Annotated in this window: 58 protein-coding genes (1 of these 58 running past the window's edge); 32 read left to right on the forward strand and 26 right to left on the reverse strand. The window is 57.5% G+C overall.

The genetic code is table 11. From position 1 onward, the window contains the following. Positions 1–627 precede the first annotated feature (627 nt). The gene (locus tag DWB63_RS14300) at positions 628–1959 is read left to right on the forward strand and encodes a hypothetical protein (protein WP_128329535.1); all 1332 of its coding nucleotides are present in this window, start codon (positions 628–630) and stop codon (positions 1957–1959) included. 103 nt (positions 1960–2062) lie between these two features. Here DWB63_RS14300 and DWB63_RS14305 read toward each other — a convergent pair whose 3' ends face one another. Then, on the reverse strand, positions 2063–4342 hold the full coding sequence (locus DWB63_RS14305) for a cysteine synthase (RefSeq protein WP_128329584.1): 2280 nt from the start codon (positions 4340–4342) through the stop codon (positions 2063–2065). A gap of 139 nt (positions 4343–4481) precedes the next feature. On the opposite strand from DWB63_RS14305, the gene DWB63_RS14310 reads away from it, so the two are divergent. The 5 genes from DWB63_RS14310 to DWB63_RS14330 all read left to right on the forward strand — a co-directional run bounded on the left by DWB63_RS14310 (position 4482) and on the right by DWB63_RS14330 (position 9599). Next, positions 4482–6251, forward strand: a complete 1770-nt coding sequence (locus DWB63_RS14310) for a 6-hydroxymethylpterin diphosphokinase MptE-like protein (RefSeq protein ID WP_128329536.1) — start codon at positions 4482–4484, stop codon at positions 6249–6251. Between the two features lie 103 nt (positions 6252–6354). Beyond that, complete coding sequence (locus DWB63_RS14315) at positions 6355–6552, forward strand: hypothetical protein (protein WP_128329537.1); 198 nt, start codon at positions 6355–6357, stop codon at positions 6550–6552. A 59-nt stretch (positions 6553–6611) separates the two neighbouring features. After that, the gene (locus DWB63_RS14320; protein ID WP_128329538.1) at positions 6612–7235 is read left to right on the forward strand and encodes a phosphatase PAP2 family protein; all 624 of its coding nucleotides are present in this window, start codon (positions 6612–6614) and stop codon (positions 7233–7235) included. 1 nt (position 7236) lies between these two features. Continuing rightward, positions 7237–8859: a glycosyltransferase family 39 protein gene (locus tag DWB63_RS14325; protein ID WP_128329539.1), complete on the forward strand. Its 1623-nt coding sequence runs from the start codon at positions 7237–7239 to the stop codon at positions 8857–8859. Positions 8860–8951: 92 nt separating this feature from the next. Further along, positions 8952–9599: a BON domain-containing protein gene (locus DWB63_RS14330; protein ID WP_241648865.1), complete on the forward strand. Its 648-nt coding sequence runs from the start codon at positions 8952–8954 to the stop codon at positions 9597–9599. Positions 9600–9661: 62 nt separating this feature from the next. Here DWB63_RS14330 and DWB63_RS14335 read toward each other — a convergent pair whose 3' ends face one another. Then, entirely contained in the window at positions 9662–10582 is a 921-nt protein-coding gene (locus DWB63_RS14335; protein WP_206613174.1) for a Gfo/Idh/MocA family oxidoreductase, read from the reverse strand. 130 nt (positions 10583–10712) lie between these two features. On the opposite strand from DWB63_RS14335, the gene lpxB reads away from it, so the two are divergent. The 3 genes from lpxB to DWB63_RS14350 are packed head-to-tail and all read left to right on the forward strand — an operon-like array spanning position 10713 to position 13940. Beyond that, positions 10713–11852, forward strand: a complete 1140-nt coding sequence (lpxB, locus tag DWB63_RS14340; RefSeq protein WP_128329541.1) for a lipid-A-disaccharide synthase — start codon at positions 10713–10715, stop codon at positions 11850–11852. Positions 11853–11892: 40 nt separating this feature from the next. Then, the gene (locus DWB63_RS14345) at positions 11893–13581 is read left to right on the forward strand and encodes a glycosyltransferase (RefSeq protein WP_128329542.1); all 1689 of its coding nucleotides are present in this window, start codon (positions 11893–11895) and stop codon (positions 13579–13581) included. Between the two features lie 35 nt (positions 13582–13616). Beyond that, positions 13617–13940 carry a hypothetical protein gene (locus tag DWB63_RS14350; protein ID WP_128329543.1) on the forward strand — a complete coding sequence of 108 codons (324 nt, stop codon included), beginning with the start codon at positions 13617–13619 and terminating at the stop codon, positions 13938–13940. Between the two features lie 52 nt (positions 13941–13992). On the opposite strand, the gene DWB63_RS14355 is transcribed toward DWB63_RS14350, so the two are convergent. From DWB63_RS14355 to DWB63_RS14365, 3 genes are read right to left on the reverse strand one after another with little or no spacing between them, the layout of a single operon-like run. Beyond that, the gene (locus DWB63_RS14355) at positions 13993–14793 is read right to left on the reverse strand and encodes a sulfite exporter TauE/SafE family protein (protein ID WP_128329544.1); all 801 of its coding nucleotides are present in this window, start codon (positions 14791–14793) and stop codon (positions 13993–13995) included. A 15-nt stretch (positions 14794–14808) separates the two neighbouring features. Next, positions 14809–15825: an alpha-hydroxy-acid oxidizing protein gene (locus DWB63_RS14360; protein WP_128329545.1), complete on the reverse strand. Its 1017-nt coding sequence runs from the start codon at positions 15823–15825 to the stop codon at positions 14809–14811. Between the two features lie 2 nt (positions 15826–15827). Further along, complete coding sequence (locus DWB63_RS14365) at positions 15828–16541, reverse strand: FadR/GntR family transcriptional regulator (protein WP_128329546.1); 714 nt, start codon at positions 16539–16541, stop codon at positions 15828–15830. A gap of 269 nt (positions 16542–16810) precedes the next feature. On the opposite strand from DWB63_RS14365, the gene DWB63_RS14370 reads away from it, so the two are divergent. Beyond that, entirely contained in the window at positions 16811–18148 is a 1338-nt protein-coding gene (locus DWB63_RS14370; protein ID WP_128329547.1) for an APC family permease, read from the forward strand. Here DWB63_RS14370 and DWB63_RS14375 read toward each other — a convergent pair. Further along, the gene (locus DWB63_RS14375) at positions 18145–19338 is read right to left on the reverse strand and encodes a metallophosphoesterase (RefSeq protein ID WP_128329548.1); all 1194 of its coding nucleotides are present in this window, start codon (positions 19336–19338) and stop codon (positions 18145–18147) included. The two genes, DWB63_RS14370 and DWB63_RS14375, sit on opposite strands and share 4 nt — an antisense overlap. 149 nt (positions 19339–19487) lie before the next feature. Here DWB63_RS14375 and DWB63_RS14380 point away from each other — a divergent pair, with 149 nt between their 5' ends. From DWB63_RS14380 to DWB63_RS14395, 4 genes are all read left to right on the forward strand, one after another. Continuing rightward, positions 19488–20702: a mechanosensitive ion channel domain-containing protein gene (locus DWB63_RS14380; RefSeq protein WP_128329549.1), complete on the forward strand. Its 1215-nt coding sequence runs from the start codon at positions 19488–19490 to the stop codon at positions 20700–20702. 791 nt (positions 20703–21493) lie between these two features. Next, positions 21494–22177 carry an anaerobic ribonucleoside-triphosphate reductase activating protein gene (locus DWB63_RS14385; protein WP_128329550.1) on the forward strand — a complete coding sequence of 228 codons (684 nt, stop codon included), beginning with the start codon at positions 21494–21496 and terminating at the stop codon, positions 22175–22177. Beyond that, on the forward strand, positions 22125–24182 hold the full coding sequence (locus tag DWB63_RS14390) for a ribonucleoside triphosphate reductase (RefSeq protein WP_128329551.1): 2058 nt from the start codon (positions 22125–22127) through the stop codon (positions 24180–24182). Before DWB63_RS14385 ends, DWB63_RS14390 begins: the two co-directional genes overlap by 53 nt. Positions 24183–24465: 283 nt before the next feature. Continuing rightward, positions 24466–25059 (forward strand): hypothetical protein, encoded by a 594-nt coding sequence (locus DWB63_RS14395; RefSeq protein WP_128329552.1) that lies wholly within the window; start codon positions 24466–24468, stop codon positions 25057–25059. On the opposite strand, the gene DWB63_RS14400 is transcribed toward DWB63_RS14395, so the two are convergent. Then, positions 25056–25556 (reverse strand): hypothetical protein, encoded by a 501-nt coding sequence (locus DWB63_RS14400; RefSeq protein ID WP_241648866.1) that lies wholly within the window; start codon positions 25554–25556, stop codon positions 25056–25058. The two genes, DWB63_RS14395 and DWB63_RS14400, sit on opposite strands and share 4 nt — an antisense overlap. A 66-nt stretch (positions 25557–25622) precedes the next feature. Between DWB63_RS14400 and DWB63_RS14405 the strand changes: the two genes are divergently transcribed. After that, the gene (locus DWB63_RS14405) at positions 25623–26003 is read left to right on the forward strand and encodes a hypothetical protein (protein WP_128329553.1); all 381 of its coding nucleotides are present in this window, start codon (positions 25623–25625) and stop codon (positions 26001–26003) included. 57 nt (positions 26004–26060) lie between these two features. Here DWB63_RS14405 and DWB63_RS14410 read toward each other — a convergent pair whose 3' ends face one another. Further along, positions 26061–26684 carry a D-sedoheptulose 7-phosphate isomerase gene (locus DWB63_RS14410; RefSeq protein ID WP_128329554.1) on the reverse strand — a complete coding sequence of 208 codons (624 nt, stop codon included), beginning with the start codon at positions 26682–26684 and terminating at the stop codon, positions 26061–26063. Between the two features lie 215 nt (positions 26685–26899). On the opposite strand from DWB63_RS14410, the gene purU reads away from it, so the two are divergent. After that, entirely contained in the window at positions 26900–27781 is an 882-nt protein-coding gene (gene purU, locus DWB63_RS14415) for a formyltetrahydrofolate deformylase (protein ID WP_128329555.1), read from the forward strand. A gap of 63 nt (positions 27782–27844) precedes the next feature. On the opposite strand, the gene DWB63_RS14420 is transcribed toward purU, so the two are convergent. Beyond that, a complete protein-coding gene (locus DWB63_RS14420; RefSeq protein ID WP_128329556.1) occupies positions 27845–29389 on the reverse strand; it encodes a hypothetical protein in 1545 nt (514 codons plus the stop codon). A 147-nt stretch (positions 29390–29536) separates the two neighbouring features. Between DWB63_RS14420 and DWB63_RS14425 the strand changes: the two genes are divergently transcribed. Further along, the gene (locus tag DWB63_RS14425; protein WP_128329587.1) at positions 29537–29848 is read left to right on the forward strand and encodes a zinc ribbon domain-containing protein; all 312 of its coding nucleotides are present in this window, start codon (positions 29537–29539) and stop codon (positions 29846–29848) included. A 61-nt stretch (positions 29849–29909) separates the two neighbouring features. Here the strand turns inward: DWB63_RS14425 and DWB63_RS14430 are convergent, their stop codons facing one another. The 5 genes from DWB63_RS14430 to DWB63_RS14450 all read right to left on the reverse strand — a co-directional run bounded on the left by DWB63_RS14430 (position 29910) and on the right by DWB63_RS14450 (position 33514). Next, positions 29910–30416: a hypothetical protein gene (locus DWB63_RS14430; RefSeq protein WP_241648867.1), complete on the reverse strand. Its 507-nt coding sequence runs from the start codon at positions 30414–30416 to the stop codon at positions 29910–29912. 45 nt (positions 30417–30461) lie between these two features. Further along, entirely contained in the window at positions 30462–30746 is a 285-nt protein-coding gene (locus DWB63_RS14435; protein WP_241648868.1) for a DNA-binding protein, read from the reverse strand. A gap of 13 nt (positions 30747–30759) precedes the next feature. Next, positions 30760–31575, reverse strand: coding sequence for a metal ABC transporter permease (locus tag DWB63_RS14440; RefSeq protein WP_128329588.1), 816 nt, complete (start codon positions 31573–31575; stop codon positions 30760–30762). Continuing rightward, a complete protein-coding gene (locus DWB63_RS14445; RefSeq protein ID WP_128329559.1) occupies positions 31575–32390 on the reverse strand; it encodes a metal ABC transporter ATP-binding protein in 816 nt (271 codons plus the stop codon). The genes DWB63_RS14440 and DWB63_RS14445 overlap by 1 nt, the downstream gene beginning before the upstream one ends. Before the next feature lie 74 nt (positions 32391–32464). Beyond that, positions 32465–33514, reverse strand: a complete 1050-nt coding sequence (locus DWB63_RS14450) for a rhomboid family intramembrane serine protease (protein WP_241648869.1) — start codon at positions 33512–33514, stop codon at positions 32465–32467. Between the two features lie 66 nt (positions 33515–33580). On the opposite strand from DWB63_RS14450, the gene DWB63_RS14455 reads away from it, so the two are divergent. Further along, a complete protein-coding gene (locus DWB63_RS14455) occupies positions 33581–34675 on the forward strand; it encodes a glycoside hydrolase family 3 protein (protein WP_241648870.1) in 1095 nt (364 codons plus the stop codon). Positions 34676–34736: 61 nt separating this feature from the next. Here DWB63_RS14455 and DWB63_RS14460 read toward each other — a convergent pair whose 3' ends face one another. From DWB63_RS14460 to DWB63_RS14475, 4 genes are all read right to left on the reverse strand, one after another. Further along, on the reverse strand, positions 34737–35180 hold the full coding sequence (locus DWB63_RS14460) for an META domain-containing protein (RefSeq protein WP_128329560.1): 444 nt from the start codon (positions 35178–35180) through the stop codon (positions 34737–34739). Positions 35181–35185: 5 nt separating this feature from the next. Continuing rightward, entirely contained in the window at positions 35186–35647 is a 462-nt protein-coding gene (locus tag DWB63_RS14465) for an META domain-containing protein (RefSeq protein ID WP_128329561.1), read from the reverse strand. A gap of 125 nt (positions 35648–35772) precedes the next feature. Further along, positions 35773–37119, reverse strand: coding sequence for a TrpB-like pyridoxal phosphate-dependent enzyme (locus DWB63_RS14470; protein ID WP_128329562.1), 1347 nt, complete (start codon positions 37117–37119; stop codon positions 35773–35775). Positions 37120–37426: 307 nt separating this feature from the next. Continuing rightward, a complete protein-coding gene (locus tag DWB63_RS14475; RefSeq protein WP_206613175.1) occupies positions 37427–38158 on the reverse strand; it encodes an NAD-dependent deacylase in 732 nt (243 codons plus the stop codon). A gap of 165 nt (positions 38159–38323) precedes the next feature. Between DWB63_RS14475 and icd the strand changes: the two genes are divergently transcribed. From icd to DWB63_RS14490, 3 genes are all read left to right on the forward strand, one after another. Further along, positions 38324–39466, forward strand: a complete 1143-nt coding sequence (gene icd / locus DWB63_RS14480) for an NADP-dependent isocitrate dehydrogenase (RefSeq protein WP_128329563.1) — start codon at positions 38324–38326, stop codon at positions 39464–39466. A gap of 300 nt (positions 39467–39766) precedes the next feature. Beyond that, positions 39767–40321, forward strand: coding sequence for a HyaD/HybD family hydrogenase maturation endopeptidase (locus DWB63_RS14485; RefSeq protein WP_128329564.1), 555 nt, complete (start codon positions 39767–39769; stop codon positions 40319–40321). Next, positions 40290–40547, forward strand: coding sequence for a HypC/HybG/HupF family hydrogenase formation chaperone (locus DWB63_RS14490; RefSeq protein ID WP_128329565.1), 258 nt, complete (start codon positions 40290–40292; stop codon positions 40545–40547). Before DWB63_RS14485 ends, DWB63_RS14490 begins: the two co-directional genes overlap by 32 nt. 73 nt (positions 40548–40620) lie before the next feature. Here DWB63_RS14490 and DWB63_RS14495 read toward each other — a convergent pair whose 3' ends face one another. The 4 genes from DWB63_RS14495 to DWB63_RS14510 all read right to left on the reverse strand — a co-directional run bounded on the left by DWB63_RS14495 (position 40621) and on the right by DWB63_RS14510 (position 44705). Then, on the reverse strand, positions 40621–40950 hold the full coding sequence (locus DWB63_RS14495) for a multidrug efflux SMR transporter (protein ID WP_128329566.1): 330 nt from the start codon (positions 40948–40950) through the stop codon (positions 40621–40623). A gap of 26 nt (positions 40951–40976) precedes the next feature. Then, positions 40977–41468, reverse strand: a complete 492-nt coding sequence (locus DWB63_RS14500) for a hypothetical protein (protein ID WP_241648871.1) — start codon at positions 41466–41468, stop codon at positions 40977–40979. 464 nt (positions 41469–41932) lie between these two features. Beyond that, positions 41933–43651, reverse strand: coding sequence for a nickel-dependent hydrogenase large subunit (locus DWB63_RS14505; RefSeq protein WP_128329567.1), 1719 nt, complete (start codon positions 43649–43651; stop codon positions 41933–41935). 67 nt (positions 43652–43718) lie between these two features. Then, positions 43719–44705 (reverse strand): hydrogenase small subunit, encoded by a 987-nt coding sequence (locus DWB63_RS14510; RefSeq protein WP_128329568.1) that lies wholly within the window; start codon positions 44703–44705, stop codon positions 43719–43721. Between the two features lie 491 nt (positions 44706–45196). Between DWB63_RS14510 and DWB63_RS14515 the strand changes: the two genes are divergently transcribed. The 4 genes from DWB63_RS14515 to DWB63_RS14530 all read left to right on the forward strand — a co-directional run bounded on the left by DWB63_RS14515 (position 45197) and on the right by DWB63_RS14530 (position 48758). Next, the gene (locus DWB63_RS14515; protein ID WP_128329569.1) at positions 45197–45496 is read left to right on the forward strand and encodes an MTH1187 family thiamine-binding protein; all 300 of its coding nucleotides are present in this window, start codon (positions 45197–45199) and stop codon (positions 45494–45496) included. A 130-nt stretch (positions 45497–45626) separates the two neighbouring features. Beyond that, positions 45627–47471, forward strand: coding sequence for a sensor domain-containing diguanylate cyclase (locus tag DWB63_RS14520; RefSeq protein ID WP_164879904.1), 1845 nt, complete (start codon positions 45627–45629; stop codon positions 47469–47471). A gap of 74 nt (positions 47472–47545) precedes the next feature. Next, complete coding sequence (locus tag DWB63_RS14525) at positions 47546–48199, forward strand: cyclic nucleotide-binding domain-containing protein (protein WP_128329571.1); 654 nt, start codon at positions 47546–47548, stop codon at positions 48197–48199. Between the two features lie 19 nt (positions 48200–48218). Further along, on the forward strand, positions 48219–48758 hold the full coding sequence (locus DWB63_RS14530) for a GNAT family protein (protein WP_128329572.1): 540 nt from the start codon (positions 48219–48221) through the stop codon (positions 48756–48758). Here the strand turns inward: DWB63_RS14530 and DWB63_RS14535 are convergent. Beyond that, positions 48755–49501 carry a UPF0280 family protein gene (locus DWB63_RS14535; protein WP_128329573.1) on the reverse strand — a complete coding sequence of 249 codons (747 nt, stop codon included), beginning with the start codon at positions 49499–49501 and terminating at the stop codon, positions 48755–48757. The genes DWB63_RS14530 and DWB63_RS14535 overlap by 4 nt on opposite strands. 188 nt (positions 49502–49689) lie before the next feature. Then, entirely contained in the window at positions 49690–50343 is a 654-nt protein-coding gene (locus DWB63_RS14540; protein WP_128329574.1) for a lactate utilization protein, read from the reverse strand. 225 nt (positions 50344–50568) lie between these two features. On the opposite strand from DWB63_RS14540, the gene rpmH reads away from it, so the two are divergent. From rpmH to DWB63_RS14575, 7 genes are all read left to right on the forward strand, one after another. After that, positions 50569–50703, forward strand: coding sequence for a 50S ribosomal protein L34 (rpmH, locus tag DWB63_RS14545; RefSeq protein ID WP_128329575.1), 135 nt, complete (start codon positions 50569–50571; stop codon positions 50701–50703). Further along, positions 50691–51062, forward strand: coding sequence for a ribonuclease P protein component (rnpA, locus tag DWB63_RS14550; RefSeq protein WP_128329576.1), 372 nt, complete (start codon positions 50691–50693; stop codon positions 51060–51062). Before rpmH ends, rnpA begins: the two co-directional genes overlap by 13 nt. A 10-nt stretch (positions 51063–51072) precedes the next feature. Next, positions 51073–51351: a membrane protein insertion efficiency factor YidD gene (yidD, locus tag DWB63_RS14555; RefSeq protein ID WP_206613177.1), complete on the forward strand. Its 279-nt coding sequence runs from the start codon at positions 51073–51075 to the stop codon at positions 51349–51351. Further along, complete coding sequence (gene yidC / locus DWB63_RS14560; protein WP_128329578.1) at positions 51321–52988, forward strand: membrane protein insertase YidC; 1668 nt, start codon at positions 51321–51323, stop codon at positions 52986–52988. The genes yidD and yidC overlap by 31 nt, the downstream gene beginning before the upstream one ends. A 47-nt stretch (positions 52989–53035) precedes the next feature. Next, the gene (locus tag DWB63_RS14565) at positions 53036–54094 is read left to right on the forward strand and encodes a protein jag (RefSeq protein WP_128329579.1); all 1059 of its coding nucleotides are present in this window, start codon (positions 53036–53038) and stop codon (positions 54092–54094) included. 130 nt (positions 54095–54224) lie between these two features. Beyond that, positions 54225–55616: a tRNA uridine-5-carboxymethylaminomethyl(34) synthesis GTPase MnmE gene (gene mnmE, locus DWB63_RS14570; protein WP_128329580.1), complete on the forward strand. Its 1392-nt coding sequence runs from the start codon at positions 54225–54227 to the stop codon at positions 55614–55616. 1 nt (position 55617) lies between these two features. Beyond that, positions 55618–55884, forward strand: a complete 267-nt coding sequence (locus tag DWB63_RS14575; RefSeq protein WP_128329581.1) for a hypothetical protein — start codon at positions 55618–55620, stop codon at positions 55882–55884. 90 nt (positions 55885–55974) lie between these two features. On the opposite strand, the gene nhaA is transcribed toward DWB63_RS14575, so the two are convergent. Further along, complete coding sequence (nhaA, locus tag DWB63_RS14580; RefSeq protein WP_128329582.1) at positions 55975–57327, reverse strand: Na+/H+ antiporter NhaA; 1353 nt, start codon at positions 57325–57327, stop codon at positions 55975–55977. 92 nt (positions 57328–57419) lie between these two features. Beyond that, positions 57420–57671: part of a DUF2064 domain-containing protein coding region (locus tag DWB63_RS14585; RefSeq protein ID WP_128329583.1), annotated on the reverse strand (this coding region is incomplete at its 5' end). Its footprint extends 193 nt past the window's final position; the window shows 252 of its 445 annotated nt.

The raw sequence follows: 57671 nt of genomic DNA on the forward strand, positions 1-57671 counted from the left end.
AGACACCCGAGATCTACGCACTACAGATCGCCGGCAGCGTCCGAGGGGTATAAGCGGCAGCCCTACGACAGCACCCCCTACCGCCCACGCCCAGACCTCCCGGCAGGCGTACGCACCAGCCCTTGATCGGAAAGGCCTAGAAGCTGACCGCGAAAGGGCGGCGGCTCCTGTCAGGAGGACAGGTGTATCGCTTCAATGGATACTCTCCGGGAGAGGAAGCGCTGTCGCTTTTGATGGCTTGGAACCGCCCCGAGCGGATCAGCTTCTCGCCGCCGATCACCGGGCGGCCAAGCTAGGGCAAGGCCCTTTTTTGGTTCTTTTTTGGGCAAGCAAAAAAGAACCCCGCCGGGAGGGCATGGAAGCCGAGGGGGCAAAGCCCCCTCACTGGCTCTCGCGGCAAAGCCGCGCCTGCCATGCGCGATAGGAATAAATTCACGGAAAAAGCGACCCCGCTCACTTGGCAAGAATGCAATCGAATCAAACTGCTCCCTGATCAAGTCGCAGAAGCGGTTTCGTGATTAGCTAGAACCATCGCCCCAATGCGTCGGCTTCTAAGCCAGTAGAACGGAATGGAACATATTACACTCGACGTTTGGCAATACCATATTTTTAGTATAGACGATCACCATGAATGCTTGGGCAACACCTATCGGAGAATTTACAACTAGAGATCTAGCTATCATTATATGGATAACTGTCTTTCTTGCCTACGCTTTCTATCAGAATGAAACACGAAAATCTTTCTTCAATGTTATCAAAGCAGCATTTAACCCAAGACTCGTTAAGCTGTGGATGACTTTGATACTATATATAACCATAGTAATTTTATTTCTATATAAATTAAAATTTTGGAATATTTCATTGCTCAAAGAGACCGTCATATGGGCAATTTTGGCTTTCACATGTTTACATTCGACAATAAAATCTAAAACGCAACATACTTGGCTAAATAGTTATTTAAAAACTCACATCTCTGGATTGCTGATTATCGAATTTATATCTTCATCATACACTTTCGGCATTGTTACAGAGATGATCATTATCACCATATCAATTGTCATAGGATTTATAGTTGCATATGCAGAAAACAAAAAAGAATTTCAGCAAGTTTACAAAATTCTTAGCTTTATTATATTTTCCCTTGGAACAGGAATCATTCTTTATGCACTATACAATATAACAATAGACATCTCGGGCTTCACTACGCCAAAAAACTTACAACAATTTTCTCTTCCACCAATACTTACAGTGCTTTTCATCCCGTACTTATACACCCTCTACGTTTATAGTAGCTATGAACGGGTGTTCATACTTATATCATTTATAATCAAAGACACTGAGCTACAAAAATATGCCAAACGCAAAGCGATTATTGCCTTCAAGTTCAACACAAATCTATTGAATCGATGGCAATGGCTAATTGGGACAAAAAAACCAGAAACGAAAGAAGCCTTAGACAGCTCAATAGAAACCATAAATGAAATCCAATATATCGAACAAAACCCTGCTGTAATCCCCAAAAAAGATGGATGGAACCACTCAGTTGCCCGTCAATTCCTCAATGAATTTAAATTTCACATGAATGATTACACAAATTATTATGAAGATGAATGGGGCGCTACATCAGATTTAGTTGATGTCAATAACGAAATCCTTCCAGATCGCGTTGGTTATTATATTGATGGCAACAAGATAGCTGCAACTCAACTGAAACTTATATTAAATGTCCAAGATGGTGACAATAGCAAAGACAGCGATCTGATTTTCATGAACTTATGCAATGCCTTACTCCAAATAGCAACCCACTCCCATTTAAGCAATAAAATAGAGGAAGCCATTTCCTCACATCTCAATGACAACGAAACAATCGATTTTTACAAAATCACTATTAATTTTGAAAGGTTCTATTCGGATAGTGGTTATACAATTAAATTTATCATTAACCTTACTGCTGACTAGAGTTATGTTTATACATCCTCGCCGTTCCCTTGACTAAAGACAAAAAAAGAACAAAGGCCGCCCTCACGGACGGCCTTCTTCATTACTTCATCTCAAATAAAAACTACACCCTGAACACCCTTGGCACCCCGGCAGTATCCTCCACCCTAAACCCTGCGGCGGCAATCCTGTCCCGCAACGCGTCCGATTGGGCGAAGTCCTTCACCTCGCGGGCCTTTTGGCGGTCGGCGACCATGCCCTGGACCTCGTCCGGGAGGTCGGAAAGCGGGACCGGCATCTGGGCCGGGTCGAGGATGCCGAGGATGGTGTCTATGGACAGAAGCTGGTCGAGACAGGCCTTGGCGGATGCGCCGGAGAGGGCGTTGTCCGCAGCCCAGCCGTTGACCTGTTTGATGAACCTGAAGAGCGCGGGCCAGAGCTGGTGGAGCTTGAGGGCGTCGTCCATGGCGGACTTGAAGCCTGCCTTGAGGTCGAAGACCGCCTGTTCCACATCGGTGGGGATGGTATCGCCGCGCGCGTCGAGCGCCAGGGTCAGAACCACGGCGCATTCCTGGACCTTACGCCAGTTGCGCGCCCACATGGACAGACTCTCGGCCGATGCGCACAGAGGCTTGCGGCTGGCAACGGAAAGAAGCCAGAACCGGGCGGCGCGATAGCCGCCGAGCTTTTCGGCCACGGTGGACAGGTTCTCGTTCTCGCAGTCCGAGGTCTGCTGGCTGACGATCCAGGCCTGGAGTTCGCGGCCCGTGGTGGACCAGATGGCCCGCAGATTCTCCAGGTGCGGGAAGCGGTGCTTGTCGGAACCGATCATCACGTCCGTGCGCGGGAGTTCGGTCAGGGCCGTGGCCGCGTGTTGCAGGAACCAGCTCGGACGCACGTTGCCCCACTGGGTCTCCAGCACCTCGCCCCGCTTCAGGTCGAGCAGCGTACCGCGCTTGAGCAGGGTGAAATCCAGGGGGTTGTCCTTGACGTAGGCATTCAGGTCCACGGTGCGGCCCCCGGACACCTTGTCCATGTCCACGGTGCCGATCTCGCCATACCGCTTGTCGCGGAACACGTCGAAATAGACAGAGCGGAGCTTCTCGTAGGCCAGCCCCTTGCCCATGAGCTTCCGGCACAGATCGAGCGCCATGCCGTTGCTGGCCGAGGACAGGGGAAAATGCAGGGACTCGGACAATCCCATGTCGTGGGCGCGCGCAATGACAGCGGCGTGACGCTCGGCCACGAAGGCCTCGCGGCTGACGCTGAGCTCACGGGCAGCGGCCAGGGTGCGGTCGTCCATGTCGGTCAGTCCGGCGGCGGACTCCACCTTCACGCCCCTCCCGGTCATGTGCCGGGCGAACACGTCGAGCAGGACCAGCCTGCGCCAGGAGTCCAGCCCGTCCGGGTTGTCCAGGCTCGGCCCCATGGTGTACACGCCCAGCCCGTTGCCCGTGTTGAGCATCTTGTCCGCGCCTGAGGCCATGTCGAAAATCGTTACCCCGCTGCCTGCCTGCTGCCGATAGAGATGGGTGGACAGATACCGCTCACCCGAATCCGGGAAAATCGTGACGATCAACCCCTTGTCCAACCGTTCGGCCAACTGGATTGCCCCGCCGAGTGCGGCACCCGAACTCATGCCCGCAAAAATGCCCTCCTCGCGGGCCAGCCTGCGGCAATTCTCAAAGGCGACCTCGTCCTCCACATGCAGGATTTCATCGAGGCTGTGCTTGTCGTAGATGCCGGGCGGATAGGATTCGAGCATGTTCTTGAGGCCCTGAATCTTGTGACCGGCATAAGGTTCCACAGCGGCCACATGAACAGCACCCATCTCGTGCAACCGCTTGGCAATGCCCATGGCCGTGCCCGAGGTTCCCAGGGTCATTACGCAGTGGGTGACCTGGCCGTTGGTCTGGTTCCAGATTTCCAGCCCGGTGCCGTTGTAGTGGGCGTCTATGGAAGCAAGGTTGTTGTACTGGTCCATGAGCACATACTTTTCCGGCTCCTCGCGGGCATAGCGGTAGGCCTGTTCAATGGCCCCGTCAGTGGCCAGATGGCCGGGGGTCAGTTCCAGCTCGGCCCCGAAGGCAGCCATGATCATCTTGCGCTCCTCGGATGCCGTCTCCGGCATGAGCAGCTTGATGCGATAGCCCTTGATGGCGGCCACCATGGCCAATCCCACGCCCGTGTTGCCGGACGTGGCCTCGATGATGATCTTGTCCCTGGTCAGCTCGCCGGACTCCTCGGCTGCGGCTATCATGGCGGCGGCAACGCGATCCTTAATGGAACCGCCGGGATTCTGGCATTCTATCTTGGCCAAAATCCTGACGTTCGGATTGGGATTCAAATGGCGTATTTCCACCAACGGCGTGTTGCCGATGAGCGCGAGCAAATTGCTGTTCATCATATCACCCTGAAATCATGTGAATTGGGTTTGGAATTAATGCCCGCACAGTAGGGCAAAAAACAAAGAGGCGCAACTGGCATACAAACTGCATTTCCAAGCCAAAACCGTCTATTTTTTGAGCACACGAGGACATGACATGAACGCGTACCCGTTTCTGAAAGACAACATAGAGTATCTCCAAAGCAAGGGAAACCCCATAATCCAGTGGCTTTCCAGCCAGCAATACCAGCAGGACGCTCTGGTTGAAAAACTTTTCATCAATGAATTCGGCCTGCATGATTGGCGCATGGACAACGGCAAGGGCATGTTCGCCTCCCTGCCGCCGGACGGACTCTATGCGGGCTGGCTGCACCCGGAAAAGGCCGGAACCTCGGCCACCTTCGTCGTCGGTGCCAACGTGGGCTACGGTGTCAACCACCTGCTCACCAATACGCCGGACACCCACAAGGTCATGTTGCTTGAACCCAACCCGGAAATACTCCTCGCCTGCCTCAGCCAGACCGACTATCGCCCCTATTTCGATAACAAAAAATTTCATCTTCTGGTGCCGGACCAGGGCTTCCTGACCGAAGTCATCAAGAACCTCGACCTCCAGTTCATCTACGGCCAGATTCACCTGAAAAGCGATATACCCAGCCGCCAACTCGGGCCGGAATATGCGCGCTGGGCCACGATCATCAAACACAAGCTGGAAAACTTCTCCCTGGAACTTTCCACCATGCGCCACCGCCAGGATGTCATGGTCGGCAACGAAATCAACAACTTTGCCCGCGCCATGAACGACGGCAGCCTCAAGCCCATGGAAGGCAAGGGCAATGGGGTTGGCGCGGTCATCCTGGGTGCCGGACCGAGCCTGGAGACCATGGCCCTCCAACTCAAGGAAAACCCCGGTCACGTGCTTTACACCTGCGCGCTCCAGACCGTCCCCTCGTTGCAGACGCTGGGCATCAAACCACACCTGTGCGCTGCCATCGACTACGACGTGTCCATGCTCAAGGTGTTCGAACGGCTGGACCCGGATTTCGTACAGGACATCCCGCTCATATACTCCACCAAGATCGACCCCATGGTGCTGAAACGATATCCCGGCCCCACCCTGCCCCTGTGGACCATCGGCGGCATGGGAACATACGTGCTCAAGGAGCGGGATCTGGTCCTCGACGCGGGCGGCAACGTCTCCGTCACCCTGTCGCGCTTCCTGCGCCACTGCGGCGTGAACCACCTGCTCCTGGCAGGACAGGATTACGCATGGTTGAACGGCCGGTCCCACTCGGGCGGCCACCACAACCACACCACCGACATGAAGATGCGACCCTACCACCAGACAACCCGCAACATGGACGGCGAAGAGATCCTGACCACTATTCAATATATGTCCGCCAAGCGCGAACTGGAAGACGACCTCAAATCCGCTTCGTTCCCGGTGTACAACCTGTACGGCGGGGGCGTGCCCATCGAAAACACCAAGGCGGTAGACATCCAAACCGCCTATAACGAAGGTATCCTGGCCTCGGCTCCGGGCAGCGTGGACCGGTTCCTGACCGAACTCATGTCCTGCCGCAAAAACGTCCCGCCATTCAGGACCGAACCGCGTTCCCCCATGTGGACCACGTCCATGCGCAACGCGGAAAAGCACCTCGCCAAGCTCTTCAAAAACCTCAAGGCCAACCAGCAGGACATCCAGACGACCATGAACCGCATCGAAATGTTCATCAAACAGGACCCGCTCTACATGCCGTACCTGTTCAACGAGACCCTGGACATGGCCGGACTGACCCGGGCCAAATTCAAATATGAAGCCGGAGACCTGGGAGAATTCAAACGCATCGCCAGGAACATCCTGAAAAAAGTCCGCGAAATTGACCGCAAGGTCTGCATCCTCGAAAGCAAACAGGCCGTTGCCTAGCCTCCGAACCGAAATACCCGTCTAAACCCCCTGCCTGTCAGGGGGTTTTCTTTGTCTGCCGGGCACTTGTCATTCCAGGCCATCCGTGAAATAGTCCCTCGCCATGGACGAAAGCAAACCCTACCTGACCGATGACGGCATCCTGGTCATCCCCTTTGAATGTTCGGATAACGCCTACAAATACTGGAAACAGGAAGGCAAACCCATGACCGAGATCCTCGAAGAGCTGCACGCCAGCCCCGAAATCTGGGCATGTTACACCCACGAGCCCTATCCGACCAACGGCGACGGCGAATCCTAGAAGACGCTTCCGGCAGACCTTGGCTTGCTCCGACCGCAAGTATATCTTAAGACATCCACATGCGCAGCACATCCCTGACTCACTGGACGCTCTTTTCAGCGCCCCTCCTGCTCATCCTGGCCGCGATCTGGCTCGGATTCACCACCGAAGCGGACGTGGCCGTCTTCTTTCATGACCACAGGGCCGTGCATCCGACCCTCAAAACCGTCATGCAGCTGCTCACCGACTGGAGCAACCCCCTGTTCTACGCGGGCTACGGCCTGACGCTGTTGACCGCCTACAAATCAAACAACCGGGAACGGGTGCGTTTCATCCTCATCCTGCTCGTGGTCCAGGCCCTGGTGGCCGGACTGGCTGTGCATTTTCTCAAGACCTTCATAGGCCGTCCCCGGCCCGGCCAAGGGCAATGGTTCGATCCCCTGTCCTCCCGCGGCACACAACATTCCCTGCCCTCGGGCCACACCACCGAGATCACGGGGTGGGCTTTACCCTTGACCCTGCGCCTGGAACGAATATGGCTGACAGGCCTGTTCGGCGTGTTCGTCGGCCTGGTGGGTTTTTCCCGCATATATCTCGGCTGGCACCACCCCTCGGACGTTTTTTTCGGCTGGATGCTCGGCAGCGTCAGCGGTTTCGCCACCGTGATCATAGCCAACTCCACGCTCTTCACCGGGAGATCCTGACATGAGCCCATTCATTGCCCGCACCTGGGCACGACTTGAAAACCATCCCTGGTTGACCATGACCCTGGCCGTACTGGCCCAAACATGGTTTACCATGGGCAACCGCGCCCTCTGGTTCTCCGACGAGGTCCGATACGCAAACGCCTACCAGAACCTGGCCGAGGGCGGGAAATGGATGGTCCTGGCCCTGAACGGTCAGGTTTACCCGGACAAGCCCCCGGTCTATTTCTGGTTTCTCTGGCTGCTGGACACCCTGACCCCGTTCGATGCGCCGGAAGTATTCTTCCTTGGCGCGGCCCTTTCCGGCCTGTTTTTCCTGTTCTCGGCCTATGTCCTGGCCCGGACCCTCGGATTCGACAAAACAGTCAGCCTGGCTTCGACCCTGATCCTGCTCTCCTCATTCCTGCTGGCGGCCCTATTCCATTACTCGCGAATGGACCTCATGTTCGCCGCCCTGATCATCCTCAGCCATGCCTGCCTGTACCGGGCCGTCACGGACGAACGGCAGGGTTGCTGGCCGCTCTGGGGTCTGCTGCTGGCCGGAGTTGCAACCCTGGTCAAGGGGCCGCTGGGCTTCATCTTCCCGCTGGTGAACATCGGGCTCTACCTGACCTGGAAAAGTGAGGTAAAAAAGCTCTTCACCCGGCAGATGGGACTGGGTCTGCTCGCCATGTTCGGACTGCTGGCCGCCTGGATCATGGGCGTGATATGGACCGAGGGGGCGGATTTTCTCATGAAGACCGTGCTCGGACAACAGATCATCCAGCGGGCCACCAGGACCTTCCACCACCTGGAACCGTTCTACTGGTACATGATCGCCTTCCCCCTGGCCTGGCTGCCCTGGACCCTGGCCCTGTTCGTCACGCCCGTGCACAGGCTCTTCTCCATCGGCCACTGGGGCACGCTCTGGAAAAACCGCCGTCAGGCCGGACCCTCGGCCCTCCTGTGGATCATGTTCGCAGGCACATTCATTTTCCTGTCCTCGCTCAGCGGCAAGGTGCTCATCTACATCCTGCCCATGTTCCCGCCTCTGGCCATCCTGACCGCCCAGGCCCTGCAATCCATGGAAGAAAGGCGCTTGGGACGTCTCTGGACGCTCATTGCCGGACTCTGGATCACTGCCGGAGCCGGACTGCTCCTGGCCGGCGACCTGCTGCCCGTTCCGGTGCCCATCCGGGGCATGGGCATCAGCGCAGGCCTGCTCCTGCTCGGAGGCGCAGCCATGTCGGGGGTCCGCAGCCGGGACTACCGCACATGCCTGCTCACACTCTCTCTGGCCATGATCATTTGGCTCTATCCCATTGGCCTCATGGTGGCCCCTTCCCTGGACAATGCCATGAGCACCAAGCGCCAGGCCTTGATCCTCAGGGACTACATCGATCGGGGGTACGCACCCCTCGCGCTCAAGATTTATTCGGGGATATTCACGTACTATGCCGGTCACGACTTCACGGAGACCAACCATCTGGACCAACTGATCGCCACGGCCCAAGGCAAGGACAAGGTCGTCCTCTCCATCCGGGAAAGGCACTGGAACGACTGGAAAGACCAGTTGCCCGAATTCCACATCGTCGACCGGCAGTCCATAGCAGGCATGATGTATCTCATTGCCGTCAAGGACTGACATTTCAACAAAGCCCGACGCGGAATGCATTAGACAAATTCTAGACATTCCACTATACTCTTTCCTCAGGTATGACTTGTAAACTTTTTCATATGGCTTCAGCGCTCATGGTCGCCGCAATCCTTACGGGGTGCGCCGTCTATCCTGTTGTCCAGGTGGCGGGCGGTGCCATGACAGGGTATGACGCCGTGATGCTTGCCGACGACTACCTGCCCCGCAACAGTGTGGAAGGCGGGGATCTCTGCATCGTCCAGGACCGGATGATGGAGCGCAGGCTTCGTGAACGGCTTCAGGCAAACGGCCTGGCCGTTGCCGCCCACGTCATCGACGGCAAGGCCTATCTTGTGGGCCAGATGAAGAGCCGCAAGCAGGCGGATCACGCCGTGCAGGTTGCAGCAACGGTACAAGGCATCAAATCCATCACCTGCAAATTCTATCCGGCTTCCACAGTCAGGAATGCAGCCAGGGATGCGGCCAGGGACGAATTGCTCATCAAAGCCCTGACCGAACGATTCACCGAAACAAAACGGCTCCAGGGCGCTGACCTGCGAGTGGAGATGGTGCGAACCCATGCCGTGCTCATCGGAAGAGCCCGAAATTTCCACCAGAAAACCGCCGCCCTGGCCATTGCCTCCGAAGTCGGCGGCATCAGCGAAGTGACGGACTACATCACTGTCGCCACGTCACCCGTGCCTCCTGTCCAATCACCGCCGGGAGACGCCCGGGTCGCCAGCAAATAGCCAAATGAAAAGGCCCGGTCTCGCAGGAGATCGGGCCTTTTTTCAGTATGTACGGAAGCGTGCTAGTCCATGCAGTCGAAGATGCGCTCAAAGGTCTTGAGTACTTCCAGGCCGTCCTCGCCGGTGATGGGCACCGGAGTGCCCTTCCTGAGCGCGTTCAGGAACTGGGTCAGCTCCTCCTTGACCGGCTCGCGGAACATGAGCGGCCACTCGCGCACGGAATAGGATTTGTCGTAGGTTGAAAAAGCCGAGTATTCCTTGACTTCCTGAGTGATCAGGTTGGCATGGATATACTTGGATTCGCAGGCAACGTTGATCTGACGCCCCTTGTACGGAGTCACCCAGTTGGTGGTGATGTTGGCCAGAACGCCGTTTTCCATCTCTGCGGTAATCAGGGCAGAGTCCTCGTGCTTGCCGATGGATGTGGAGCTGACCGCATACACGGACTTGAATTCCGAGCCGGTCAGGTAACGGATCAGGTCGATGTCATGGGAGCCGAGATCCTTGATGACCCCCACATCCTGAATGCGCGGCGGATACGGTCCCACGCGCTCGATCTGGATGGAGATAACGTCGTCTCCGAGCAGTTCCTTGACGCGAGCCACGGCCGGATTGAACCGCTCCACATGGCCGACCATCAGGGCAACGCCCTTTTCCCTGGCCTTGGCCACCAGCTCCTCGCCCTGAGCTGCCGTAACGGCCAAAGGCTTCTCGATGATCACGTTGATATTCTTGTCCATGACCTTGAGACCGGTCTCGTGATGCAGGCTGGTGGGCACACACACGGACATGGCGTCCAGATCATGTTCCAGCAGCTCGTCCAGGGTGGCAAAGGTCTTGACGCCGAACTGGGCAGCGACTTCTTCGCGTGCCTTTTCATCCACATCGACCACGCCTACCACTTCAACACCAGACATTTCAGTGTAGTTGCGCAGATGGACACGGCCCATCCAGCCCAAACCTACAACGCCGACTTTCAACATGTATATATCCTCGTTCTAGGGTTCACGTTTGGGTGTTTCCTACAGGGCAAAGGCGGACATGGCAACCCCGAAACATGAAGGTCTCCCGGCCCGTCTTGCGGCCATCCCGCACATGCGCTACTAACTGTGCATGCACACAGGAAATACATCCGGTCCCATCTGGTTCAGCGTAGGCGAGGCCTCCGGCGACCTGCACGGTGCCGAGCTGATGAAGGGCTTCAGAACCCTGGACACCAGCGCCACTTTCACCGGCATGGGCGGTCCGGCCATGAAAGCCCAGGGCCTGGACATCCGCTATTCCATGAAGCTCATCTCCCTGGTCGGCATCACCGAGATCCTCGGCGGCCTGCCGCGCATCCTGAAACTGCTCGGCAAGATCAAACGGGAACTGGCCGCTGTCCGGCCACGCGCCGTCATCCTGGTGGACTGCCCGGAATTCAACTTCCGCATCGCCAAGATCGCCAAGAAGCTCGGCATCCCGGTCTACTATTACATCAGCCCCCAGATATGGGCCTGGCGGTCGGGCCGGGCCAACTTCCTGCGCGAACATGTTCGCAAGGTCATCTGCATCCTTCCCTTTGAAAAGGATTTCTATAAACGGTACGACATGAACGTCGAATACGTGGGCCATCCGCTCATGGACGTCCTGCCCCTGGAAAAGCTCGACCAGCTCCCGGTGCAGGAAAACCGTATCGGGCTTCTGCCCGGCAGCCGGACCAAGGAAGTCACCACCCTGCTGCCCGTCTTTGCGGAAACAGCCAAACTGCTCAAGGCAAGGCATTCCGACCTGAAATATGTGCTTGTCCGCGCTCCGGGCATGGACGAATCGCTGCTGCGCTCACTCTGGCCCGAAGACATCCCGGTCGAATTCGTTGCCCCGGACACCCGATACGAGACCTTCCGCTCCTGCAAGTTCATCATGGCCGCGTCCGGCACGGTCACCCTGGAAACCGCGCTCATCGGCACCCCGGTGCTGGTGGCATACCGAGTCTCGTTCCTCTCCATGCTGGTGGCCAAGGCCCTGGTCAACGTGGATTACATTTCCCTGCCCAACCTCATCCTCGGCAAGGAAATCTATCCCGAACACATCCAAGGCAACGCCAACCCCGTAACCCTGTTCAAAACAGCCGGTGCTTGGCTGGACGATCCAACAGCATATGAGACGGTCAAGAACGAACTGGCCTCCCTGCGCACCATGGTCGGCGACCCCGGAGCGCCGGAACGGGCGGCCGGAATCATCATCCGGGATCTGGCCGAACTCGGCGTCTAGACTGGCATCGCCCCTGTTTATCTGTTAACTGGCAGACATCATGAACCGATTTTCCTTTCCCCGCACCCTGCCCCTCTGCGCGCCCATCCAGCCGGCCTTCATCCGTCACTTTTCCGGTTGGCATCTCGGCATGGGACTGCCGCAATCCCTGACAGGTCTGCTGCCCGGCCTCTTCCGCCTGGGCGAGGACAACCCCGGCTGCAGGCGCGCGGCCCTGGGCATGGCCCTATGGGGGATGCAGGCGCACCCCCTGGCCCCGGACATGGGACAATGGGGTGTCAGCGCGGTGAACCTGGGCCTGAAGACGGACGCCGCCCTCAGCAGGATCATGATCCTCAACGCCAACCTGCCCCGCCCGCAGGACAGCGAAGCCCTTGATACATGGTATGCCCTGGCCCGTCAGGATGACCGGTCGCTTATCTTGCGTTTCCTGACCGTGGTTCTGAGCGATCCGGCCAAAGGATCGGGCTGGCTGCACCATGTCTGGCAGGATCTCATCCATATGGGCAGGCCGGAGATTCCCAAGGCGGCACTGGACATGGTGTCCTGGAACGACACCGCCCTGCCGCTCAAGGCACGCATGGAAGCAGACTGGGCCTTTCACTGCCTGCCCTCTGAGGACGCACTCCCGGTCATCGAAGGGCTGGACCCGGCCACCTGGGGATTGTGGAGGGCTTATGCCGCTGGCGAGACCCTGCTCCGCATGGGCAGGAAAGGCGAAGGAAAGGCGGCCCTGGCCGGGCTGTGGCAGACAATTCCCTGGCACGTCAACCTGACGCTGAAGCTTTACGATCTATTCAATGCCCCCGCCCTGGCCGACAGCGCAGCCACCGAAGACGCGGCCATCCTGGCCTATTCGTGGAACAAGGCGGACCTGCTGGCCGACACCCTGGACAGCCTGCTCAGGAGCGACATTGGCAAAGCCAAAGTGTTCACGCTGAACAACGGTTCCACAGACCATACCGCAGAGGTGCTGACGCAGGCCATGCAGAAATTCGGCTCCGAACGTTTCCGCATCGAGACCCTGCCGGTGAACGTGGGCGCTCCTGCGGCCCGCAACTGGCTCATGTCCCTGCCGGAGCTGCGCGCCGCAAAATGGGCAGCCTTTCTGGACGACGACATCGTCCTGCCCGAAGACTGGCTGCTCCGGCTGCTCGGACCGGTTCAAGACCGCGACGACATCGGGGCCGTGGGCTGCCGCATCACCGCAGCCGTCCCGCCGTTCAGCCTGCAATCCGCAGATTACAACCTGTTTCCCACTCCGCCGGCAGAGACCGAACCGGGCGCCCTGCCCAACCGGGTGCTTCTGTTCGACAACTGCGCCGGTTCCCTCGACACCGGCATGTTCACCTACACCCGGCCCTGCCTCTCGGTGTCGGGCTGCTGCCATCTGGTGAACATGCGCTCCGTGGAGAAGACCGGAGGTTTCGACCTGCGCTACACCCCGTCCCAATTCGACGACCTGGACCGCGACCTGCGGTCGAACCTCGCTGGCATGCCCGCCCTCTACGTGGGCGGACTGGCCATCAGGCACATCCAGCACTCCTCCCTGGCCAAATCCAGGACCGCCAAACAGATCGGCCAGGTCATGGGCAACAAGCTCAAGCTCGACACCAAGTATTCGGACGAGGAACTGACCCGGCTGGGCCGGGAAAATCGGCTGCAGCTCTGGGCTGATCTCGAACAAAAAACCGGATACCTGGTTGACCGCATGGGCCAACGTGCCTAATTCTTTTCCATCCGTTTTTCCAAGAGAGGACACCCATGGAAGCAGTTCGCGTATACGGCGATTTTCACCGGATCACACCGGAAGTCTTTGAGTTGATCAAGGACATCATCCCCTTTGACCAGGTGGACTACAACGGGGACATCCTGCGGGTGGACCATGAAGGCCACTATTTGATGATCGACGACTTCATCGAAGCCATTCGGGACAACCTGCCCGAGGGCGGCTACGGCCATGTGGAATACATCGACCAACTCGACTGGGTCGTCACCCGATACACCATCACGCCCGGCAAGATTGAGGAAAAGCTGGTTCGCGTCGACAACGTGGTGGACGCCCATCAAAGGGAACATGGCTTGTAAAAAAGGGCTGATTCAACCGAATCAGCCCTTTCGTTTTCAAGGTTCTCACCCTTTAGACAAGGGCGCTCCACAACATCTTGGTTCCCACGATCAAAAGCAGGACAGCAAATATCTTCTTCAGCTTGTCCACGGGCAGGGAGTGCGCCAACTTGGCGCCCAGCGGCGCGGTCACGACACTCATGCAAATGATGCCCAGAAAAGCCGGGAGATAGACATAACCCACATGCGGACCGGGTATGCCTTCCACGCCCCATCCGTTGATCACGTACCCGGCAGTGCCCGCAAGGGCGATGGGCAAGCCCACAGCCGCAGCCGTGGCAATGGCCACATGCATGGTCTGATTGCACCATGATAAGAAGGGAACAGTCAAAGTACCCCCGCCGATGCCCACCAGGGCCGAGAAAATACCGATGCCGTTACCTGCTCCGAATATTCCCAAATATCCCGGCAGCTCCCGGGTGCTCTTGGCCTTGGATTTCATGAGCATCTTGGAAGCCACATAATAGAGAAACAGCCCGAAAAACACTTTGAGAAACATCGTTGACAGGAGCGACGCCACCCAAGCACCAAGAAAGGTGCCGGTGATGATGCCGGGCGTCAGCCGCCAGAAAACGGCATAGTTGATGGCCCCACGCTTGTGGTGAGCACGCATGCTGGAAAGGGACGTAAAGATGATGGTCGCCATGGACGTACCCAGGGCGATATGCTGGATATGTTGAACAGGAAAACTCTGCAGTTCGAAAGTGATATTGAGCATTGGCACGATGACCAACCCGCCGCCGATACCGAGCAGTCCCGCCAGGATTCCAGCGAATGCGCCAAGAACAATATATAGAAGATATGTCGTAATCATGGGGTGATGGCCGCCTTAAAACAGTATGTTGGTGTCTACGGACGCGATGTCCTTGCAGCCAGTCAGGACCATGGCCCCGGCAAGCTGCGCCTTGATGTTCGCAAAATACTTCTCGACCCCTTGCTGCAAGCCGCCCACGGCAGCCACGGACACCGGACGACCGATCATGACCGCGTCCGCACCCAGCGCCAGCATCTTGAGCACGTCCGCGCCGGAACGGATGCCGCCGTCCACGATGACGGTGATCCTGCCGTGGACCTGTTCAGCCACCTCGGGCAGGACTTCAGCGGTGCCGGGAGTATGATCGAGCACACGGCCGCCGTGGTTGGAAACCACGATGGCGTCCGCGCCGACCTTCACGGCCAATTCAGCCTCATCCGGGGTCATGATGCCCTTGAGCACGAACTTCGCGCCCCAGCCGTGCACCTTGTCGACGATCTTCTTCAGCTCTGAAACGGGCTTGGGGGCAACAGGCCTGCCCATCTGGCGCAAGGTGATCAGACCGGCGGCATCCACGTCCATGCCGAACACCGAACAGCCGGTGGCACGGGCCTTTTCCAATTTCTCATCCAATTCGCCGCCTTCCCAGGGCTTGATGAACGGAATGCCGTGACCGCCGTTTTTGACGATGGCGGCGAACGCGGCCTCATGGATGAAAGGCGGCACACCGTCACCCCCACAGCCGACAATGCCGGACGCCTTGCAACCGGTGACCACGGCGTCGGCATAGTCCTCCTCGGACACGCCGCCGCCCATATTGAAAGACACGCCGCCGATGGGCGCGGCCATGACCGGCATGGCCAGGTCGAAACCGAGCAAAGACGTACCGGTGTCAGGTTCGGACACATCATGCAACAAACGCATGTTCAAGCGAAAGCCCTCAAGGGCCTCGACATTGGACTTGAATGAGGCGGCCGTTCCAAGGCCGCCCATGCCCGGCACTTCACCGGCGCAGGCCCGACCGTCGCAAACCTTGCAGACACGGCAAAAACCCTTCATCAGATCACGCGCCCTCTCATTGATTTCCTTCATCTCTATCTCCTTGAATATCCATATGTTTGATTATGAAATATAATTCTTTCGACTTCTTCCAGATGTTCCCGCATGGCCCGTTCGGCCTGCATGGCGTGTCCGTTTCTGACCGCTTCGATGATGGCCCGGTGCGCCGCAAGGGACGCTTCCTGACGCTGCGGCGACTGGACGATGTCTTCCCGGCTTCGGGCAAAGCCCTCATGCAGGGCGGAAACCATCTCGCGCAACACCGGATTCCCCGAAGCCTCGGCCAGGGCCTGATGGAACTGGTGATCAAGCCCGGCCCCGGAACTGCCGCTCCGTATGGCCTGCTCCTGTTCCATGAGAATGGCCTCCAGACGGTTTTTGGCACTTGGTGAGCCGTTGCGCGCAGCCAGTGCCGCGATCTCCGGTTCCAGCATTTTGCGCACCTCGAACACGTCTTGCAGATCAAAGTCCCCGGAGAGCACCGCTTCCAGGAGGGACCCCTCCCTGGCACCACCTTCGTTCTCACTGACAAAGGTTCCGGCCCCCTGGCGGCTTTCCAGGAGGCCGGACTCGGCCAGAATCTTGATCCCCTCCCGTACCGAGGTCCGGGAGACACCAAACTGTTCGGCCAATTTACGTTCCGCCGGGAGTCGGTCTCCCGGCAATAACCGCCCCTGATCAATCATCCCCTTGAGCTGGGATACGATCTCCTCCGATATGGACTTTCTTTGCACTGGCTTGGCTTCCATCGCATTTCCCCTAAAAATTGGTTGGACCAATTGGAAGTAGCTCAAGTTACACCTGCCGTCAACCGCGAGAATCATGTGCCGTCCAGGCCTTGTTACGGAGCTTCAATAAGAGTTTAGACATTATTGTCTCAAAGGGCTGGACATTTTTGTTTCCACGTAGCAGAGAAGTCCCGGACTTTGCCGCTGCCGGACACGCGATGCAAGTACATCCAAGTCCATCAAAGACATCACATATAGCCATGCCCAAGAACAGGGCGAACTCATAACGCATGGAAAATCTACAAAAAAAATACGGATTTTGGACAGCGACCGCCATGGTCGTTGGTATTGTCATCGGATCAGGCGTCTTCTTCAAGGCGGACGACGTCCTCAAGGCTTCAGGCGGCAGCCTGCCCACGGCCCTGCTTGCCTGGCTCATCGGCGGGATGATAATGGTTGTCACCGCCTATGTCTTTTCCAAGATCGCCACCCGCGTGGAACGGGTCAACGGCGTGGTGGATTACTTCGAGCAGGCATACGGACACAAGGCCGGATACCTGGTAGCCTGGTTCATGACCTTCATATACTACCCCACCCTGGTGGCGGTACTGGCCTGGGTATCGGCCAACTACACCGTGGGCCTGCTCGACATGGAGCAAGCCCTTTGGCCCATAGCCTGGATCTATCTGACCGGTTTTTTCATGCTGAACTACTATTCGCCTGTCCTGGCCGGGAAGTGGCAGGTCACTTCCACGGTAGTCAAGCTCATCCCCCTGGCCCTGGTAGCTGTCGTCGGCAGCATCGCCGGATTGACCAGCGGCCAGACCCTGGAGAACTTCACCCACGCCGCCCGAACGGTTTCCAGCGGCGGCGGGCTGGCCGTGGCCACCCTGTCCACCGCATTCGCCTATGAGGGATGGATCATCGCCACGGTCATCAACGCCGAACTCAAGGATGCCAAACGGACCCTGCCCAGAGCACTGGTGGTGGGAACCCTGGCCGTGGTCGTCATCTACATGGTCTACTATCTCGGCATTTCCGGTGTCCTGACCAACGAGCAGGTGCTGACCGAGGGCAACGCGGCCCCGGTACAGGTCATTGCCCTCATTTTCAGTCGGTTGAGCGGAACTCTGCTGACGGTCTTCGTCATCATCTCCTGCCTCGGCACCCTGAACGGCCTGATCATGGGCGCGGCCCGCGGCATGTACTCCATTGCCTCACGCAACATGGGACCAAATCCTGAATTCTTCTGCCGGATCAACCCCAAGAACAACTGCACCACCAATTCGGCGCTGATCGGCTATGTGCTCTCCTGTATGTGGCTGGTGGTCTGGTACGGAAACTTCGCGGGTTGGTGGGGCCAGTTCATGGATATTTCGGAGCTGCCCATCGCGTTCTTGTATGTGATCTACATTTCCATCTACATATGGGTGATGAAGACCTTCACCGACCTGGGCGGCTTCAGCCGGTTCGCCTGCCCGGCCCTGGCCGGAATCGGGTCCGTCTACATCATATGGGGCGCCATCCAGAAGGACATGTTCACGCACTTCCTGCTGATCTCCCTGGTCATCATCGGCCTGGGAGTCGCGCTCATGCACAACGGGAACCGTCGGCGACCAACCCGCTAGGCGCGGCGCAGGGTGTGCAGGGTGATCTCAGGCGTGGTGCCGAGGCGCATGGGCGGTCCCCAGTAGCCGGTGCCCGTGTTGACATACAACAGCATGCCCTCGTGCATATACAGACCGCGCACGTAGGTCTGGAAGAGGTGGATGACGAAGTTGTAGGGGAAGTACTGACCACCGTGGGTATGCCCTGAAAGCTGGATGTCGTATCCCGCCTTGGCGGCCTCGAACACGGAGTTGGGCTGGTGAGCGAGCAGTATGGAAACATCATGCTCGGGCGCACCCTTGAGGGCCTCTCCGGGTGAAGAGACATGGGTCGGTTCCATCCGCGCGCTGTTGATGTCAGTGACCCCTGCCAGCAGGATGCTCCCCTTGCCCGTGTCTATCAGGGCGTGTTCGTTGATCAAGGGCCGGATGCCAAGTCGCCTGACTGCGGGAAGCCACTCGCCGATGCCAGAATAGTACTCGTGATTTCCCGTGCAAAACCAGACGCCGTGCGGCGCGCTCAGGTCGCTCATGGGCTTGATGTCGTCCTTGAGCCCGTCCACGGAACCGTCCACCAAATCACCGGTGTGCACGACCAGGTCCGCATTCAGGGAATTCACCGTATCCACCACCATGCGTGCCCAGTCCGCCCGGATGGTCGGGCCTATGTGCGTATCCGATATCTGGGCAATGGTGAAACCGTCGAGTCCCTTGGGCAGACCCTCGACAGGCAATTCGCTGTACACCACAGAGGGTTTGCTGCGGGCAGTGAACACCCCGATCCCGGCCAGGGGCAGGGTTGCGGCAAGAAAGACCCCATTGGAGGCATTGAGCATGAACCGGCGGCGATCCAGGTCAGGGCTGAGAAAATAGGGACGCTTGCTGCGCCTGACGAACACTTTTTTCAGCCCGGACGCCATGGCCTGGAAAATGCGGAGTATGTCCCGGGCAAACATGAAGAAGATCAGGATGGAGATGAAGCCGAAAAAGGTCAGACCGATCCAGTAAAGACTGTCGCAGGCAACGAGTTCGTATTTATTGGTCCGGTGCAGAAACCAGGTCAGACGATACCCGAACAGCATCACCGCCAGCACCAGCCAGAGCGAAATTTTCCGTTTCCGGCCCATGGGCAGGGGTTCGACGAGCCGCCAGCCCAGGTACATAACCAGAAGACCGGTGACGGTCAGAACTATGGCAAACCAGGATACCATGAATGATTTCACTCCTTTTATATAGTAATGAAAATGGGCCACAATTCGATAATTGTCAAATTCCCCGAAAATTCGACAGGCCATGACCGGTTCTCAAAACCATCCGCATCTGATACACAGACCGCACACCGAGCCTCAAGGAGCACCCCATGAACCTCACCCTGCCCATCGTCCTGATCCAGGAAAGTCCCATGCTGGACATTATCGCCAAAATCGGCCTGCTGCTGGTTGCCGGTCTGATAACCTTCGCTTTGACCAAAATGTTCCTAGTGCGAGCCGCCAACGCTTTCGCCAGACGCACCAAAAGCCATTTCGACGACATCCTCATGAAAGAAGGCGTGTTCTCCCGAGCCGCCCTTTTGGCCCCGGCCCCTGTCCTGTTCTGGGGGTTGGTGCTCTTTCCGAATATCAAGTCCGTCATGGAAGATGCCATATATGCCTATACAACCGTGGCCATCATTCTGGTCATGGCCAAGCTCCTTGACGCACTGACTCGCCTCTATCAGACCTTTGACATCGCCAACCGCCGTCCCATCAAGGGATATGTGCAGTTGCTCAAACTCTTTATCTACATCCTGGGAGCCATCTCTGTAGTCTCCATCCTGCTGGGCCAGTCGCCCTGGGGGCTACTCTCTGGCATCGGCGCCATGACCGCCGTGCTCATGCTCGTATTCCGCGACACCATTCTGTCGCTGGTGGCCGGTATCCAGATCGCGGCCAATGACCTGTTGCACAAGGGCGACTGGATCGAGATGCCCGCCATGGGTGCGGACGGCAGCGTGGTGGACATCGCCCTGAACACGGTCAAGGTCCAGAACTGGGACATGACCATCACGGCCATTCCCACCTACAAATTTCTGGATACGTCCTTCAAGAACTGGCAGAACATGGCCGAATCCGGAGGGCGCCGAATCAAAAGGGCACTCATGATCGACCAGACCTCCATACGGTTTGCGGACCCCGAAATGGTCGAACGGTTGAAAAAAATAGATCGCCTGGCAGCATACATAGAACAACGGCAAGCAGAGATCGATTCAGCCAACGCCGAGGCCGGAGTGGACCAATCCTCTCAACTCAACGGACGTCGCCTGACCAACCTCGGCCTGTTCCGTCGATACGCACTGGAATACCTGCGCACCCACCCCAAGATCCGGCAGGACATGACCCTCCTGGTGCGCCAGCTCCAACCCGACGCCTCCAAGGGGCTGCCCCTTGAGATATACTGCTTCACCAACGAGACGGCCTGGGCCGTCCACGAAGACATCACGTCCGACATCATGGACCACCTGCTGGCCGGCCTGCCCGAATTCGGGCTCAAGGCCTACCAGCGCAACGCATTGGTGGACCACCGCAACGGGGCCTAAGCAGGAGGCATTTCCCAAGGCACGCAAACGCACGCACGGGAACAGGAAAAATCAACTCTTCCATGAAACGATCACCATGCAGGAAGACCTCGGCATATCCTGACACCCCCCTTCCAAAGCTTCCCCTTGGGAAGGAGGAAGCGGCACATGCGCCACCACAGGAGACTGGATTCCCGACAATGCCGACCTTCAAGACACGTGCCAGAAAAGCACCCGATATCCGAACCAAAATCGACTCGCCGGCCTCACCCCTTGGAGGTCGTGCGTTACACGTTGACCGGGAGAAAATCACGAATTGAATGTTCCTTGACCTGTGGAATCCGGTTATTTTTCTGTTCCCTATGGGCAGCCCTTGTGGTAAGCCACTTTCATCCGATCGTTCCAAACCTTTTCTTGCTTGTCACACCCACCCCCTGTCGAAAACAAATCCCGTCGAAATTGAACTCTTTTTTTTCTAAACTAATTCTAGAAAAAAGTTAAATATATTGGCCCCCCTCCACGAACAGTATCTGTGGAATAAAAAATCTATTTACATGCAATCGTCTCCAATCGATCATAAACGCCAATTCTTGATCAAGTAGCTAAATGTTTTCCAATTACCCCCTGTACAAAATTATAGGCCTGCGATAGTGTATCCGTCACGTGTCCGCGATCATTTTTGTCATGAAATACCCGGTGCACCTACGGCGTTTCGCCCTCATTTTTTGCAGAACGTCCAGTATATTATCAGTATTTGAAGCCACGTACGGCTGCTCCATGCAGCTCACAAACGGGGAAAGGAGTTTCGGAAGATGAATGAACCTGCAGAGGTCTGGAAATACGTACGCGGGTTCGAAAACATGAGCCTGTGCGACTGGCCCGGCCGGACTTCGTGCATCATCTTCCTGGGCGGATGCAACCTGCGTTGCCCCACCTGCCACAACTTCCAGCTCGCATGGGACATGCAAACCTTGCCCGTTCTCGACGCACAGCGAATCAAATCCTACATCAGGGACCGTGCAGGGTGGCTGGACGGCATCACCATCACCGGAGGAGAACCGACCACGGTTCCCGGCATCGGTGAACTGCTCTGGGAAATCAAAAAAATCGGATTGCCCATCAAGGTGGACACCAACGGGATGCGGCCAGAAGTGGTGAACGACCTCTTCCAGTGCGAACTGGCAGACACCTTCGCCGTGGATGTCAAAGGCCCCTGGGCCAAATACCCTGCCCTGACCGGACACGCCATATCCGCCATTGCTGCCGAAGCGAACCTGACCCGCATCTTCGACCTGGCCCGGACCAAACCCGAGGCGTTTTACTTCCGCACCACGAGGATGCCCGGACTGACCGAGTCGGACCTGCGCACGGTACGCGGCTACCTGCCCTCAGAATTTGAATTGAAAATCCAGAAATATGTTCCCCCAAGGAGGATGCCGGAGAATGCCAAGTCAAATCATGAAGAGAGACGGCCGGCTGGAAACGTGGTCAACTGACCGCATAGCCCAGGCCATTTTCAAGGCGCTCAGCGCCAGCGGGATAAAAGACCCGATTCTCTCCAAACGCCTCGCCAAAAAAGTCGAGAAGAAACTCGAAGACATGGCAATTCCCGAGCAGGAGCACGTCCAGAACATGGTCGAACAGGTGCTCATGGAGGGCCGACAGTACGATATCGCGAAGAAGTACATCCTGTACCGGGAAAAGCGCCGCCAGCTCCGCTCCCAGAAGGAGGCCTACCTCGACATCAAGGATGTCATCGACACCTATCTTGATCAGGCCGACTGGCGCGTCAATGAAAACGCCAACATGACCCATTCCTTCCAGGGCCTCATGCTGCACCTGTCCGGCACGGTCCAGGCACGGTACGCCCTGGAAAAGTATCCCGAGGAAATCCGTCTGGCCCATGAGCACGGCTATTTCCATATTCATGATCTTTCCTTCGGTCTGGCCGGATACTGCGCGGGCTGGTCCCTGCGCGACCTGCTGCTGGAAGGTTTCAATCTGGAAGGCCGCGCCTCTGCCGGTCCTGCCAAGCACTTCGACACCGCCCTGGGACAGATGAACAACTTCCTGGGCACGCTGCAAAACGAATGGGCCGGCGCGCAGGCCTTCAACAACGTGGACACCTATCTTGCCCCGTTCGTCAGGCAGGACAACCTCAATTACGGCCAAGTACGCCAGTGCATGCAGAAATTCGTGTTCAACCTGAACACGACCTCGCGCTGGGGCGGACAATCCCCGTTCACCAACCTTTCCTTCGACCTTGTGGCCCCCAAGCACATCGCAAGCGAAGCGATCATCATGGGCGGCAAGCTCGACGACGAACTGACCTACGGCGATTTCCAGAAAGAAATGGACATGATCAACCAGGCCTACATCGAGGTCATGCTCGAAGGCGATCATCATGACCGCATCTTTTCCTTCCCGATCCCGACCTACAACGTCACCGAAGACTTCCCCTGGGAATCCGAGATCGGCGAATCGCTCATGAAGCTGACCGCTAAGTACGGCGTGCCCTATTTCCAGAACTTCATCAGCTCGGACCTCAATCCCGAGGACGTTCGCTCCATGTGCTGCCGTCTCCAAATGGACCTGCGCGAACTGCGCAAGAAGACCGGCGGCCTGTTCGGCGCTGGCGACCTGACCGGCTCCATCGGCGTGGTCACCCTGAACCTGCCCAAGCTCGCCTACCTGGCGCAGAGCGAGGACGATTTCCTGGATCTGGTCGAAGAATACGCCGAATTGGCCAAGGATTCCCTGGAATACAAGCGCAAGGTCATCAACGGCAACCTCGACGCGGGCATGTTCCCCTGGTCCAAGCGCTACCTCAAGAACGGCTATAAGGGCCACTTCTCCACCATCGGCCTTCTCGGCGGACATGAAGCCTGCCTGAACCTCATCGGCAAGGGCATTGAAACCGAAAGCGGAGTGCGCCTCATGCGCCGCACCCTGAATCACCTGCGCCGCATCACGGCCCGCTTCCAGGAAGAAACGGGCTCGCTGTACAACCTCGAAGCCACGCCCGCCGAAGGCACCAGCTACCGACTGGCCAAGATCGACAAGGCCCTTTATGCCGACATCAAGGCCCAGGGCAACGGCACTCCCTACTACACCAACTCCACGGCCCTGCCCGTGGGCATCTCCGAAGACGTGCTCTTCGCCCTGGAGCACCAGAACCAGCTCCAACCGCTCTACACCGGCGGCACCGTGTTCCACACCTTCCTCGGCGAAGCGGTCACCGACCCGAAATCCCTCAAGAACTTCATCATCAAGGCGTTCACCAAGACCAAGATTCCCTACATCTCGGTCACGCCCACCTTCTCCATCTGCAAGGAGCACGGCTACATCCTGGGTGAACACTTCGAGTGCCCCACCTGCGGCGAAGAAGCCGAAGTATATACCCGCATCGTCGGGTATTACCGCCCGGTCTCCCGCTGGAACAAGGGCAAACAGGCCGAATACACCGACCGCGTGGTGTTCAGCGACTGCCTGTGTAATTAAATCGTTCTGAAAGCCCCATTGAGGAGTGGGGCTTGAGGATAGTGGAATGCAAGACCCGTTGCGCATGCAGCGGGTCTTGTACGCTTTGATGCCTCCGGCCCCATCCCTCCTTTCTTCCAAACCTTTGATCGCCGCTTGGCTAGGCCAACCAAGTTCGTACGCCCTTGCCGGAGGCACGCAAAAAGCTTTGAAGGGGAAGTCCAGAAAGGAAACTTTCCCGAATGTTTCCTCTCAGGCCGCCGGAGACTTGCCCGCCCAAAAGGGAAGTGCTAGAGGGGCGGTCATGTCATACCTGAATGAATTCAAGGCAGCGGCCGGACGCACGAAAAAGATGGATCTCGGGGAATTCTCGGTCAACGAGACCCCCTTCCCCATTGACCAGACCATCCTGAATACGGTGGAGGAGGCCGGACACATCCCGTTTGCCGAGCGGGCGGGCAAGGCCCTGTCCGTGAACTTCGGCATGTTCCACATGCTGACCAGGAAATTCCACATCCCCGGCGCAATCCTGACCATGGGCAATGTGGCGGTGAACGGCGAGATGCGTATGCAGGCCACCCCGAACCATTTCAAGAAGATGGTGCAGAACGAGTCCGGAGAAGAGGACATGGGCCTCTACCACCTCTGGACCACCCTGCCGGGCGGCGTCATCCTCGACCACGTCCTGCCCTCGGCCCTGCACCTCGCAGGCATCGTCGAGGTCAACGAAGCCGTACCTTCCGAGCGGTATATCTTTGGCCAGGCCGACGGCCTGCCCCATGGGATCACCTATCATCCAATGGTGGTCGGACTGGAGTTCTTCATCGCCTCCGGCACCATAGACCGCGAAGCAATGGAATATCTGATGGGTGAAAAATTCCCGAAACAGTACGGCTAGTTCATCAATTCCCTGAGCCAGACCTGAAAGCCCGGTTCCACCTCATCCGGTATGCGGGCCATGTCCGGCCGACCGCGCACGAGAATGACCTTGAGCCTGGTGCCGGGACGATACTGCTTCCACAGGCTGTCGGGAAGACGGGCTTCGGTCCTGCGGGCATACCCGTCCGGGTCCACGTACTTGTATTCGATGATCAGATTGGCACCGGGATATTCCCCGGCATCTTCGGTCCGGACGGTCAGCACCAGCCCCGAGGTGACCTCCTCCCCGTAGAGTCTGGCCCGCTCCTCGCGCAGGATGTCATAGGGAATGGCGACCAAGCCCCAGATTATCAGCCCGACGATCACTATCCCGGCGATGAACCGAAACAGCTTTTGCGCCGGGGTACGCTTGAATGGAGTGCTGGACAAGTTGACCATTTGGTTACAATACATCCCGGCAGGCTCGCAGGCAAGGACCAGATAATCAGCTGCGTACCCGATGAACCCCCTTGCCATTCCCCAAGCTCCAAGGTAAAATACACAGTGAAATCGGACAAGGGTCAACCCATTGGAAACAAAAGTATGCGTAGTAATATCAGTCAAATAGAAGAGAGCATCCTGCGCATGACAGCCGTCGTCCGCGCCAAACAGGCCGCGCTGACAGCCAAGAGCTTCGGCGAAGAACCCGACCCGACGCTCCGTCCCCGAGGATGGTGGGTCATGGCATGCGGCGAACCATTGGACGAAGACTCATTCGACAGTAGGGAACAATCCAGGCAGTTGCTGCTTGTGGCCATTCGCCGGGCCGGCCTGAACCTGCCCGAAAACATCTGGGTATGGGACGAGGCCGGCGTGGCCCAGTTGGTCATCAGCACGGTTCCAAGCATACAGCGGGCCAACACATTGGCCCAACGACTCCGCGAAAAAGGCCTGACCATCAGGATCAAGCGCGAAACCTTCTAAACACCAAAAAGCCCCCGCGATACCTCGCAGGGGCTTTTCCATTGCAAAGTCGAAAAACTAGCCTTTGGATTCCGGCAGATAGGGTGTCAGCTCGGAAACCGCTTCAAACAGGAAATGGTCCACCAGGAAACACATCATGTGCCCGGCGGATATGTGGATTTCCTGGATGATCATGGTATCGCCGGAAGGCACGGTGACCAGGAAATCCGACACAGAGGCTATCTCGGCCCCGCTTTGCCCGGTCATGCCCACGGTGACGATGTTGTTGCGCTTGGCCTCACGCATGGCGCGAATGACATTGGTGCTGGTGCCGGAGGTGGAAAATCCCACCAGCATGTCGCCAGGACGCCCCAGAGCCTGGAGCTGCTTGGAAAAAACCTCGTCGAAGCTGTAATCATTGCCTATGGCGGTCAGGGCCGAGGTGTCGGTGGTCAGTGCCAGGCCGGGCAGAGGCGGACGCTCCATCCTGATTCGATTGGTGAATTCGGCGGCCAGGTGCTGGCAGTCTGCGGCCGAACCACCGTTGCCACAAAACATGATCTTTCCGCCACCGGCCAGACATACGGCCATGGCTCGCGCGATCTCGACCACCAGTTCCGCCTTGGTATCAAAAAAAGCCTTTCGGGCAGCCAATCCTGCCGAGGCGTGATCCATTACTTTTTTCAAAGCTGCTTCAGACATATATTCCTCATTTGTGCGTGTTGTCGTAGAACACTCGTCCAACACTGCCTATACTGCCGAATTACGCACTTGCCAAGTCCTACCGTGCGGCATCCGAGGAAAAGACTTTTATTCGGCCGCCTTTTGCGTTACAGCCCGAATCTGTGCAGTGGCCGAGACTTTTTCCACGGGCCGCAGCCGGACTTCATCAAAAAAGCATCAAGGCGAACATGACCATGACCGAATCCAAGGAAAGCACAGTCAGGCTGCTCATCACCTGCCCGGACCAACCGGGCATCGTGGCCGCAGTCAGCGGCTATCTGCACCGCAAGAACGCCAACATCATCCATTCCGATCAGCACTCCACCGACCCCGTAGGCGGTCGGTTCTTCATGCGCAACGAGTTTTTCCTGCCCGGACTGGACATGGACGGACTGGAGGAACTGCGCCGTGAATTCGAAGCGGAAGTGACCAACGGGTTTATCATGGAGTGGAGTCTGAACCCTGTCTGGAAACCCAAGAAAATGGTCATCCTCTGTTCCAAGGTGGACCATGCGCTCATGGAACTGCTGTGGCGCTGGAAACGCGGCGACCTGGAAACCGAAATGTCCATGGTCATCTCCAACCACCCTGACCAGCGTTCGTCCGTGGAACACTTCGGCGTTCCCTTCCATCATGTACCTGTGGGTCCGTCCCTGCGCGACAAGGTCACAGCCGAGGACACCATGCTCGAACTCATGGACGGCAAGGCAGACCTGATCGTCCTCGCCCGGTACATGCAGATTCTGACCCCGGATTTCGTGAACAGCTTCAACCGGAAAATCATCAATATCCACCACTCGTTCCTGCCCGCCTTTGTCGGGGCGGACCCCTACCGTCGGGCGCACCAGCGCGGCGTCAAACTCATCGGAGCAACGGCCCATTACGTCACGGAAATGCTGGACGAGGGGCCGATCATCGAACAGGACGTCATCCGCGTCACCCACAGCCACGACGTTGAAGACCTGAAACGGCTGGGGGGCGACATCGAGCGCCATGTCCTGGCCAGGGCCGTGCAATGGCACCTGGAAGACCGAGTCATCATCGACGGCAACAAGACCATCGTCTTCCGCCGCTGAGCCATGTCCCCCCCCGATCGGCAGTGCCGAGCGGGGGTTTTTTACATGGCTGTCAAAGACAGTTCATGCGGCCCTGGTTATCCCATATTTTTCAAGTATTTCTGACAACTTGACCGTCACATTCGTGGTGGTCTTAGCCACCAGTTCCAGGTTGATCAAGACCATGATATCCACCCGGAACACGGCCTGTTTCCACAGATCGGACAAGGCCTGCTGCAACTCCTTCTCCAGGCTGAGCATGGACATGGTCTGAGCCATCTGCTGCGCGGTCTTGGGCTTGAACAGCAGTGTTTCTTCGCGAGTGACATCGTTACCGAAGAGCTGCTTCTTGCGTATCTTGGACATGCCGGGCAACCCGTCCACCGCGCTCTCGGGTACGCGCCTGGCCCGACCGCTGCGGACCTGTATCTTGCTGCCTTCTTCGCGCCCACACTCCTTGAGAATCTGAATGGTATGATTCTCCAGAAGAAAATACAGAATCTTTTCCAGCACCGGTATGCTGAAATCCTTTCGGAGCGGCAGGATTCCCTTGATCTGGTCAGGAACGAATGATTCCAACGCCTTGTAAAAATGGTCGCTGGTCACGCCTATGGCGATGGCTGCCCCCACACCCAGCCCGACGACCTGATCCATCAGAAACTTGAACTGAGCCTGCTCCTGCTTGACCGCAGCCGGGTCCTTGGCAGCGCCACCCGGATTTTCCTTGGCGGCTCGGGCTTTCTCCTGACGGCCCTGGTATTGGGTCTCGAGTTCCTCGCTCACGCTGTCGATGCAGGAAACAATGGCGGCCTGGAGCAATTCCCCGGCGGTCAGTTTCTGAAACTGGGAAAGTGAGGACAATCCCTTGACCAACATGGCCTGGATGAACTTGGCCCGCTTGCGGCCTTCAGGCAACGTCCGACCGGCGATAAACCCCTTCTGGATGCGGGTCTTGCTGATCTCCGCATCCGTAGGATTGAGCTTGGACAAAATATCGTCGAACAAGAAACGAATGACCAGGAAAGTTCGCTCCTTGGTGATATTGTATTTTTCGCCCTCGAGAATTTCCCTATGCGCCTCTGCCACTCGGCTGGCGATGAATTCCTCCACGAATGCCTTCCAAAAATGCTGATCAAGCGGATGCTTTTCGATAAGTCCGCTATACTGGCCGAGGGCCTCCTGGCCAAAATAGCGCAGGACCAACTCCTCGAAATTATCCGTGATCAGGGCCATGGTGTAGACAATGCCCTGCACGCACTTGATCAGCACGGCTTCGATATTGAGCAGGGAAACCTGCAAATCCGCACTATTTTCGGCATCGCCACTGGCTACAGCCTTTTCGTAGTGAGCCAGCAGGACGCTGAAATTGGCGACGTGCTGATGGAGATATTCGCAACAGGGGTGACCCGTCCGACCGCACAACAGCTCTGCCACGCTGTTCTGCTGCGCTTCAATCATGGGGAACTCGTTGATGGCAGAACTGTTCATGTGCAGAATCTCAAGCAACAGTTCCCGCTCCATGACTTCACGCAGTGAAGACCGTTCTTTCAGAGCACGGAGCCTGGTCTGGTAGGTGGTGAGGCGCTGAGCCTTGTCAGGGCGGCCGCCTTTCGATGATGCGTCTGTCATGCGGTTCTGTATCCTTAATTGCGATTAAATATCAAAAAACATAAGCCAACTCCACTCTGTTTGTAAAAGGATAATCATTAATATCTCAACATGGTTTTCACGAGAGAGCCTCTTGACCTTCATCCGCCGACAGGCAATATTCAAACCGTGATCACCTGCACCAAATGCGGAGAGAAAAACTCCGACGACACCCGTTTCTGCGCCAAATGCAACAACAAACTCCAGTCAATACGGCAAACCGTGTCTTTCGAGAATCCGTCCGGCGCTCCTCTGGAATCCTTCCGACACCAAAACATGCCGCCTGATTCCTGGCGTTCACTGAAGCGCATGATCGAAGCCTGGGGCTACCTGGCACTGCTGGCAGCCGTGGCTGCGGGCTGCGCCTTCTATGATACTTGGTGGCCCCTGTATCCGACGGTGGCCCTGCTCGGCCTGGTCCTCTGGCTGCGCCGGGTCTGAGCCATGAAAAAGGCCCCCGCTCACATGCGGAGGCCTCAACCTTCTCTTTTATCTTCCTTCGCTACTGCTGTCCGCCCTGGTCGGGAGTCCCTTCAGGCGCGGGTTCCTCGCCCTCGGGAGGCAGGGCCTCCAAGGCCTTTCGCAGATCCTCTTCCAACAGGTCAGGAATGGGGCGATCCCAGAATTTTTCATCCAACTTCTCTTCCACGGTTTTTTCCGAACAACAAACTATGGGGGATGTTCTGGTGCATTCCGAAGAGGAGTACTCCACCACGCCGCATTTGGCCGTAGAGTCGAAATGATACTCGATAGTCCGGGTCAACTTCAGGAATTCCTTGCCTTGGACACGAATCTTGTCACCGGAAACGCCCACCACGAAACGCGCTTCCTGTTTGGCGTAAAATACAGAGAAGAGATAGATGTTCGGGCGAACCTTTGTAACGTAATTGACCTCCAGCGGGTCCTTGCACAGTATCCTTGCCAGGATCTGCTTACCCAGGCAGATGTCCATGTCCTCGAACTCGGAAGCCTGGCTCGGAAGCGGTGTCAGCCCCACTAAAAAAGCCATGCAGATGGCGAAAAAAAAGCGTCGCATTGTCAATCCTTGGTTGCCTTATCCCAGATCGAGAAAGAGCTGAAACCCTTCGGGATCAGAGGTTTCGCACCGCTCCTTGCACCCGCAGCATCGGAAATGGTCCTCCTTGAGGTACCACTCCGCCTTCCAGGAGCGATCGCAATTGAAATACTCATACACCGAAGCGTCAACGGCACCCCGAAACCGGGAGTACCCTTCCTCTTTCAACTTTTCCTTGAGCTTCATCGTCATTTCTTTGGTATCTGTATAGTCTGTAAGCCAGGAAAAGATGTACACCTGCTCCCGGCAATTTGCAAAAGCCATTCCATGGGCAAAATCAGCCCTGTGTGCCTGGGTCACTTTTCTTCGGAAGCAGGAGCGAAACAAAAAAGCTCACCGCTGCCACAGCAATGATGGCCGCGCCCGAAGTGATGTCCATGGCATAGGACAAGATCAGCCCGGCCACAGTAAAGACGGCGCTCAGTATCGTGGACAGGACCATCATCCACTTAAGCGACCGGGTGCGCTGCTCGGCCATGAACGGCGGGATGGTCAGCAGGGCGATGACCAGAATCAGACCGACCACGCGGATGATCATGACCACGCACAGACCGACCATGACGATGAGCAGGCAATACAGGAAGTCCACGGGCACGCCGCGCGAGCGGGCGAACTCCTCGTCGAAGCTCATGACCATGAATCCCCTGTAGAAAACGAATACCAGCGCCAGGACCACACAGGCCAGTCCGGCCATAACCCAAAGATCCGACCGTGGCACGGCCAGTATGGAACCGAAAAGGTAACTCATCAGATCCACATTGTAGCCGGGCGTGAGGTCGAGCAGAATGATGCCCAAGGCCATGCCAGCGGCCCAGATGACACCGATGACCGTATCCACCCGTTCCCTGGCACGCAGGGTGACCAGGGCCATGATCAGGGCCATGCAGACCGTGAACGCCGTGGTCACGGGCAGGACCGGCAGACCGAGCATGAAGGCCAATCCCACGCCGCCGTAGGAGGCATGGGCAATGCCGCCGGAAATGAAGACAATGCGATTGACCACCACCAGCGAACCGATGATGCCGCAGATGAGGCTGGCGAGAAGCCCCGCAATCAGGGCGTTCTGCATGAAATCAAAACCGAGGAGATCCATCACGACTCCCCACCTTTTTCCTGATCGCCGTGGTCGTGGGGCGCGAGCACCCGATGCGGCACATGACCATGGGTAACCAACTCCACCGGGCAGCACGCATCATCGGCGCCGCCATAGGCCATGGTGAACATATCGTCGGTGATCTTCGGAGCCTTGTGAAAATGCAGGGTTCGATTGACGCAGGCCACGGATTTTACTCCAGACGACAGCGATGAAATATCGTGACTGACCATGACCACGGTCATGTCCGAATTGAGTTCATTGAGCAAATGGAAAAGGGAACTCCGGCTGGCCGAATCCACGCTGGCCGTGGGTTCGTCGAGCAGGAGCAGCTCGGGCTCGTCAACAAGGGCGCGGGCTATGAACACGCGTTGCGTCTGACCGCCGGACAAACGGATCAGGCTCCGCTTCTCGTATTCAAGCATATTGACGCGCTCTAGGGCTTTCCGTGCCTTTTCCCGCTCGTCCTTCGAATGAGTGCGGCGGGCAATGCCTCGAAGCCCCGGCTGAACCATGCCCATGCAGACCGCTTCCAGCACGGTGATGGGAAAAGATTTTGCGACAACGGTATGCTGCGGCAGATAGCCGATGCGTCCCCCGGCCTCTCCCGGAGCCGCGCCAAGAACCTTGATCACGCCTGCATCCGGCTTGAGCAGGCCGAGCATGAGCTTGAGCAACGTGGATTTGCCCCCGCCATTGGGGCCAAGTACAGCCAGATAGTCCCCCAGCTCGATGCGCAGATCGACGTTCTCGAGTACAGGGACACCGCCCAGGGAAAACTGCAATCCCTGTATATCGATAACAGGCTCAGCCACACAAAACTCCTGAAAAATTACACGAAAGGATCATATCAATGCCGATGAAAGAAACTCTAACACAAGCCGCCCGGTCATACCACCCAGCCCCACACCCATGCAAGCACGGGCATGGCCAGGGCCGCCAGATACAACCACGCGCCCAGGGACTTGCCCGGAAGGCCGAAGCGGGTGGTCAGAAAGCCGACCGTGCACCCGAGGCCCAAACCGGCCACGAACCCGAAGGCATGAGCGCTGAGGTCGGTCTCCTCCCCGGCCCCGAGCATGGCCAGCAGCCCGAGTCCGGCCCCGAACGGCACCAAGGCTGATCGGACGAAACCCAGAAAACGGCGCAGGACAGAGCCGTGACCCCGTCCATGCAATCCGCCGCCCACGCCGAATGGACTGATGGCGGCCAGCACCCCGGCCGCGCCAAAGGTGGCCGTGGAAAACCCGATGGAATTGTGGTGCACGCCGAGGGCCATGGAGTTGAACAGGTTGCCGATCATTCCTGCCAGAAGAGTCAGGAACCAGGCCAGACCGGAGCCGATTCGCCTTGATGTCAACCAGATGAATACCCCGCCGATGACCGCATTTCCGACCACATGCGGTCCATCTGCATGGAGGGTCAGGGCCGTGGCCAGCCGCCACCATTCCCCGGACAGTATCGCCCAGGCATCCGCGCTGCCGAGCTTGAGCCACCGTTCGGGGTACAATCCCCATCCGGGAAAGGTCCGGTTGTAGACCCAAAAAAACACAATGAGCAGGGACAGCCCGAGCAAAGTCGGCTCGACCCCGCTGACCGGTCGCAGATCAACCAGATTCACACCGCGCCAGTCAGGCTGGTTTTCCTCGTAATAGAGGGTGATCTCATCCACGGCACGGGCCAGAAACCATTGCTGAACCTGGACCGCATACCCGCCGCCTTCAGCCTTGGGCCACTGATGCAGCCGATACGGCACATGACGCGAAGCCAGGATCAACGTCCACAACTGCGCCTCCCCATGCGACAGGGGCGAAGCATCCTCCCCGCGGACCTGGGAAACGATATCAATCCAGGTGTGCTGCAAGACGCGGCGCAGGAATCCGGGGTTTTCCGTGTCGATGACCATGCCGCACTGTAGAAGATTATTCGCCAGACGCAAACCTGTTTCCCCCTTGCGTTGCCACCGGCCTCCACCTATGCTCTTGCAAAACACAACGGAGTCACCATGTTCAAACGACCGGCTGTCCTTTTCCTGCTCCTTGTCTTCTGCCTGCTGCCTTCATCGGTTCACGCCGCCGACCTCGACGTCATGATCGGCCAGATGCTCATGGCCGGATTCAGAGGTTTCACGGCGGACGAGAACAGCCGCATCGCCAGGGACATTCGGGATTACCACCTCGGCGGCGTGGTTCTCTTCGACTACGATGTGCTTCTGGGCAAAGCCGAACGCAACATCAAAAGCCCGGAACAGGTCAAGAACCTGAACCGCGCCCTGCAATCCTATGCCGAAATTCCCCTTTTCATCGGGGTGGACCAGGAGGGCGGAAAGGTACAGCGGCTCAAAAAAGCCTACGGCTTCCACGAAACCCCTTCGGCCAAGAATATCTGTTCCTCCGGTGAGTTCAAGGTGCGGGCTTCGGGCTATATGGCCGGTTCCACCCTTTCTGCCGGGGGATTCAACCTCGACTTTGCGCCCGTTGTCGACGTGGATGTGGCCCCCGACAGCCCGGTCATCGGCAAGCTGGAACGCAGCTTTTCCTCCGACCCGGAAAAGGTCACCCGGTGCGCTGAAATCTTCATGGGAGAACTGAAACGGAGCCAGGTGCTCTCCTGTATCAAGCATTTTCCGGGCCACGGTTCCGCAGGATCGGACAGCCACGAAGGATTGACCGACGTGTCGAACACCTGGACCGAAACGGAGCTGATCCCCTACCGAAAGCTGATCGCCAGGGGTCAGGTGCCCATGATCATGACCGCGCACATCTTCAACACCAACCTGGACCCGGACTATCCGGCCACCCTTTCGCACAAGGTGATCACCGGACTCCTCAGACAGGATCTCGGATATGAGGGCGTGGTCATCACCGATGACATGACCATGGGGGCGATCACGGAATTCTACGGGCAAAACGAGGCCATCAGGCTGGCCATCGAAGCCGGGGCGGACATCCTGCTCTTCGGCAACAACCTCCAATACGACGAAAATATCGTGGGCAAGGCACACGCCGCCATCAAACAGTTGGTTGAGGAGGGGAAGATACCAGAAGAGCGGATCGTCAAGTCCTTCGAGCGAATCCAGCGCCTCAAGACCTCCCTTTGAAACAACGACGCCGGTTGCCCCACGGGACAACCGGCGTCATCATCTGCCATGCCACACAGGCTCAAGGCTGCGCGGCAAACACCGACACCCTGCCGTCATCGGCGATGAAATTGAGCAACCCGTTCTCGATTTTCACTTTCAGCGGATGGGACAAAGACTGGAAAAAACGCATCTCCAGATCGTCGAGCGGTGGCGAACAGCTCATCATGGTCGCGGCCATGGGACCGAAGGAAATCATGTCGCCCTCAAGCGTAAAAGAACCTGAATAGTGGTTGCAGCCGCCCAGACCCGAGACCGTGCCTGCGCCGGAAAACACCATGGACGAATGGCCCATGTCCATGACCGGATCGCCCAGAATGTACTCGGCCACCCACACCTTGCCTGCCAATCTGGGCAGGATATCGTCACTGCCGACGCTCGCCCCGGAGCATCCGGACATCAACAGAATCACCCCGGCCAGGGCAGACAGACAGACTGAACGGGTCTTTCCCGCCCCAAGCGGCATCCCTGTTACCACAACAACCCGGATTCGCCCGAGGTCAAAAACAGTTCCAACTGGTTGTCGGTGAACAGGCTCAACTCGTCACCTTCCAGGGCCAGCTTCTCAACCTTGGCCAGGTAGGTGAGGAAGGTGTATTCCTGCTCGTCGGCCGCAGCGCCGCAGGACTTGCGCGTGGAGGCCATGGGACCGAAGGTCAGCTTCTCGCCATCAAGGGCGTATTGTCCCTGGAATGCGTTGCAGCCGCCGAACCCTTCCACCGTGCCGTCCGCGCCAAATTTCAAGGTCAGGGGAGTGTCGCTTTCCATTTCCCGCCTGGCCACTTTTTCCAGGGTCCAGGTTTTGTCCAACAGAGCCTGCCGAATGGCATCCGCATTCATGACCGGCGCTTCGTGCGAACCGCACCCGGCCAGACCGGCCAATGCGACCGACAGCAGCACAGCACAACAGATTCTCTTCCAAATGATCAACATGCAGTATCTCCTTAATATGTGAATACAAAGTATGAATACCAAGACATAAGCCAGGTGGCAAGGCACACGAAAAACCCCGGCACGAGTCAGTGCCGGGGTCGGTTTTCTGCTATCGTCGAACGCACCTACTTTATTATGGGACAGGCCTTCAGGGCCTCTTCGATATCCCGCTGGGGCAACTCGAAATTGGTCAGCAGCCCCTGGTTGAAGGCGTCGTAGGAGGCCAGATCGAGCATTCCGTGGCCGGAGTAAAGGAAAACGACCACGTCGTCGGGACCGGCGGTCTTGGCGACCTCGATGGCACCCTTGATGGCGTGGGACGTCTCGGGTGCAGGCAGGAAGCCCTCGGTCTGCATGAAGAGCTTGGCCGCCTCAAAACACTCGGTCTGGAAATAGGCAACGGGTTCGCACAACCCCTCTTCCACGATGTTGCAAACGATGGGAGCGTCGCCGTGATAGCGGAGACCGCCGGCATGGATGGGCGCGGGCATGAAGTCATGCCCGAGGGTGTGCATCTTGACCAACGGGGTCAGACGGGCCATGTCACCGAAATCATAGCGGTATTCGCCACGTGTCAGGGTCGGACACGCCTTGGGCTCCACCGGGATGAACCGGACCGGGTCCCCGGCCAGCTTCTGGGGCAGGAACGGCAGCACCAGACCGCCGAAGTTGGAACCGCCGCCCACGCAGCCGACCAGATGGGTGGCCTTTTCGCCGATCATCTCCAACTGCTTCTGGGTCTCCAGACCGGTGATGGTCTGGTGGATGATCACGTGGTTCAACACCGATCCGAGCGCATATTTGGTATCGTCACGGGTGGCGGCATCCTCAACGGCTTCGGAGATGGCCAGTCCCAGACTGCCCTTGCAGTTCGGGTCCTTGGCCAGCATCTCGCGTCCGGTGCGTGTCTGTTCCGACGGCGAGGCATGGATGGTGCCGCCGTAGGTATTGATGATCATCTTGCGGTACGGCTTCTGCTCGTAGCTTACCTTGACCATGTAGACCACGCATTCCATATCGAACTGGGCACAGGCAAAGGACAGGGCCGTGCCCCACTGCCCCGCGCCGGTCTCGGTGGCCAGGCGTTTCACGCCCGCCATCTTGTTGTAATACGCCTGGGGAACCGAGGTGTTGGGCTTGTGGGAACCGGCCGGAGAACCGGATTCGTCCTTGTAGTAGATCTTGCATTTCGCGCCGATGGCCTTTTCCAGCTTGTCGGCCCGCACCAGCGGGGAAGGCCGCCAGATCTTGTAGACCTCGAGCACCTCTTCGGGAATATCTATGAACCGTTCCTGGCTCATCTCCTGGGCAATCAGCGAATCCGGGAAGATCGGGGACAACATGTCCGGGGTCAACGGCTCCATGGTTTCGGGGTTCAGCGGCGGAGCCAGGGGGGTGGGCAGATCCGGCATGGGGTTGTACCATTGGGTCGGCATCTGGTCCTGGGGCAAAAAAACTCTTTTCACAGACATATTGTTCCTCCGAACAGTTTAGAGACCTAAATCGAAAAGGAATATCGGCTTCCCGGCCGCCGTTTCGATCATTCATCGGTTCATAAAAAAAACCACTGGCATCATGTCCAGCGGCTTTCTCCGATTCTCCAACTGCGCGCATCCGCACACCACCATCCTCTTGAAGATGGCGGAATTGCTTCAGTACGCGCCTAGGAATCGGGCCGCTTGACGTTACGCCACCCGCGTCCACAAAAATAGGTGTAAGATAAGGGTGTTTGCATAGGTATTCTGGTTACTCTCGATAATGTCTCAAAGTCAAGGAGCCCTAATCGGACAGCCCTGTGACCAGCTCGGGCAGGATATCCCCTGCCCTGCCGTGCAGAGCGAAATCCATGAATCCCGTGTTGGGGGTCGGCTCCATATTTATCTCCACGGTCACGGCCCCGTGATCCTTTGCCAACTGATAGAACGATGCAGCAGGCTGCACCAAGCCGGAACTGCCGATGGTCAAAAACACATCCGCACGGTTGATCTGGTCGATGGCCAGCTTGAGCACCCCAGGCACCAGAGGTTCTCCGAACCAGACCACACCCGGCCGTAGCAGGTGCCCGCAGACAGGGCATTCCGGCGTGTCGGGCAAGGTTTCGAAATCCTCGCGGGCGTGGGTGCAGACCGTGCACTTCACCCGCCAAAGCGAACCGTGCATCTCCAACAATTTCCGGCTGCCGGCCCGGACATGCAGGCCGTCCACGTTTTGCGTGATCAGAAGAAAATTCGGCAATTGGCGTTCCATCCGGGCCAGGGCCGTATGCGCCGGGTTGGGATCGCACCTTGCCAACATTTCCCGGCGCCAGTTGTAGAACTCCCAAACCAGCTCCGGGTGCACGGCAAAAGCATCCGGGCGGGCCAGATCTTCAGGACGGTAGTTCTTCCACAATCCGTTACGCCCCCGGAATGTCGGCACCCCACTTTCAGCGGAAACACCTGCGCCGGTCAGGGCAACCACCCTTCTGCCCCCGTCAAGCAACGCCTTCACCATCTCCAAATCAGCCTGCACGATTATTCCTACCTATTTGCTGTAATGACATTTTCATTCATCATTCGACTCTTCCGCCGCATACGCAGGGAGTGGGTCGCTTGCAATCTCACCGAATAAAAGTCATAGTCCGCCACTTCATCAGCACTTAACCCCCGACCCATACACTTGCCCGAGGAGGACCAATTGACCAAGAAAACCGTATATTACATTGAAGGCGACGGCATCGGCCCTGAAGTCTGGAAGGCCACGCTCCCTGTTCTGAACACGGCCATTGAAAAGGCATACGGCGGAGCCAACGAACTCGACTGGCAGGAACTGCTGGCCGGTGAAAAGGGCTTTGCCGAGACCGGCGAGCACCTGCCCAAGGCCACCATGGACGCCCTGTCAAAGGCCGAACTGGCCATGAAAGGCCCGCTGAACACCCCGGTCGGCGAAGGCTTCCGCAGCCTCAACGTCACCCTGCGCCAGGTCTTCGACCTCTACGCCTGCATCCGTCCCATCAAATATTTCAAGGGGATCGAATCCCCGGTCAAACGCCCCGACCTCGTGGACATGGTCGTGTTCCGCGAGAACACCGAGGACGTGTACGCCGGTATTGAATACCAGTCCGGCTCCTCGGAAGCCAAGAAATTAATCGATTTTCTCGTGGATGAACTGGGTGCCAACATAGACCCCACCGCCAGCGTGGGCATCAAGCCCATTACTCCAGCAGGGTCCAAACGGCTGGTGAAAAAGGCCCTGGACTTCGCCATTGCCGAGAACAAGCCGTCCGTGACCCTGATTCACAAGGGCAACATCATGAAGACCACCGAAGGCGGCTTCCGCGCCTGGGGTTACGAACTTGCCGAAGAGGAATACAAGGGCAAGGTCGTGCGCGAAGGCCAGGACGGCCCGGGCGTGATCATCAAGGACCGCATTGCCGATGCCATGTTCCAGAACGTACTCATGTACCCGGAACAGTACTCGGTCCTCGCCACCACCAACCTGAACGGCGACTACATCTCCGATGCCCTGGCCGCACAGGTGGGCGGCCTCGGCCTTGCACCCGGCGTGAACATGGGCGACACACTCGCCTTTTTCGAGGCCACCCACGGCACAGCCCCGACCATTGCAGGCAAGGACCTGGCCAATCCTGGCTCCCTGATCCTGTCCGGTGCCATGCTCCTGGAGCATATCGGCTGGCATGAAGCTGCCGCGCTCATCCACGCCTCCGTGGAAAAGGCCCTGGCCGCCAAGAAAGTCACCGTGGACCTGGCCGCCCAGATCAACGGCGCCACCCAGGTCGGCTGCCAGGAATTCGGCGAAATTCTGTTGGCGAATCTGTAAGGATTGCCTCCGGCTGCTCAAGAACCTGCATCAAGAGGTTCTTGAGCAGCTCCAAGGAGCTCGTGCGCGGCGGGCAATCGCCCGCAACAGTGCGGCTTTTCCAATGAACCGTTTAGCCGCAGACCGCCTGCCCCTTCCCTGGCCATGCCTTCGTTACACGGACTTGACCCCGCACCCCCCTATCCTTCTTTTTCCCACATCTTTCCGACACCGCGTTTTTGCGGAAATCCCCATGCGGATCGCCTTGAAAAACTTTTGTTTGTGGTTGCTAAAACAGGTTGGGTTTACTAAGTAAAGACCATGTCTGACACAGAAAAGCGTATACTCATATTGGGCGTCGGGAACATCCTTTTCACCGACGAGGGTTTCGGCGTTCGCGTGGCCGAAGAGCTTGAGCAAAAATACAAGTTTTCCGAGAATGTTACCGTGCTGGACGGCGGCACCTTGGGGCTGAAGCTCATGGGGCCGATCATGGAATCGGATTACCTGATCATCGTTGATATCGTGCTCAACGACAGCAAGCCGGGCGAGGTCTTCCGACTCCTGGGAGAAGACCTGAACAAGGCGTGCGCCTTCAAGAATTCCATGCACCAAACCGACTTGCTTGACACCCTGGCCCAGTGTAGCATCATAGGAAGCGTACCGGACACCGTCATTCTGTATGGCATCGAGCCGGTCAACTTCACCGACATGTCCGCTGCCCTCTCTCCCGAACTTGAGGCCAAACTACCGGAAATAATGGAGATGGTCCTCAAGGAAGTGGAGACCGCAGGCGGCACCTACGCCCCGCGGACGGACAAGAACCCAGCAATGGAGAGAATTTATGTGCCTCGCGATACCAGCCGAAATCCTTGAAATAAATGACGGCGTCGCCACCTGCAAGGTCGGCGAAGGCAACACCACGGTCCAGGCATCCATCATGCTCATGGACGAAGAAGTGAACCTGGGCGATTACATCATCATCCATGCGGGATTCGCCCTGCGCAAGCTTGATCCCAAGGAAGCCCAGGAGACCCTGAAAATCCTGCGGGACATGGTCGAACTCATGGGCGGCGAAGAGTATCAACACGAGATGCTGTAGTCGCAACCAATACCACCCAAAAGGCCCGGAATGCGATGCACTCCGGGCCTTTTTTTTGAAAAGCATTCCGCTGTCAGTGCCCTACGGTCTTTGAAAAGATATTGATGACGCCGACACCTGCGACAATGAGCCCCATGCCAAGCATTGCCGGAACATCAAGGGACTGCTTGTAGAGGACAACCCCGACAAGGCCGATAAGCACGATGCCAAGACCTGCCCAAATGGAGTAGGCCACTCCCATGGGTATGGACCTGAGCACCAGACTTAAAAGATAAAAAGACAGTCCGTAGCCAATGACAACGACAAGACTCGGAACGACCCTGGTAAAGCCGTCACTCGCCTGCATCGCTGAAGTTCCGATGACTTCACACACAATGGCAAAAGCCAGATAGATATAACCCATGACAAACTCGATGTTGGAGGGGATGATTAAACACGTGCTTTTTTGCCGGGCATGAACGATGACCGCAAAAAGGTCGGACTGATAAAGGCAAAGGGATTTCGGATGACGTAATCCGGCAGGATATGGTACCAGCGATAGCCAAGTTCACGAAAATAGGACCGAGCCTGGTCAAAATGCCCGGTCTCACGGGCCGCGTGCAGGGCGGCGTCCCTCTGACAACGGGATCGGGCAAGGGGTTTGAGAATCCGTTCGCTGAACCCGTATCTCTTGAACATGAATTTGATGCGCTTATACTCACGATGCCGGGACACACCGTCCGCCACGGCAAAAAACGCCACAACCAGCCAGCACAATCCCCACCAGCCAAAGGCCGCCGCCTCGGGAATATTCCCGGCCGACCACTGCGCCGCCCCGGCTACCTTCAGCCCCAGGGCGAGCACGAGCGACCCCGTACCGGTCATGTACGGCCAAGGCGCGGCCCTCACATGGCGCAAAGAATTCTTCATCCTGATGGTCATCGCCCAAACCTCTTCTCCAACTCCTATCCCAGCCACCCCGCCCGGTCAAACCCTGCCAAGCCCCGATAATCCATCATGAGCGCCTCGGCTAACAAAGTCGTCCAGCGGAAGCATACACCGGCCCCTCCAAAACACGGTTAGTGTCACGGACGGCAAAGCCGCCCGACAACGGACCACCCCACTTCCCTGGAGACACCAGCAAAGCAACGTGTCTCCCCGCACACCCACGATATCGACCGCCCCTCCCCCATTTCCCGACCAGCCGAGGCTTGGAAGAATGGATCAGATGCGCATTTTCTCGGACGCAGCCGATCCGCAGCCGTATCACAATACGGTGAGAAATCGGCAATCCCGAAAAATCTGCAGATGGCCCGCTATCGCAAACCGGCACCAGGCCGCAACGCAAAAAGAAAGAGAGCCGGGCAAAAGCCCGGCTCTCTGTTTTTTGTGTTCGCGCCTGCTGATTACAGGATGCGGAACTTCTTGACGTTACCGGTCTTGTTATCGATGACGTGCACGCCACAGGCGATGCAGGGGTCATAGGAGTGAACGGTACGCAGGATTTCAACCGGACGTTCCGGATCGGCGATCGGGGTGTTGTCCAGCAGAGCCTCTTCAGTCGGGCCGGGCAGGTTGTTGTCACAACGGGGACCGAGGTTCCAGGTGGACGGGACCACGAGCTGGAAGTTGTCGATCTTGCTGTCCTTGATGCTCATCCAGTGGCTCAGGCCACCGCGGGGAGCGTTGACGAAACCGACACCCTGTGCTTCGGCGGGCATATCCCAATCCTTGCAGATGTCGAGGTCGCCCTTGGCGATGTTCTCTTTCAGATCGTTGACCCAGTCAGCGGTCTTCAGGGCGGTGACGAGACATTCAATGCCGCGGGCACCGGTGCGGCCCAAGGTGGAGAACAGGGCGGTGGGGCCGACGCCAAGCTTTTCGAGTACGAAGTTGACGTACTTGACGAACTCGGGCTGACCCAGACCGTAGTTGACCAGACAGGTGGCCAGAGGACCGACTTCCGTGGCCTTGCCGTCGTAACGGGGAGCCTTCATCCAGGAGTACTTGGTCTTGTCGTCCAGGCTGGTGTACATGGGATCGGTCACGCCTGCGTAGGGATGTTTCGGGGAATCATCCTTGTACCAGGAGTGCTTCACGTGCTCTTCGACCTTCGAAGGATCGAACGGCATCACGTTACCGATGTCACGGTTGAAGATGACACCCGGTTTGACGTAACGGGAGTTCAGATCGGCTTCGCCGCCCTGTGCGGGGTATTCGCCGAAGCTCATGAAGTTGGTGGTGCCGCCGATGGAGGCCCAATCCTTGTAGAATCCGGCAACAGCGATGAGGTCCGGGATGTAGCAATCAAGGATGAAGTCCATGATGTCTGCGTACAGGGCCAGGAAGTCATTGATGTACTTGTCGGTGAGGCCTTCGTAACAGGTCACGCCACCCATGACGGTAAACTGGGTGTGCGGGTTCTTTGCACCGAAAACGGCCATGGCGCGAGCGGCCTTGACCTGCAGGTGCAGAGCATTCAGATAGTGGTTGGTAGCCAACAGGTTGACTTCGGGCGGCAGGACGTAAGCCGGGTGGCCGCCGAGGAAGTACGCGTTGGTGAAGATGCCGAGGCGACCGGAGTCGACAATGCCCTTGACGGTGTCCTTGGTCTTCTGAAGGTCTTCCTTGGAGGAGACGATCTTGGGATCAGGGCGAACGGTCTTGGAAACGGCAACGGCCAGTTCTGCGGTCTTGGCAACATCGGCGGAGAGGCAGGAAGCCACATCGACGAAGTCCAGGGCATGCAGATGATAGAAGTGCACGATATGGTCGTGCATGAACTGCGCGGCCATCACCAGGTTACGGATGATGGTAGCGTTGTGGGGCAGTTCTTTATCGACGCCGACAGCATTGTCGACGCAACGGATGGAAGCGAGTGCGTGCACGTAGGTGCAGACACCGCAGGAACGCTGGGTGAAGTGCTGAGCATCGCGGGGATCACGGCCTTTCAGGATGATCTCCAGACCGCGGAACAGCTGGGAGCTGCTGCGGACGTCAACGATTTTGCCATCTTCGACCACTGCCTCAATGCGCAGGTGACCTTCGATCCTGGTGACCGGGTCAACTACGACATCGTGTTTCCCATGCGCCATCGGGGCGGCTTTAGGGGAGCAACCAGACATATTGTATCCTCCTTAAGAATTCTGATTCTGTCTGCGTTAGTTGAGCGAAACGATACGTGACTACCAACTAGAGGTTGGTGAGGTCAGCGTACATGTAGGTTTCGCCGTCCCAGTCTGCGCCATCCCAGAAATCAGGCTGCGAGCAGCCGATGCAGGGGTGGCCGGCCTGAACAGGCCAGTTGTACTGGTTGAATTTAACAGTAGAACAGTTGTTGTAGGTCTCAGGACCACGACAACCGAGCTTACGCAGACACCAGCCCTTGCGAGCTTCCTCGGAACCGAAGGAAGGTGCAAACTGGTCCATGTCAAAGAACTCCTGCCTGGGGCAGTTGTCATGCACGGTCTCACCGTAGAAGGGAATCGGACGGCCGACGGAGTCGAGCTCGGGGATACCCTTGGTCAGGAAGTGCACGATGGTACCAACCAGGGAGAACGGGTTCGGCGGACAGCCAGGCACATTGATGATGGCCTTGCCCGGGAACAGTTCGCCGATGCCTTTGGCAGCGGTCGGGTTCGGGGCGGCTTTCTGCACGCCACCGTAGGCGGCACAGGTACCATAAGTAATGGTAGCAGCAGCGGCCTCGACGACCTTGGTGGTATTTTCGAGCATGGTGTGACCACCGACCTTGCCATGGGCACCGGGCTCATTGGCAGTACCGGCCGGAGCGGTGGGAACGCCACCTTCGATGACGGCAACGAAGTTGCCCGCATTAACAGTATCCCACAGAGCTTTCTCTGCGGCGTGACCCGCTGCTGCCATGATGGTCTCATGGTAGTTCAGCGAGATGTAATCCAGAATGAGGGCATCGATATAAGGCTCGACCGTCCTCAAAATGGACTCGGAACAACCGGTACATTCGGCGTTGTGCAGCCAAACGACGTCAGGCCTGTTGTCAGCTGTGAGGGCTTCGGCGACTTTCGGTGCGAAAGCCGGCCCCATGCCCATCACTGCGGCCACGGTTCCGCAGAACTTCATGAAATCACGACGATTGACGCCGCGTTTTTCCAGCCGTTCCACGGCTCCTTCCTTGCCATGACCTACGGAAAATTTCATAGAACACCTCCGTAATAAAATGAGTCTGTTATGACGTGAGAACACCGTTATCCTCATCATAACCGTCGGGCACACGCCCGAACTCGGACCTAAACCATCTCCTTGCCACGATTCCGTAAATCGTGACACGATTAACGTTCTTTTCCCGAGTTCGTGCTATAACCCCCCGGAAAAATTAATTAACAAAGTCGTATCCCGGTTTACAAACAAAATCAATAGGCAACTTCAAAAAACTTTCAAGCGAATCGGCAAGCTAGGCAACTTGCCATAATTATGTAACAGAGCGTGCGACTCGCTCTAATAATATATTACCACTTGCCGACGAGACAGCACAAATAACATCCGGGGGCGGACTCTGTGACCTGTATGCTTTCAAGAGCCGCCCCCCTGGCAAAAGTTCTGCTAGTCACATATATTATTGACTTGAAACAATCTCCCTGCGTAATAATCGTAGTAGCACAAATGGATTCCCTCCGACCAAGGACCAAGAAATGAGTGTCATCATAGATCTCGCCATATTCCCCATGGACAAGGGCGCTTCGGACCTCGGTTCCTATGTGGCCCGAGCCCTGGATATCATTCGACAATCCGGCCTGAGCTATGCACTCGGCCCCATGGGAACCAGCATCGAAGGCGAGTGGGAAGACGTCATGGCCGTGGTGGACGCTTGCTACCGCGATCTTGAAAAGGATTCGGACCGTATCTACCTGAATATCAAAGCCGACTCCCGTAAAGGCAGGCTCCACGGCTTGGCTCAAAAGGTCCAGAGCGTCACGGACAAACAAAAATAAGGCCATTCTTTCCATGCCCACCCCAGAGACAAAACATAATCATAATAAAACATCAGGATTATTTTCCTATGGCAAGGCGGTTTCGCGGTCTCTGATCGTCAAGTTCCTGGTACGCATCCTGCCACCGTTGATGATGATATCGTTCCTGTTCATGCTCGTTTTCGGGCACATAACCCGTCAGGAAATCCTCACAAGGCTCGACAACAACGTCGAAATCTTCGCCTCTTCCATCAGCAGGGTGCTGGATGATCTGATGCGGAACAACCAGACTGAGGAAATAGTCAGCACACTGGGCACCCTTGCCAGCAATCCGGCCATTCTCGGCGCTGACATTTTCAAGGAAAACGGCGAACTGTTCATTTCCTACGGCATTACTCCCGGAGACGGTGTCGATCAGATTCTCACCATTGAACGGTTCATTTTCAAAAGGTTCCCAGACGGAGATAAAATCGATCTTGGCCGATTGCACGTCTACTACACCCATGCGACCGCAGAGAAGGAATTCCGCAATCACTTCCTGGCCCAACTTTCACGCATGCTGCTGATCATAGTGGCCATACTGGTCGGAGCCATATATGCCTTCTCGAACACCGTCAGCCGCCCACTGAAGCAGCTCCTCGACGCCATCCGTGAAACAAACGTCAACGGTAAATGGGTATTGGTGAACTGGGAAAGCAAGGATGAAATAGGCGAGGTGATCAATGCCCACAACAGCATGATCAAGCACATCGCCCGCAAGGAAGCCGCCCTGGAGGACAGTGAGAGGCGGCACCGAGAACTCTTCAACAACGCGCAGGCGGGCATCTTCCAGATTCACCCTGACGGCATAGGAAAGGAAGCCAACAACACCCTGGCCCACATCCTTGGCTACCCTTCGGCCAAAGAACTGGCCAGCGTCAACGTCCTCGACCACTACGTCAACGCCGACGACCGCGAGAAACTCTGGCAGATCCTCCGAGAATTCGGGGAAATCTCCCATTTCAAAACCCAATTCCGCCGTTGTGACGGCAACACCATTTGGGTGGAACTTTCGGGAAAACTGACAACGGACGGCTCCCTGAACGGAATTTTGCAAGACGTCACCGCCCAGGTGGAAGCCGGCAAGGCACTGGAGGAACGCGACGAACTGCACCGCGCCTTTTTCGAGGAGAACAAGGCGGCCATGCTGCTCCACGACCCCATGACTTCAAGCATCCAGTTTGTGAACCCCGCTGCCTGTCAGTTTTACGGATACACCAACGCGGAACTGACCTCCATGACCATCCGCGAGCTGGACTGCATGACGGATGCAGAAATATACGAGGAACTTCAGCAGGCGGCAAATGAACGCCGGAGCTATTTCAAGCACGTACACACACTCAAAGACGGCACCCAGCGTCATGTGGAAGTCTTTACCGGCCCGGTCTCCATCAGTAACCGGCAACTGCACTACTCCATCATCTTCGACGTGACCGAAAAAAGGCGGCTGGAGGCCAAACTCGAACGAATGGCCACCCGGGATCAGTTGACCGGCGCCTACAACCGCCACGCCTTCTTCCAGATGGCCAAGACCGAGATCGCGAGAGCCAAAAGATTCAACCACCCCCTGACCATGCTCATGTTCGACCTGGATCATTTCAAAGACACCAATGACACCTTCGGTCACGCCACGGGCGACGAAGTGCTGCGGGTTTTTGCCCTGCGCTGTCGGGCCGGCCTCAGGCAAAACGACATCTTCGCCCGGTTGGGAGGCGAGGAATTCGCCGCACTGCTCATAGAAACAGATGTTGAGCAGGCCATGGAAGTGGCGGAACGCATCCGCATGGTTGCCGACACCACCCCCATTCCCACGGAAAAAGCCGACCTGACGGTCACCACCTCCATAGGCGTCTCCTCGATGACCGAGGGTGACAGCGTGACCGACCTCCTCACACGAGCCGACGAAGGACTGTACAAGGCCAAGGAAACGGGCCGGAACTCAGTGGTCAAGATATAAATACTCAATCTTCTTGTAACCGGCGATCAATCTGATAAGACTGAAAACACTCCCTTCACAACAGGAGCAAGCAGGTGTCCATCGTCACGCAACAGACAGTCCAGATGAAGCAGGTTTCCCGCGGGAACTACCTGATGCGCAATGTGCTCAAGCACAATGTGGTCTTCAACGAGGGGAGCAAAGGCGATGCTGCGTACATCCTGACAGACGGTAAAATCGAGATTTCCGGATCGATCGAAGGCCACAAAAAGGTTTTCGCCATCCTCAAACCCATATCTATTTTCGGAGAAATGGCCCTGTTCCTGGACGAAGGCGTTCGCACGGCCACGGCCATAGCTTTGGAGGACTCCAAGGTCGTCGTGGTCACCAAGGATGACCTGGAAGAGTTCATGCATGAATCGCCCAAGGTCATCGCTTCCATCATCACCGTCTTGGTCAGCCGCCTCAAAACCACCACGAAAAAGGCCATGCAGGTTCCGTCCATCGGCCTGGGTATTGTCCGCATCCTGGACCTTTTCTCCACTTGCGGCAAACTTGAACTGAAATATGACCCCACCATCAAGACCTTTGCAGACACCTTCGTGACCACCCAGGAAAAAATCGAACAATACATCCTGGGGCTTGCGGACCAGGGATTGCTGGCCATTGGACGAGACGCCAACGACATCCGCATCATCCGAATACGCGAGCGGGACATGCTCAACGCAGTGATGCAAAAAAAGGACTGACCTCCGCCGCCGAACGACCATGCAAGACTTCAGCCGAACCATACTGCGCACCGCCCGATGCGTCCTCCGTCCATGGCGCGGAAGCGACGCCCCCTCCTTGCCGCCCATTGCCGACACCAAGGCCATCTCCTGGAATACGTCCTACAGGTTTCCCTATCCCTACGACGAAGCCGCGGCCAAGAAATTCCTTGATTATCACACGGCCAATCCGGGTGAAGACGCCTGGCTCTTCGCCATCCTTCGAGACCAGCAGCTTATCGGGGGATGCGGCTGCGAACGGGGTAAAGACATACAGAGCCACACCGCCATAATGGGCTACTGGCTGGGCGTGGACCACTGGGGCAAGGGAATCGCCACCGAGGTGGTCACGGCCCTGACAGCCTACATGGGGCAAGCCACGAACGTGGAAAAACTCTCGGCCACGGTCTTCGGTTGGAACCCAGCCTCACGCCGGGTGCTGGAAAAATGTGGATTCGTCAACGAGGGCGTGAGCAAGGACGGCGTCAGAAAGTGGGGGAAAACCACAGACCTGTGGTATTACGGCAGGCCGCTGCCCTAATCCAGGGCCACCAGCTCCAGGTCGCCCCAGGCGGCCACCTTTTGATCATACTGGGCGAACACGCCCTCCAGACCAAAAGCAGCCAAGGCCTTGGCCCGCTTGAGCACCCGGTCCATATCGGCCTCGGAATTCAACTCATTGCACAGGGCTGTGGCCGCAGCGTCGGCAAACCGGGCGTCCTTGGCCCGGACAGCCACCAGGTCCCCCGAACCGAGACTGAGCGAATGTCCGATGGTACCGCTGGAAGCGCAGATGGCTACGGGAAAGGCTCCTGCTTCCAGCCTCAAACCGACCGAAGCCCCGGATTCCGGCTCGGCCAACAAGGCCACCACCCGCTCCCTGGTCGAATGCAGGTAGGTATCCCCACCGTTCTCCACCAGGATATTCGGACTGCGCGAAACAAACGCCTCCCCCACGGCCTGGGCAACGGCTCCGGCAACGGCCGCCATGGGACCGACACCGCAGGCCTCCCCGGCCGCCGCCATGGCCCGGATGATATCGGGTGCGGTCTCTGGAACAGAAACCGGCACCAGACTTTCGGCAAATTCCGGATGAAACAGTATCCAGTTCTTGATGTCGCCCCGGACCTGGGACACAAAGGAGGCAATCTCGTCGCGCAGGTCGGTTTCGGCCACGACAAGCAGATCGGTCTGCTCCACCGCCACCTGAAAACGGACCTCGCCCTCCCGAGGCCTGACGGACTCCCGGTAGCCACGGGCTGTGGAAAGATGGCGACCCGCCATTACCAAGGCCTCCGGGGCGATGTTCCAAAAGCGGAACAGGTTGGGAACACACTTTGGAACATCTTATCCACAACTGCCCGCGTTACGCACATTTTGGGAACACCTCTTTCCACACCGCCACACCAGGCAAAGCGGCACCAAAAGTTCAGGAAAAAAGAAAGATGGGGGGGGCCGCCGGAGGCTCCCGCCTAGAATCCGCAGTCTTCATTGACGAGGACCACCTTGATGCGGCCCTTGGGAAAGGATTTCTCGGTGATGGACCAGACGTTGCAGATACGTTGGGGCGAATCACAATCCATACAGTAGCCGGTCTTGACGCACGGCGTCTTCATGTCCAGGCGCATGGTGTTCACAGGGGCCACGTACTCCTTTATCCGGTCCATGGCCCGTTCCAGGTCGGGCACGACTTTATTCCGACCGACCAGAATGACCACGTTCTTCGGGCCGAAGGTAATGGCCCCGGTGCGGTTGCCGATCATGTCGAGATTGACCAGCTTGCCGTCCAGGGTGACGGCATTGGTGCCCGTGAAAAAACAATCCACCAACAGGGCCTGGCGGCGAAGCTCGTATTTTTCCTCGTTGCTCAGGGACTTGTCCCACGTGTCCAGGCACTCGAACTCGTCGGAGTCACGCAGGATGTCGTACAGCCCACTGGACGCAAGGGTTGTGGACCCGCCCCAGGATATGGTTTTCGGCTTGAGAACAGGCAGAATCTCGGTGAGTACCACCTCGCGGGCATGGTCTGCTGAATCTGCGAGAAAGACTTCAAATCCGTTTTTTGCCAGTTGCTGCTTCAGATCCCTGAGATTCAAGTCCCAAAAATTATCTACAGGCTTGTCCATGGCGTCTCCGTGGCTTATAGTTTATGGTATTATATGGCGATCCTGAAACTGGCATTTTTTTCGCTCGCCAACCGTTGAAAAAACCTGTAGCAGATTTCCCGGTCGCCCGGAAGCGGAGACTGGAGAACCACCCGAAAATAGCGCTTGACGGTCTTCGGGACAGCGGTTATATGCTTCCGTTCGACATGACTTCTAGTAAATTTTCACTCTTTAGGAGATATAGATATGAAACGTACTTACCAGCCCAGCAAATGCCGTCGCAAAAGAACCCACGGTTTCCTGGTGCGCTCCCGCACCAAAAACGGGCGCGCAATGCTTCGCCGCCGTCGCGCCAAAGGGCGTAAGAGATTAGCCGTCTAGCCTGGAACAAGGAGCGCCGGCTGCTCAGAAGCCCAGAATTCACAGCTTGTTACGAACAGGGCAGGAAACACTACACCCACAGTTTCATCCTGTTCATCCGTAAGCGCGTTGATCCTGACGGCGGCCTTCGCCTGGGGCTGACAGTGAGTAAGAAAGTTGGGCACGCAGTGGCGCGCAACCGTATCAAAAGGGTGGTGCGCGAGTTTTTCAGGCTGCATCAATCTGATTTTGAATTGCCTCTGGATATTGTCATTGTTCCGAAAAGGAACCTTGAGGCCAAGCAGCTGGATCTCGCCCTTGCCACAGAAGAGTTCACCCCGCTTTTCAGCCGTTTACGTGCGGAAGCGGCGGCCTCATAGAGAGGAAATGATGCGCTCACTATTTCTGGCGCTCATTTGGTTTTATCAAAAACTCATCTCTCCCTTGCTGCCTAAGGCATGCAGGTTCTATCCGACGTGCTCCGAATACGCGAAGGAAGCCCTCATCCAACACGGCGCATTCAAGGGGGGCCTTCTTACGCTTTGGCGTCTCCTTCGTTGCCAGCCTTTATGCCGCGGGGGCTTTGACCCCGTCCCGGCCGTTTGGCCCGATTTCAAAACCAAAGCGAGATTCATCCCATGGAGAAGAAGGAGCAAATCCGTCTTGTAATTGCCCTGGTGCTGAGTGCTGTTGTCATCTTCGGGTGGCAGTACATCATGGCCCCCTCGGCAGAACAACAAGCCGAAATAGCCCGAAAGGCCGCCGAGGCCGAACAGAAAACGGCTGCCCTCACCGAGCAGCCCTCCACCGCAGCCCAGGCCGGAGCCGAAGCTGCCTCCGCCCCAGACTTCACTCCCACCGCCGGAACCCCGGTCACGGTGGATACCCCGCTTTACACCGCCGTCTTCAATTCCCAGGGCGGCACTCTCGAAAAATTCATTCTCAAGAACTATCGTGACACCATTGCGGCAAACTCCCCGAATGTGGACCTCGTCGGCCCCAATGCCTTTGCCAAGGGCCCGCTCGGCCTGATTCTGACCGCCAATGACAAGGAACACCACACGTGGAAACGCGGCCAGTGGTCCTTCTCGGGCACCGACCTCACCCTGAACGATTCGGACGGGACCAAGACCCTGACCTTTGTCGGCCAATCCGGCGGATTCCACATCGAACGTACCCTCACCTTCCACGCCGACTCCTATCTCATCGACGAATCGGCCACGGTCACCAACATGACCGAGACCGGCGCTGAAGGCTCCCTGTCCTTTACCGCCGCCGCCAAATCCATGTCCGCCGAAGACGACCGTTACAACCCGACACGGATCGCCTACCTGACCAAGGAAAAACGCGAAGAGATGGACGACCGTGACGACCTCAAGGAAGAAGGGCTGTCCGTAACCGGCGAACTGAACTGGGGCGCCATCGAATCCAACTATTTCCTGTTTGCCGTACTGCCCGGAAACGAAAACTCGTCCCTGTCCGCAGGCGTACAGGACGACATCTTCCGTATGGCCATCAGCGAGAAAGCCACCTTCCTGCCCAACGTGGCAAAGACCCTGAAGGCATCCTATTTCATCGGCTCCACCGACCGGGAAATGCTGGCCAAGATGCCCAACGACCTGAGCGACGCCGTCAACTTCGGTTGGTTCGACGTCCTGGCAAAGCCGCTGCTGATCGGTCTGAACTTCTTCTATGACTATATCGGCAACTACGGTGTGGCCATTATCCTCCTGACCTGTATCATCAAACTCATCTTCTGGCCCCTTTCCCAGAAGAGCTACGGGTCCATGGAGCAGATGAAAAAACTCCAGCCCATGGTCGCTAAACTTCGCGAGAAATACGGCGACGACAAGCAGCGTCTCAATCAGGAGACCATGGCCCTGTACAAGACTTACAAGGTCAACCCCATGGGCGGCTGTCTTCCCATGATCGTGCAGATCCCGGTATTCTTCGGCCTCTACAAGGCCCTGCTCGGCGCTGTGGAGCTCAGGCACGCTCCTTTCATCGCCCACCTGCCCTTCACCGATCTGCCCTGGCTCGCGGACCTTTCCGCCAAGGATCCGTACTACATCACACCGATCATCATGGGCGCATCCATGTTCCTGCAGCAAAAGATGACCCCCAGTGCAGGCGACCCCACGCAGCAAAAGATCATGCTGCTCATGCCGGCCATCTTTACCTTCATGTTCCTGCAGTTTCCGTCCGGTCTGGTCGTGTACTGGCTGTTCAACAACCTTCTGTCCATCGGGCAACAGTTGATGATCGCCAGGAAATCCAAGGCCAAAGCAGCCGCCACGAACGATTAACGCCACCGGGGGGCCCATTTACCCCGGCTTGATAAGGACTATAGATAATGAGCGACTTCAAAGAATTCCAGGGCAAGGACCTGGACGAAGCCATCGAAAGCGCATGTGATTACTACAATCTCAAACGCGACCGGCTGGAAATCGAGATCATGGCCGGAGGCTCCTCCGGGATCTTCGGCATCATGGGCGTCAAAAAAGCCAAGGTCAAAGCCAGGCCGCAAGCCCAGGTTAACGCCTCTGACATCCTCAATGGCGACGATGCGGCACCAGCCAAGCCCAAACAGGAATCCAAGCCTAAGGCAAAACCCAAGCCCAAGGCCCAAGCAGCACCAAAGCCCGAGGCCAAGGCCGAGATTGAAGAGCCCAACGGCAACCTCATTCCGGTGGAAGTTTTCAACGACGTCAACGGCAACGTCGACCGGGGAGATCAGGCCGAGGGACCTGCCCGCAATGCACGCAAACCGCGTGAAAAGAAGCCCAGACAGGCCAAGAGCGAAAGACAGCCCCGGCGCGAGAACAAGCCGCGTGAGAAAAAGGCCCGTGAACCTCGCGAGCCGCGTGAACCGCGTGAACCGCGTGAACAGCAAGAGGAACGCCCCCGCTCCGACATGTCGGAATTCGATCCTGTCGTGCTGGAAGCGGCCGTGCGGGAAGTCATGGTCAAGCTGCTCGACCCCATCGTCGGTGAAACCACCCTTGAGATTACCCTGGAAACCGACCGGGTCAAGGTCTTCATCGACGACGAAGAGAACTCCGGCCTGATCATCGGGCGCGAGGGCCAGACCCTCTCCTCCATCCAATACCTGGTCAACCGCCTCGTCTCCCGCAAGATGGAAGCCTCTGTCCGCATCCAGGTGGATACCGGCGACTATCGCGAACGCCAGGACGACAAGCTCCGCCAGATCGCCCTGCACCTGGCCGAAAAAGCGGACAGCCTGGGCCGGACCCAGTCCACCAAGCCCCTGTCCTCCTATCACCGACGTGTCATTCACCTGGTATTGCAGGAAAACGAGACCGTCTTCACCCGCTCCAAAGGCGACGGTCCCATGAAACGCGTGCTCATCGTTCCCAAGAGCCGCAAAAATGGCAGCCGCGCCCGGTACTAAGAACGGCAGCCTTCGATAGCAGCGCAACTGCACCACTCTCGAAAGCCTTGATGCAATCTTCAAGGGCCGCTTCCTGAAGCGGCCCTTTTCCCTTTTGCCATTCCGGGCAACGTCCTGTAAGGAAATCCACATGCTTGATCCAAGGTTATCCAGGGACACCATCGCGGCCATCGCCACCCCGCCCGGAAACGGCGGCGTGGGCATCATCCGCATCAGCGGCAGCCGATGTCGGGTGATTGCTGGTGGACTCTTCCGGCCCGCCAACAGTGCCTTCACCGACTTCACGCCCTATCGGCTGCATTACGGCCATATCCTCGACCGCAACGGCATGGAGCTGGACGACGTGCTCTGCGCTTTCATGCCCGGGCCCAAATCCTACACCGGCGAAGACGTGGTCGAGCTCAACTGCCACGGGGGCCGGGCCGTGCTCGATGCCGTATTGCAGGAGGCCCTTGACCGGGGTGCCCGCCTGGCAGAGCGCGGCGAATTCACCTATCGGGCTTTCATGAACGGCCGCATGGACCTGTCCCAGGCCGAAGCCGTGGCCGAGATGATTCACGCCCCCACCAAGGCCGCCATGCATCTGGCCCAGGTCAAGCTATCCGGCCTTCTCGGCCAAAAAATCACTGAACTGCGAGCCAGCCTGGAGCACCTGCGTGCCCAACTGGCCGTGGCTGTGGACTTCCCTGACGACGAGGTCGAATGCCTCTCCCCCGAGGAACTGATCCGAACCTGTACCCGAGTGCGCCTGGATATCGAATCCCTGCTCTGTGCCGTGGACCGCACACGGGCCTGGCGCGAAGGCGCACTGGTTGTCCTGGCGGGCCGTGTCAACGCAGGCAAGTCCAGTCTCATGAACGGGTTGCTCGGTAAAAACCGGGCTATCGTCACGGACCAGCCCGGCACCACTCGCGACTACCTGGAGGAGACCGTCAATCTGGACGGCCTGAGCATCCGCCTGACCGACACCGCGGGTATCCGCCAAACCAACGACATCATCGAGTCCGCCGGACTGGAAAAGGGCCGCGAGCTCATGGACCAAGCCGACCTGGTGCTGCTCCTTGCCGACGGGACCACGCCCTTGGACGACGAAACCCTGTCCATGACCGGTTTTTTGGACGCAGGCAAGACGCTGGCTGTCCTGAACAAGTCCGACCAGGACGCATTCGACGCGGCTTTCGGCTCGCCTCTGACGGACCTCGGCTTCGAAACCGTGGCTGTTTCAGCCAAGACCGGGACCGGTCTCGCCACCCTGTGCAACCGCATCCGGGAGCGTATTCTCCAAGGCGCGGGCCAACCCGACCCGGACGAACTCGCCCCCAATGCGCGGCAGGCCGCCGTACTGAGGGAGGCTGCCGAAGAACTGCTGGCCCTGGAGCAGGACGCGGCAACGTCCATTCCCTACGACCTCCTGAGCGTGCGCCTCGAAACCGCCTGCAACGTGCTTTCGGGCATCACCGGAGAGATTGCCTCCAATGACATCCTCAACTCCATCTTCGACTCCTTCTGCATAGGGAAATGACATGACAGACGACACCATCATCGACGTCCAGCACGTGACCTGCGGCCTTGTACCGCTCATGCAAACCCATCTCGGCGGCACCGAACCCGAAGTGGAAACCGTCTCTTTCAAGATCCGCCAGGGCATTCAGACAGAACTGTGGAATTCCTTCGGCACGGGCAGCGAGTGGAGACTGACCGACATCAGCTCAGACCTTTTCTTCGACGTGGCAACCTTCATACGCGTGGAACAAAGCGAACTGGACCCCCTGGGCCTGATGGAATTCTAGCCCCCCCCTTTTTCCCGACAACACGAAAAGCCCCCCGCACATCATCGGACATGCGGGGGGGGCTTTATCTATCCGATTTTTTTGCCGAAACTATCCGACACCTTCCTTTGAAATGTCAGGCGCAAGGAACTTGAGCACCATATAGCCGAGCACTCCGGACACCAACGAGGCGAACAGAATGGCGATCTTGGACAATTCCACCAGTCTGGTCCCTTCGTCAAAGGCCAGGTTTGCAATGAAAATGGACATGGTGAAGCCCACACCGGCCAGACAGGCCGCGCCCCAAAGGTGCATCAATGTGGTCCGGTCCGGGAAAGGGGCCAGACCGAGTTTGTTGACCACCCAGCAGGCACCGGTCACCCCCACCTGTTTGCCCACCACCAAACCGAAGAAGATGCCGAGGGACACCGGGGTGAACAGTTCCCGAAGGACTCCGGCGTCCATGGCCACGCCGGCATTGGCCAGGGCGAAGATGGGCATGATCGCAAACGACACCCACGGATGCAGGGCGTGCTCGATGTTCTGCAAGGGGGTGGTGGCCGCTTCGTAGGCATGTTCCATGGAATGCAGCGCCACCTGCTGCTCCCTGTTGGTCAGCACGGTCTTGCCCGGAGTGATGGCCAACTCGAAGACCTCGGCGGCATGACGCAGTTCTTCCACGAAAGAGGAGCAGTTCATGCGCGTCCCGGCCGGGATGGTCATGGCCGCCAGCACGCCTGCGATGGTGGCGTGAATCCCGGACATGAGAAAAGCGAACCAGACAATGACGCCGAGCACCAGGTACGGGATGGAGTGGCGGATGCCCCACCGCAGGTTGAGCGCGGCCATGATGCAGAGCCCCCCCAACCCCACGGCCAGAGCCGTCAGGTCCAGGGACGTGGTATAGAACACAGCGATGACCAGGATAGCGCCGATATCGTCCACGATGGCCACTGCCGTCAGAAAAATCTTGAGGCCCACCGGCACCCTGCTACCCAACAGGGACATGATGCCAAGCGCAAACGCGATATCCGTGGCCATGGGAATGCCCCATCCGGCTGCAGATTCCTGCCCGGCGTTAAGGCCGAAGAAGAAGAGCGCAGGCACAGCCATGCCGCCCACGGCTGCGGCCACCGGCATGATGGTCTGGCTCATCGTGGACAGCCCGCCCACCATCAGTTCACGCTTGATCTCCAAGCCGACAAGGAAAAAGAATACCGCCATGAGTCCGTCGTTGATCCACAGAATGGCCGCCTTGGAGAGGACCCAGTTCCCGATGCCCACGGTAAGCCTGGTCTGCCACAAGGCGTGATAGGATTCGGCCCAGGGAGAGTTGGCCCAGACCAGCGCCGCGATGGTGCAAACCATGAGCGCGATACCACCAGCAGCTTCCATCTTGAAAAATTTATCAAATGAATTCAAAACCCTATTGGCCGGTAACGGGTTGACTTTTGACTGACTCATATAACACTCCTGATTCAAGTACCCGCCGAGTATACCTGTTATCCTGTACAGGGCAACTCTTCACCCCGTACCGCCGAACGAAAGAAAAAGAATCAGCGTCCGATCAGTTTCCGCGCCAGGTCCAAGGTCCTGCCTCGCAACGGCCCTGCCGAACCCAGCGCCAGCATGGTCTCGATATCGTCCATGGTGTCCATGTCATCCAGCCTGTCCAGCTCGGCAAACTTCAAGCCCGATCCGGTGATGAGGTTGAAGGCCCGTTGGAACACTGCCGCATCGCTCCACTCCTCCGCCTTGAATACCTCCGGGAAAAACCCGTTACGGTGAAAGCCTATGAGATAGTATCC

The sequence above is a fragment of the Pseudodesulfovibrio sp. S3 genome (assembly GCF_004025585.1).
Lineage (GTDB): Bacteria > Desulfobacterota > Desulfovibrionia > Desulfovibrionales > Desulfovibrionaceae > Pseudodesulfovibrio.

Coding starts and splice junctions, on each gene's coding strand:
- DWB63_RS14300 (WP_128329535.1), top strand. CDS start 628: ATGAATGCTTGGGCAACACCTATCGGAGAATTTACAACTAGAGATCTA.
- DWB63_RS14530 (WP_128329572.1), top strand. CDS start 48,219: ATGCAAGACTTCAGCCGAACCATACTGCGCACCGCCCGATGCGTCCTC.
- DWB63_RS14535 (WP_128329573.1), bottom strand. CDS start 49,501: ATGGCGGGTCGCCATCTTTCCACAGCCCGTGGCTACCGGGAGTCCGTC.
- DWB63_RS14350 (WP_128329543.1), top strand. CDS start 13,617: ATGGAAGCAGTTCGCGTATACGGCGATTTTCACCGGATCACACCGGAA.
- rpmH (WP_128329575.1), top strand. CDS start 50,569: ATGAAACGTACTTACCAGCCCAGCAAATGCCGTCGCAAAAGAACCCAC.
- DWB63_RS14365 (WP_128329546.1), bottom strand. CDS start 16,541: ATGGAAGCCAAGCCAGTGCAAAGAAAGTCCATATCGGAGGAGATCGTA.
- DWB63_RS14500 (WP_241648871.1), bottom strand. CDS start 41,468: ATGACCATCAGGATGAAGAATTCTTTGCGCCATGTGAGGGCCGCGCCT.
- nhaA (WP_128329582.1), bottom strand. CDS start 57,327: ATGAGTCAGTCAAAAGTCAACCCGTTACCGGCCAATAGGGTTTTGAAT.
- lpxB (WP_128329541.1), top strand. CDS start 10,713: ATGCACACAGGAAATACATCCGGTCCCATCTGGTTCAGCGTAGGCGAG.
- DWB63_RS14320 (WP_128329538.1), top strand. CDS start 6,612: ATGCGCAGCACATCCCTGACTCACTGGACGCTCTTTTCAGCGCCCCTC.
- DWB63_RS14565 (WP_128329579.1), top strand. CDS start 53,036: ATGAGCGACTTCAAAGAATTCCAGGGCAAGGACCTGGACGAAGCCATC.
- DWB63_RS14575 (WP_128329581.1), top strand. CDS start 55,618: ATGACAGACGACACCATCATCGACGTCCAGCACGTGACCTGCGGCCTT.
- DWB63_RS14345 (WP_128329542.1), top strand. CDS start 11,893: ATGAACCGATTTTCCTTTCCCCGCACCCTGCCCCTCTGCGCGCCCATC.
- yidC (WP_128329578.1), top strand. CDS start 51,321: ATGGAGAAGAAGGAGCAAATCCGTCTTGTAATTGCCCTGGTGCTGAGT.
- DWB63_RS14335 (WP_206613174.1), bottom strand. CDS start 10,582: ATGTTGAAAGTCGGCGTTGTAGGTTTGGGCTGGATGGGCCGTGTCCAT.
- DWB63_RS14325 (WP_128329539.1), top strand. CDS start 7,237: ATGAGCCCATTCATTGCCCGCACCTGGGCACGACTTGAAAACCATCCC.
- DWB63_RS14310 (WP_128329536.1), top strand. CDS start 4,482: ATGAACGCGTACCCGTTTCTGAAAGACAACATAGAGTATCTCCAAAGC.
- DWB63_RS14420 (WP_128329556.1), bottom strand. CDS start 29,389: ATGACAGACGCATCATCGAAAGGCGGCCGCCCTGACAAGGCTCAGCGC.
- DWB63_RS14400 (WP_241648866.1), bottom strand. CDS start 25,556: ATGGCAAGGGGGTTCATCGGGTACGCAGCTGATTATCTGGTCCTTGCC.
- DWB63_RS14360 (WP_128329545.1), bottom strand. CDS start 15,825: ATGAAGGAAATCAATGAGAGGGCGCGTGATCTGATGAAGGGTTTTTGC.
- DWB63_RS14370 (WP_128329547.1), top strand. CDS start 16,811: ATGGAAAATCTACAAAAAAAATACGGATTTTGGACAGCGACCGCCATG.
- mnmE (WP_128329580.1), top strand. CDS start 54,225: ATGCTTGATCCAAGGTTATCCAGGGACACCATCGCGGCCATCGCCACC.
- DWB63_RS14470 (WP_128329562.1), bottom strand. CDS start 37,119: ATGTCTGTGAAAAGAGTTTTTTTGCCCCAGGACCAGATGCCGACCCAA.
- DWB63_RS14315 (WP_128329537.1), top strand. CDS start 6,355: ATGGACGAAAGCAAACCCTACCTGACCGATGACGGCATCCTGGTCATC.
- DWB63_RS14305 (WP_128329584.1), bottom strand. CDS start 4,342: ATGAACAGCAATTTGCTCGCGCTCATCGGCAACACGCCGTTGGTGGAA.
- DWB63_RS14390 (WP_128329551.1), top strand. CDS start 22,125: ATGCCAAGTCAAATCATGAAGAGAGACGGCCGGCTGGAAACGTGGTCA.
- DWB63_RS14465 (WP_128329561.1), bottom strand. CDS start 35,647: ATGTTGATCATTTGGAAGAGAATCTGTTGTGCTGTGCTGCTGTCGGTC.
- DWB63_RS14410 (WP_128329554.1), bottom strand. CDS start 26,684: ATGTCTGAAGCAGCTTTGAAAAAAGTAATGGATCACGCCTCGGCAGGA.
- DWB63_RS14490 (WP_128329565.1), top strand. CDS start 40,290: ATGTGCCTCGCGATACCAGCCGAAATCCTTGAAATAAATGACGGCGTC.
- DWB63_RS14505 (WP_128329567.1), bottom strand. CDS start 43,651: ATGTCTGGTTGCTCCCCTAAAGCCGCCCCGATGGCGCATGGGAAACAC.
- DWB63_RS14375 (WP_128329548.1), bottom strand. CDS start 19,338: ATGGTATCCTGGTTTGCCATAGTTCTGACCGTCACCGGTCTTCTGGTT.
- purU (WP_128329555.1), top strand. CDS start 26,900: ATGACCGAATCCAAGGAAAGCACAGTCAGGCTGCTCATCACCTGCCCG.
- yidD (WP_206613177.1), top strand. CDS start 51,073: ATGCGCTCACTATTTCTGGCGCTCATTTGGTTTTATCAAAAACTCATC.
- DWB63_RS14455 (WP_241648870.1), top strand. CDS start 33,581: ATGTTCAAACGACCGGCTGTCCTTTTCCTGCTCCTTGTCTTCTGCCTG.
- DWB63_RS14460 (WP_128329560.1), bottom strand. CDS start 35,180: ATGCCGCTTGGGGCGGGAAAGACCCGTTCAGTCTGTCTGTCTGCCCTG.
- DWB63_RS14330 (WP_241648865.1), top strand. CDS start 8,952: ATGGCTTCAGCGCTCATGGTCGCCGCAATCCTTACGGGGTGCGCCGTC.
- DWB63_RS14540 (WP_128329574.1), bottom strand. CDS start 50,343: ATGGACAAGCCTGTAGATAATTTTTGGGACTTGAATCTCAGGGATCTG.
- DWB63_RS14495 (WP_128329566.1), bottom strand. CDS start 40,950: ATGGGTTATATCTATCTGGCTTTTGCCATTGTGTGTGAAGTCATCGGA.
- DWB63_RS14510 (WP_128329568.1), bottom strand. CDS start 44,705: ATGAAATTTTCCGTAGGTCATGGCAAGGAAGGAGCCGTGGAACGGCTG.
- DWB63_RS14520 (WP_164879904.1), top strand. CDS start 45,627: ATGATGATATCGTTCCTGTTCATGCTCGTTTTCGGGCACATAACCCGT.
- DWB63_RS14380 (WP_128329549.1), top strand. CDS start 19,488: ATGAACCTCACCCTGCCCATCGTCCTGATCCAGGAAAGTCCCATGCTG.
- DWB63_RS14440 (WP_128329588.1), bottom strand. CDS start 31,575: ATGGATCTCCTCGGTTTTGATTTCATGCAGAACGCCCTGATTGCGGGG.
- DWB63_RS14430 (WP_241648867.1), bottom strand. CDS start 30,416: ATGGCTTTTTTAGTGGGGCTGACACCGCTTCCGAGCCAGGCTTCCGAG.
- DWB63_RS14355 (WP_128329544.1), bottom strand. CDS start 14,793: ATGATTACGACATATCTTCTATATATTGTTCTTGGCGCATTCGCTGGA.
- DWB63_RS14405 (WP_128329553.1), top strand. CDS start 25,623: ATGCGTAGTAATATCAGTCAAATAGAAGAGAGCATCCTGCGCATGACA.
- DWB63_RS14485 (WP_128329564.1), top strand. CDS start 39,767: ATGTCTGACACAGAAAAGCGTATACTCATATTGGGCGTCGGGAACATC.
- DWB63_RS14435 (WP_241648868.1), bottom strand. CDS start 30,746: ATGGCTTTTGCAAATTGCCGGGAGCAGGTGTACATCTTTTCCTGGCTT.
- DWB63_RS14395 (WP_128329552.1), top strand. CDS start 24,466: ATGTCATACCTGAATGAATTCAAGGCAGCGGCCGGACGCACGAAAAAG.
- DWB63_RS14515 (WP_128329569.1), top strand. CDS start 45,197: ATGAGTGTCATCATAGATCTCGCCATATTCCCCATGGACAAGGGCGCT.
- DWB63_RS14385 (WP_128329550.1), top strand. CDS start 21,494: ATGAATGAACCTGCAGAGGTCTGGAAATACGTACGCGGGTTCGAAAAC.